The sequence below is a fragment of the Actinocorallia sp. B10E7 genome, assembly GCF_039871655.1.
In the GTDB taxonomy this organism is placed as follows: Bacteria; Actinomycetota; Actinomycetes; order Streptosporangiales; family Streptosporangiaceae; genus Actinocorallia.
Genome location: NZ_JBDPLZ010000002.1, coordinates 450,657 through 506,835 on the forward strand (window position 1 = coordinate 450,657; position 56,179 = coordinate 506,835).

Below are 56,179 nucleotides of genomic sequence, written 5' to 3' on the forward strand. Positions count from 1 at the left end.
CGCCGCGCGTCCGCGGACTCCGGCTCCCCGCGGGCCTCGTCCTTCCTGGACGCCCTGGCCTCCCGGCTGGCCCTGGGCGTCGCCGCCGTCGCCACCGTCCTGGACCCGGGCCTCATCGTCCTGTCCGGCAGCCTGGGCACCGCGGGCGGCACCCCCCTGGCGGACCGCACGGCCCAGGCCGTCTCCCGGCTGTGCCCCACCAGCCCCCGGCTCATCCCCGGAGCCCTGACCACGGACCCCGTCCTCCAGGGAGCCCTCCACACCGCTCTCGCCCTCGCCCGGGAAGAGGTCTTCTCCAGCACGACGGACTGAGCCCCCGGACTCGGCGAGCCTCCCGGGAGGACAGGAGCGGCGTCATGCTCCCGCCTTCGGCCTTCCGGACGCGGCATGCGGAATCGCGAAGGCTCTCGCGGCGGAACAGGGGCCGGCAGACGCCCGAACCGGTGGAGGGGCTTCTCCGGCACGACGGCCGGGCGCTGGAGGGGGCCTCGGGGCGGGAGGCGTCGCGCTCCCGGTCCCGAGCCCCCGGTCCGTAAGGGGCGTGGTTCCCGGGGGTGCGCGACTCGGCCCGCGGAGCGCTCGTCCTCGCGGCGGGCGGTGCGGCGCGGATCGGTCTGGGCGCGGTCGCGGAGCGTCTGGGTGATGACCAGGCGCTTACGGCGCTGGGCGGCGACCCAGCGGACTGTCGAGGTCATGGCGGCTCCTCCGCTGACGGGCTGTTCATCAAGACCAACCTCGTTACGTTTTCAACTATTTCACCGCGGGGCCTCGATCTCATCGCCCGCGAGAACGATCGCATTCCCCGGATCTCGGCCGTTCGGATGAGCACCCGCGGAGGACCCGCTCAACGCCGGAGCCGCACCCCGCGGGGCGTCGGATGGAATCCGGCCTCCTCGAACACCCGGGCCAGCGGCGAGCCCGTGATCGGCTCCCCGTCCGCCCTCTCCACGGTCACCTGGGAGAGCATTCCCTCCCGCACCGCCAGGGCCAGAGCCCGCACCGCGGCCCGCCGTCCCGGCTCGTTCCAGGTCAGGAGCGTCCTGCCGCCGCGCTCCGCGTACATCGTCAGCACGCCGTCCACCAGCACCACGAGCGCCCCGGCCTTGCGGCCGGGCCGGTGGCCGCCGGAACCCTCCGGCCAGGCCAGGGCCGCCCCGTAGGGATTGGCCGGATCCGCGGCCGCCAGCACCACGGCCTCGGCTCCGGGAGCCTCGGGCCGGACGCCGGGAGGGGATTCCGGTGGCTCGCGGTCTTCTCCCGGGGCGTTCGGCTGAAGATCACTGAAGCCGTTCCCGCCGGAGCCGCTCCCGGACGGGCGCTCCGCGGTGCCGGAGCCGGGCGTAGGAGAGGGCCCGGGGTTCCCGATGGGCGGGCGTCCGCCGCCGGTACCGGTCCAGGACGGGCGGAGGGAGCGGAGGAGGTCGACGGCGTGGGGGAGGGCGAACTGGGCGGCGCCCAGACCGTCGATGAAGTAGCCGCGACGGCAGTGGCCCGCCTCCTCCTGGGCGCGGAGGACGGGGTAGAGGGCGGCGAAGCCGCCCGGGGACTGCTCGGCGGAGACGGAACCCCGCAGGAGAACGCCGTGGCGGTGGAGGAGGACCTCGGTCAGGGCATGGGCGCGGTGGGTGGGGTCGGGGTACGGGGCGGGCGGGAGCCACCAGCGGCCCGCCGCCGAGGGCGGAGCGGCGCGGACGCCGAGCACGGGACGGCCCCGGCGGAGCGGACGGGGACGGGGGGCGGGGCGGGCGGTGCCCAGGGCGGCGCGCAGCGGGGCGAGGGTGTCGTTCGTGAGGCGGCCCGCCCAGACCAGCTCCCAGAGGGCCTGGAGGATCTCCTGGTCACCGGGGTGGAAGGGGGAGGGGGATTGCGAGGCGACGGCGGGGGAGGAGCGGACGCGGTCGGCGAGGGGCCGGAAGAAGAGGGCGGAGCCGTCGGCGAGGGCGTCCAGGACCGCCTGGTGGAGGGGGGCGAGGGGGAGTTCCGCCGGGGGCGGCAGGAGCAGCGGCGCGGTGTCCGCCGGGTAGAGGGAGAGCCAGCCGTCGCCGCCGGGGAGAGGGCCGCGGCCCAGCCAGAGGACCTCACCGGAGGTGGTGAGCTCGTCCAGGAGGGCCGGCGTGTAGCCGGGGACGCGGGAAGGAAGGATCAGGGTCTCCAGGGCGGAGGCGGGGAGAGGTGCGCCCTGGAGGAGTTCGACGGCCTCGTGGAGGGATCCGGCGCGGGAGGAGCCGACCCCCTGCCAGCGGGGGAGGAAACGGGCGAGGGCCTCGGGCGGGGAGGGCTCCACCTCGGCGCGGAGCCGGGCCAGGGAACGGCGGCGAAGCAGCCGCAGGACCTCGGCGTCGACCCATTCGGAGCCGGTGCGTCCAGGGGTGAACTCGCCTTCCAGGACGCCGGGGAGCCGGGCGAGCACCTCATGGACCACCGCGGTGCCCAGACCGAGCCGGGCCGCCGCGTCCGCCGTGGTGAAGGGCCCGTGGGTGCGGGCGTAGCGGGTGAGGAGGTCGCCGAGGGGGTCGTCTCCGAGGGAGGCGAGGAAGGGTTCGGGAACGTCCTTCGGCAAGGGGACGCCCAGGGCGTCCCGGAGCCGGGCGGCGTCCTCGACGGCGGCCCAGCGGTCGGTCCCGGCGACGCGGACACGTATCACGCGACGCTCGCCCTCCAGAGACGCCAGCCACGCACCGGCCGGGGACGGGGGGAAGGCGCGGGCCTCGAGCTCGGGAAGCGACAGGGGGCCCAGGGCGCGGAGGAGGTCGGTCAGGGTGTCGGGGTCGGTGGCCCGGCGGGAGGGGGTGAGGCGCTGGAGTTCGGCGGCGGCCTCGGCGAGGACCTCCGGATCCAGGAGCTCGCGCAGGTCGCTGTGGCCGAGGAGATCGGAGAGGAGCGACGAGTCCAGGGTCAGGGCCTGTGCCCTGCGCTCGGCCAGCGGAGAGTCGCCCTCGTACATGAAGGCCGCGATGTAGCGGAACAGGAGCGACCGGGCGTAGGGGGAGGCTGAGGGGGTCTCGACCTCGGTGACTCGGACGGTACCGGTGGAGACGTCACGCATCAGGGAGACGAGGCCCGGTACGTCGAAGACGTCCTGGAGACATTCGCGGACCGTCTCCAGGACGACGGGGAAACCGGGATGCCTCACGGCGACCGACAGCAGCTGGGAGGCGCGCCGGCGCTGCTGCCACAGCGGCATCCGGTGGCCGGGGCGGTGCCGCGGCAGCAGCAGGGAGCGGGACGCGCACTCGCGGAACCGGGCGGCGAACAACGCGGACGAGCCGAGTTCGTCGATGACGAGCCGCTCGATGCCGTCCGGGTCGAACGCGCACAGCTCCACCGAGGGCGGGAGGCCGTCGGTGTCGGGGACGCGCAGGACGATCCCGTCGTCGGCGTGCATGGCCTGCGCGTCGACGCCGTAGAGCGCGCGCAGTCTGGCCGCGATCGCCAGGGCCCAGGGCGCGTGGACGAGCGCCCCGTAGGGGGAGTGCACGACCAGCCGCCAGTCGCCCAGCTCGTCGCGGAAACGTTCCACGACGAGGGTGCGGTCGTCGGGGACGTGGCCGGTGGACTCCTTCTGCTCGGCCAGGTAGGAGAGCAGGTCGGCGATCGCGCCGGGGTCGAGGCCCGCGGCCGAGGCCCGCTCCCGGGCGCGGGCCTCGTCCAGCCCGCCGAGCTCCCGGGTGAAGGCGCCGATGGCGCGGCCCAGTTCGGCGGGGCGGCCGGGGGAGTCGCCGTGCCAGAACGGCAGCCTGCCCGAGCCCCCCGACGCGGGGGAGACCAGCACCCGGTCGGAGGTGATCTCCTCGACCCGCCAGGAGCTGGCGCCGAGCACGAACACGTCGCCGACGCGGGACTCGTAGACCATCTCCTCGTCCAGTTCACCGACCCGGGAGGCGTGCTCCCCGGCGAGGAAGACCCCGAACAGCCCCCGGTCGGGGATCGTCCCGCCGCTCACCACGGCGAGCCGCTGCGCCCCCCGCCGCGCCCGCAACGTCCCGTTCGCCCGGTCCCATACGAGCCGGGGGCGCAACTCCCCGAACTCCTCGCCCGGGTAGCGGCCGGCCAGCATGTCGAGCGTCGCCTCGTAGACCGAACGGGGCAGCTCCGCGAACGGCGCGGCCCGCCGGACCAGCCGCTCCAGCCCGTCGACGTCCCACTCGTCCATCGCCACCATCGCGACGATCTGCTGCGCCAGCACGTCCAGCGGGTTGCGCGGGTAGCGCAGCGCCTCGATCAGCCCCGCCCGCATCCGCTCGGCCACCACCGCCGCCTGGACCAGATCGCCCCGGTACCTGGGGAAGATCACCCCTCGGGACACCGCCCCCACCTGGTGCCCGGCCCGCCCCACCCGCTGCAGCCCGCCCGCCACCGACGGCGGCGACTCCACCTGCACCACCAGGTCCACGGCGCCCATGTCGATCCCCAGCTCGAGGCTGGACGTGGCCACCACCGCCGGCAACCGCCCCTCCTTGAGCGCGCTCTCGATCTGCGCCCTCTCCTCCTTGGACACCGACCCGTGATGCGCCCGCGCCACCTCCACGGCCCCGCCCCCGGCCGCCCGTGCCTGGAGGGGGTCGGGGAGGCGGGCGGCGGCGAGTTCGTTGAGGCGGGTGCAGAGGCGTTCGGCGAGGCGGCGGCTGTTGGCGAAGACGAGGGTGGAGCGGTGGGCGTCGATGAGGGAGAGGATGTGCTCCTCGACGTGGGGCCACACGGAGCGGCGGCGGGAGCCGGGGGCGTCGGGGAGGTCCTCGGCGGGGACGGTGACGCTCAGGTCGAAGACCTTGGCGTCGGGGGGCCGGACGGTGGTGACGGGAGAGGAGCCGCCGAGGAGGGCGGCGACCTCCGGCAGGGGGCGGACGGTGGCGGACAGGCCGACGCGCTGGGCGGGGGACGCGAGCAGGTCGTCGAGGCGTTCGAGGGAGAGCGCCAGGTGGGCGCCGCGTTTGGTGGCGGCGACGGCGTGGATCTCGTCGACGATCACCGTCTCGACGCCGCGGAGGGACTCCCTGGCCTGGGAGGTCAGCAGGAGGAAGAGGGACTCGGGGGTGGTGATGAGGATGTCGGGCGGGCGGGCGGCCAGACGCCGCCGCTCGCCGGAGGGGGTGTCGCCGGAGCGGACGCCGACCCGGATCTCCGGCAGGGGGAGGCCGAGCCGGCGGGCGGCCGCACGGATGCCGGCCAGGGGCGTGCGGAGGTTGCGCTCGACGTCGACGGCCAGGGCCTTCAACGGCGAGACGTACAGGACGCGGCAGCGGTGCTTCGGGTCCGGCGGGGGCGGGGCGGAGGCCAGCCGGTCCAGGGACCACAGGAACGCGGCGAGGGTCTTGCCCGACCCGGTGGGGGCCACCACCAGCGTGTGCTCCCCGCGGGAGATCGCCCGCCAGGCCTGCGCCTGCGCCGCCGTCGGCCGCTGGAACGCCTCGGCGAACCACGCCCGGGTCGCCGCGGAGAACTCCTCGATCATCCTTCCATCGTGCCTCCTCCCGCCGACGGAATCCGCCGACGGTCTCGGGGCCGCGGCTCTGTACGCTTCCCCCATTTTTGTAAAGAAGGTTTTCTGAATGTGGTAGGGGCGTTTACCATGGTCCCGTCGGTCCTGCGGTGTGCGGGGGCCACCGCGGCACCGCGGAATCGCGGCGCCCTGACCCCCATCGCCCGTCCGGGCCGTCCCCCCGTCCGGTCAGCCGTCGAAGAACCCGTCTTCGGGGAGTCCGTCGGGGTCGGCGCCCTCGCCGGCCAGGGCCTCCTTGACGACCCGGTAGGCCAGGCCGGGGGAGTAGCCCTTGCGGGCCAGCATGCCGACCAGACGGCGGGTGCGCCGGTCGGGGTCGAGCGAGCGGGTCGTGCGGAGCTTGCGGGAGACCAGGGTCCGGGCCGCCTCCTCGAGGTCCTCGGGGTGGAGCTCGGAGACGGCCTCCTTGATCGTCTCGTCGGCGACGCCGCGGCGGCGCAGCTCGGCGGAGAGCGCCCGGGGGGCCAGGCCCTTGCCGGTGTGGCGGGAGCGGACCCAGGCCTGGGCGAAGGCCTCGTCGTCGATCAGGCCGACCTCGGTGAAGCGGCCCAGCACGTGGTCGGCGACCTCTTCGGGGATGCCCTTGCGGGCCAGGGCCTCGGCGAGCTGGGACCGGGTCCTGGGCGAGAGGGTCAGCAGCCGCAGGCAGACCTCCCGCGCGGCGGCCTCGGGATCGGCGGGCGGCCTCGGCGCGCCGCCGGCCTCCTCGGCGCGCTCCCCTCGGGAGCGGCTGTTCCTGCGACCGGCCATGCGGACTTCCTTCCTCCTCCGGGCCGCCGAACGGCGGTCCCCGGAGTTCGGCGTCGGGGCGGCCGGACGGCCGGGGGGCGGCCCGGGGCGGGCGCGGTGGGGGTGCGCCCGCCCCGGAGGGCCGGTCAGTCGCCGGGCTTGGGAGCCGAGGCGGTGCGGGTGCGGCGGGCCGGAGCCGGGGCCGCGGCGGGCTCGGGCGCGGCGGGAGCCGCCGGGGCCGCCTGGGCGTCGGCGGGGGCGTCCACGCGGGGGCCCACACCGAGCTTCTCCTTGATCTTCTTCTCGATCTCGTCGGCGGTCTCGGGGTGGTTCTTGAGGTAGTTGCGGGCGTTCTCCTTGCCCTGGCCGAGCTGGTCGCCCTCGTAGGTGTACCAGGCGCCGGACTTGCGGACGAAGCCGTGCTCGACGCCGAGGTCGATCAGACCGCCCTCGCGGCTGATGCCGACGCCGTACAGCAGGTCGAAGTCGGCGACCTTGAAGGGCGGGGCCATCTTGTTCTTCACGACCTTGACGCGGACCCGGTTGCCGACGGCCTCGGTGCCGTCCTTGAGGGTCTCGATGCGGCGCACGTCCAGCCGGACGGAGGAGTAGAACTTCAGCGCCCGGCCGCCCGTGGTGGTCTCGGGGGAGCCGAACATGACGCCGACCTTCTCCCGCAGCTGGTTGATGAAGATCGCGGTGGTCTTGGTCTGGTTGATCGCGCCGGTCAGCTTCCGCAGCGCCTGGGACATCAGGCGGGCCTGCAGGCCGACGTGGCTGTCGCCCATGTCGCCCTCGATCTCGGCGCGGGGCACCAGCGCCGCCACCGAGTCGATGACCACGAGGTCGACCGCGCCGGAGCGGATCAGCATGTCCGTGATCTCCAGCGCCTGCTCGCCGGTGTCGGGCTGGGAGACCAGCAGGGCCTTGGTGTCCACGCCGAGCTTCTCGGCGTAGTCGGGGTCGAGCGCGTGCTCGGCGTCGACGAAGGCGGCGATGCCGCCCATCTTCTGCACGCTGGCGACCGCGTGCAGGGCGACGGTCGTCTTACCGGAGGACTCCGGCCCGTAGATCTCCACGACCCGGCCGCGGGGCAGCCCGCCGATGCCGAGCGCGATGTCGAGGGAGATGGCCCCGGTGGGGATCACCTCCATGGGCGCGCGCACCTCGTCGCCGAGGCGCATGATCGAGCCTTTGCCGAACTGGCGTTCGATCTGGGCGAGGGCGGTCTCGAGCGCCTTCTCGCGGTCGTTAGCTGCCATGGTCTGCCCCTGTCGGGTCGGGTTCTTCTTGCTGGTGTTCGTCATCTCGGGAACGACGCTACGCCGGTCCACTGACAAAACGCGGCCCCCGCGACACCGTCACTCTACCGAACATAAATTCGATCGAGGCCGCACTCGCCGACGGCTCTCCGATACGTCCGGAACCGGCGCGGGAATCGGGCTGCGCGGTGAGCGCGCGGCGACGTACCCTGGCGCTCAGACGATCAAGCGGGGGCTGGCTGATGACCCTGACCGTTCTGTTCTGCGCCGATCCGCTCGATCCTCGGCGCGTGGATCCGCACTTCGCCCGTGAGGCCGACACCGTCCGGGCCACGGGAGGCGCCCTGGCGCTGCTCGACCACGACCTGCTGTGCCGCGGCGAGGCGGCCGAGGCGGTCCGTCGGGTCCCGCGCGGCGCCGGCGGGCTGTGGTACCGGGGCTGGATGGTGACGGCGGCCGAGTACCACGCGATGTCCAAGGCGCTGGCGGACCGCGGCGGCTTCCTCATGACCCCGCCGGACGGCTACCGGCGCGCCCACGAGCTCCCCGGCTGGTACGACACCTTCGCCGGGCTGACGCCGCCCAGTGTCTGGCTGCCGCTCGTCCCGCGCGAGGCGCCTTCGCCGGAGCGGCTGGCCGAGGCGGTGCGGCGGCTGCCCGGCGGTCCCGGAGTGGTCAAGGACTACGTGAAGTCCCGCAAGCACGAGTGGGACGAGGCCTGCTACGTCCCCGACCTGCACGACGCGGAGGGCCTGCATCGCGTCGTCCGCCGCATGGTCGAGCTCCAGGACGACTTCCTCAACGGAGGCGTGGTCGTCCGCGTCTTCGAGGAGTACGACTCGGCCGAGGCCCGCGTCTGGTGGATCGACGGGGATCCCGTCCTCGTCGGCCCCCACCCGGACACGCCGGACGCCGAGTGCGTACCGGCCCTCGACCAGGTCCGGCCATCCGTCCGGGCCCTGGGCTGCCGTTTCGTCACCACCGACCTGGCCCGCCGCCCGGACGGCGCGTGGCGGGTGGTGGAGGTCGGAGACGGTCAGGTCAGCGATCTTCCGGCGGGTGCCGATGTGGGCGACCTTTACTTTCATCTTCCGGATCCCGGCTGAAGGTGAACCAAATCGTCTCTCCGGCGGTCTGAAGACCGTGTGTCGCTGTTCTAGAGCAAGCGGTACCCCTACAATTCGTGCGCATCGCTTCAACGGAGGGACCCCCCATGCTCCGGCGCCGTATGAGTTCCCGGGCCGTCAAGGTCGGCATGCTCGGCACCCTGTCGATGTCCCTGGCCGCCTGCGGAGGCTCCAGCTACACCGCTTCCTGCGTGGACGGGTACAGCTACAGCGGCGGCCAGTACAAGCTCGTCGATGACGACGACTGCGACTTCGGCGGCGACGGCGGGCGTTACTTCTGGTACTACGGAGGCACCGCCACCAGCTCCGGCTACATCTACAACGGCACCACGCTGAAGCCGCGCAAGGGCGAGATCAAGTCGAAGTCCGGGCGCACCCTGCAGCGCGGCGGCTTCGGCAGCGGCTTCAGCGGCGGCGGCTGATCCGTGCGAAGAGAACGGTCCCGGCCCCGCGAGGGCTGGGAGGCGAAGATCGAGTCCCAGGGGCTCGCCTACCACCGCACGGCCCACCCGGAGAACCTGACCCGCCCCTACTGGGACGAGTCCGTGCATTACGTCCTGGAGATGGACGAGGTACTCCGGCTGGAGGAAGTGGTCGAGGAACTCCACCGCATGTGCCTGCAGGCGGCGGAGCACGTCGTCGAGACGGGGCGTTACGAGGTGCTCGGAATCGACGAACGCCTCGCCCCCGCGATCGAGGAGTCCTGGAGGCGCCGCGACCCGCACCTCTACGGGCGCTTCGACCTGCGCTACGACGGCGCGGGCCCCGCCAAGCTCCTGGAGTACAACGCCGACACCCCCACGTCCCTGGTGGAGAGCTCCATCATCCAGTGGTACTGGAAAGAGGACGTCTTCCCCGCCGACGACCAGTGGAACTCCATCCACGAGCGGCTGGTCGACCGCTGGAAGGAGATGCGGCTGCGGGAGGGTCCCGTCCACTTCACCTGGACGGAGGCCGACGAGTCGGGCGAGGAGATCATGACGATCTCCTACCTGCAGGAGACGGCCGAGCAGGCGGGCCGGCCGGGCGTCTCCCTCCCGATGGAGGCCGTCGGCTGGGACGGGGAGGACTACTGCGACCTGGCGGGCGAGCGGATCAAGACGTTCTGCAAGCTCTACCCGTGGGAGTGGATCGTCCACGAGCCCTTCGGCGCCTTCGTCGACGAGGCCGACTGGATCGAGCCGATGTGGAAGATGCTCCTGTCCAACAAGGGCCTGCTGGTCCTGCTCTGGGAGCTGTTCCCCGGCCATCCGAACCTGCTGCCGGCGTACCTGGGCTCCCCCGGCGACCTGACCTCCTACATCAAGAAGCCCCTGCTGGGCCGTGAGGGCGCGAGCATGTCCATCACGACCCCGTCCTTCAGCCAGCGGACCGAGGGACGTTACGGCGCGGAGGGCTTCGTCTTCCAGGAGTTCCAGGCGCTGCCGGAGTTCGACGGCCAGCACCCCGTGCTCGGCGCCTGGATGGTCGCGGACGAGTCCGCGGGCCTCGGCATCCGCGAGACGTCAGGTCTCATCACCGACGACACGTCCTCTTTCGTCCCCCATCGGATCCCCCTCTAGATATTCGTCCTAAGGAGCCTCCATGCCTCTCGCTCTCGACAGTGCCTTCAGCGAGGTACTGGGAGACAACGTCCTCGCGATCCTCTCTTACGCGGGCGTCGGCCTGGTCCTGTTCGTGCTCGGCTTCTACGCGGTGGACCTGGCCACCCCGGGCCGCCTGGTGTCGGTGATCCGGCACGACCGGAACCCGAACGCGAGCCTGCTGGCCGCCGCGGGCATGGCGGCGGTGGGCGTCATCGTGTCGGCGTCGATCTACGCGACGGACGCCGCGCTGACCGAGGGCCTGATCGCCACGGCCGTCTACGGCCTGGTGGGCATCGTCGCGCAGATCGTGGCGATGCTCATCTTCAACCTGCTCATCGGGCTGAAGATCAAGGAACTGTGCCACGAGGAGCACCTGCAGCCGGGCACCTGGATGCTCGCGGTCACCTACCTGATGATCGGCCTGGTGACGGCGCTGGCCGTCATCTGAGCCGGTCGGGCACGTCGAACGCCGAGCAGACCGCCTTCCAGACGGTTCTGGTGTCCACCCCGTCGGAGAACGCCTGGTCGATGGTGCGGCCACCGAGTTCGGCGATCACCTGGTCCTTGGCGACGCTCTCGGCGTATCCCTCGCCGAACTGCCGGTTCATCTTGGTCCAGAAAGCCGTCAACCTCACGGGCCCAGTGTGCCAGCTCCGCCGGTGCGGGGACGACACCCCGCTTCACGGAGTGGTCCCGTGTGGTAAATCCACATTACTGAGTCTTTGCTTGCTCATTAACCTCAGGCGGCTTACGGTGGCCGAAAAGAGGGTCACTCCGCCCCGCGTGGACTGACCATGGAGGTCACCGGTGCGCTTCGGCGAACCGGTGGCCTCGCGTGCCCGCGAGGCGACCCTCTGGCCGTGAGGAGGGGGCTGCGCCATGGAGAGCGTCGTACTCGGGGCGGCGCTGCTCGCCGGCCTGGTCCTGCTGGCCTGGCGGGCGCTGCGCCGACCCGCGATGAGGAAGGCGGCGGAGGCCGAGCTCCAGCACCTGCGCGACCAGGCGCTGGAGCAGGGGGAGAAGGCCGCCGCCCGGCTCCGCGAACAGGCCGAGGAGCAGGCTCGTGAGCTCCGGGAGAAGGCCGAGGAGCAGGCCCGCGCGCTCCGCGAGGAGGCGCGGGAGCGGCTGGAGGACGTCGAGCGCAGGGAACGCCGGCTGGCCGAGCGGGAACAGCGGCTCGACCAGGAGGCCGGACGGCTCGAGGAGCGGCGGGCCGAGCTCGCCGGACGGGCCGCGGCGCTGGACGCCCGCGAGGCCGAGCTGGGCCGCGCCGAGCAGGAGCGGGCCCGTGCGCTGGAACAGGTGGCGGGGCTGACCGCCGAGCAGGCCAGGGCCGAGCTGGTGGCGCAGATCCGCAACCAGGCCAAGCGCGAGGCGGCGCTGACCGTCCGGGAGCTGGAGGCCCAGGCCCGCGAGGAGGGCGAGGCCCGCGCCCGCAAGATCGTCACCCTGGCGGTGCAGCGGGTGGCCAGCGAGCAGACCACCGAGTCGGTGGTCTCGGTCCTGCACCTGCCGCACGAGGAGATGAAGGGCCGGATCATCGGCCGCGAGGGCCGCAACATCCGCACGTTCGAGTCGGTCACCGGGGTCAACCTCATCATCGACGACACTCCCGAGGCGGTCCTGCTCAGCTGCTTCGACCCGGTGCGCCGCGAGGTCGCCCGGCTCACCCTGGAGCAGCTGGTCCTGGACGGGCGCATCCACCCGCACCGCATCGAGGAGATCTACGAGCGCAGCCTGGCGGAGGTCGAGACGCTGTGCGTCAGGGCGGGCGAGGACGCCCTGGTGGAGGTGGGCATCACCGAGATGCACCCCGAGCTGATCGCGCTGCTGGGCCGGCTGCGCTACCGCACCTCCTACGGCCAGAACGTGCTCAAGCACCTGGTGGAGTCGGCGCACCTGGCCGGGGTCATGGCCGCCGAGCTCAGGCTGCCCGTGGACGTGGCCAAACGCGGAACGCTCCTGCACGACGTCGGAAAGGCCCTCACCCACGAGGTGGAGGGGAGCCACGCCCTCGTCGGGGCCGAGGTGGCGCGCCGTTACGGCGAGCACGAGGACGTCGTCCACGCGATCGAGTCGCACCACAACGAGGTCGAGGTGCGCACCGTCGAGGCGGTCCTCACCCAGGCGGCCGACGCCATCTCCGGGGGGCGCCCCGGCGCGCGCCGCGAGTCGCTGGAGGCCTACGTCAAACGTCTGGAGCAGTTGGAGCGCATCGCGAAGGACACCCATGAGGGAGTCGAGAAGGTCTTCGCCATGCAGGCCGGACGGGAGATCCGCGTCATGGTCAAGCCCGGCGCGGTGGACGACATCCAGGCGCAGGTCATCGCTCGCGACATCGCCAAGCAGGTCGAGGACGAGCTCACCTATCCGGGCCAGATCCGGGTCACGGTGGTCCGGGAGTCCAGGGCCACCGAGTACGCCCGCTGAGCGGGGCGGCGCCGGGTCAGGCCGAGAGCGCCTCGCCCCCGGTCAGCCTGAGCACCGCCACGCCCGGCGGGGTGAACCCGAGGGCCTGCCCGTAGAACGACAGCTCCGCCTCCAGGCAGGCCTGCACCGTCTCGGTCCGCCGGAATCCGTGGGACTCGCCGGGGAAGGTGAGGTGGGCGTGCGGGATCTTGTTCTCGGCCAGCGCCCGGGCGAACCGGGCCGACTGCGCCGGGGGCACCACCGGGTCCTCCAGCCCCTGCAGCAGCAGCACCGGGCAGGCGGTGCGGTCGGCGCGGTTGAGCGGCGAACGCTCCTCGTAGGCGCGCTCGTAGCCGGGGATCGGGCCGATCAGGCCGAACGGGTAGCGGGACTCGAAGTCGTGGGTCTCCTGCAGCAGGGTCGTCGCGTCGCTGATGCCGAAATAGGACGTCGCGGCCTTGAAGACGGTGCCGGAGGTGACGGCGGCCAGGGTGGTCCAGCCGCCCGCGCTGGAGCCCCGGACGGCGAGCCGCTCGGGGTGGGCCCGCCCTGTCCTGACCAGTTCGGCGGCGACCGCGACGGCGTCCTCGACGTCCACCACGCCCCACTGGCGGCGCAGCCGCTCGCGGTAGGCGCGGCCGTAGCCGGTGGAGCCGCCGTAGTCGACCTCGACGACCCCGATGCCGCGGCTGGTGAAGTAGGCGCGCTCCAGGCTGAGCGAGGCCGAGGCGCGCGCCGTCGGCCCGCCGTGGACGAACACCACGTAAGGCGGGAGCTCGCCCTGGGGGCCGAGCGCGGTCGGGTTGGCGGGCTCGAAGACGTAGGCGTACACCGGCCGGCCGAACTGGCCCTCGAACTTCTCGGCGCGCGGAGTCGGCAGGTACGCCTCGTCCGGCACCCGGTCGAGTTCGCGGCGCAGCACCGTCACCCGCCCCTGGGAGACCTTCACCACGGACGCCGGGAGCGTCGGGGCGGACCCGATGCCCACGAACGTGGAGCCGTCCGCGGACAGGCTCATCTGCCAGTCGGTGTAGGGCAGGTCCAGCGGCTCCAGCTCGAGGGTGTCGGGGTCGTACAGGCTGAGCCTCTGCTCGCCCTGCCCGTGCATGACGACGAGCCGCCCGTCGCCCATCAGCGCGTACGGCATGCCGCCCAGCTGCCACAGCGGGCCCGCGAACTCCTCCTCGGCGGGGTAGAGCGCCTGGGGCGACTCCCCGTAGAGGCCGACCTGGTAGATGTTCCACCAGCCGGGCCAGTCGGAGGCGACGTACAGGCTCTTGTCGTCCGCCCACAGGGGGGCCAGCACCGACTCGGACATGCCGCCCTTGACCGTCCGGGGGGAGACGACCTTGCCGTCGTCGATCACCCCGACGCGGAGCTCGGTGCCGTCCCACGGCATCCGCGGGTGGTTCCACTGCACCCACGCCAGGTGACCGCCGGACGGGGAAGGCGCGGGCGAGGCGTAGAAGTCGGTTCCGGTGACCATCTCGTTGATCGCAGCGGGGTCGTTGGCGGCCCGCCCGTCCAGGGGGATCCCCACGATGGCCCGCCGCACCCCCGGAGCGGACGGGGCGTCGCCCTCGGAGGCGGGGACCGCGACATGACCCTCGCAGACGCACCAGACCTCGGCCCCGTCGGGGGAGAGCACCAGATCGGCGTACCGCAGCCCCCCGGGGATCGCCGGCTCGGGTGTCAACGGCCGCGGCCGGACGTCCCTGGGCACCAGCAGGTACAGCCGCTGGTCCTCGTAGTTGGTGAAGACCAGCCCGCGCGGGGTCGGCAGGTAGGACTTGCCGCCGTACTCGTGCACCCGGCTGCGGGCGTTCCAGGGCGAGGGCAGGACCTCCCGTCCGTTGAGCATGACCGTGGTCCTGCCGCCCTCGTCCGGCCGTGTCTCCTGCCACCAGACGTCGTCACCTTGGGCGGTCGGAAAACTCAGTCTCACCCGGTTGCGGGCGACGTCGGCTGCGGAGATGGGAGAGGGCCAGGAACCGTAGGGGGCAACGCGAGCGGTCATACCGGAATCGTCCCGCATGCCGAAGGGGATTGGAGCCAAGAACGGACACTTGAGCTCTGAAAGTAACAAGGTCAGGCGCCGAGAGGCGGCACTCCCACCACCGGATCGGCCTTCGCCGTCGCGGCGGTGGACTTGCGGCTGCGGCGGCTGCGCCTCTCGAGCCAGGTGGCCAGCCGTCCCAGCGCCAGGTTGATGAGGATGTAGATGGCGGCCACGACGATCGCGGCGGGGATGACGTTGCCGTAGTTGGCGGGGATGACCCGGAAGCCGGAGTTCAGGAGGTCCTCGTAGGTGATGATGTAGCCCAGGGCGGTGTCCTTGAGCAGTACCACCATCTGGCTGACGATCGCCGGGAGCATCGCGGTGACGGCCTGGGGCAGCAGGATCAGCCGCATGACGCCGCCCTTGCGCAGGCCGAGCGCGTAAGCGGCCTCGGACTGCCCGCGCGGCACCGCCTGGACGCCGGCGCGGAACACCTCGGCCAGGACCGAGCCGTTGTAGAGGGTCAGCCCTATCACCACGGCCCAGAAGGCCGGCATCACATAGCCGGAGAGCGCGAATGCCCCGGCCTGGGCGAAGAAGATCATGATCAGGACGGGGATGGCGCGGAAGAACTCCACCACCCAGGTCGCCGGCAGCCGCAGCCACCAGTGGTCCGACAGCCGGCCCAGGCCGAAGACCACCCCGAACACCAGGGTGAGCACCGCGGCGACGGCCGCCGCCGACAGGGTGCCCCACAGGCCCGGAAGGATCAGGCCGGTCCACACCTCGGGATCCAGGAACGGCTTCCACAGGGCGCCGTCCCACTGCCCCGCATCCTCGAAGCGCGCCCAGACGAACCAGGCCGCGAGCAGGATCAGGACCACGCCGAGGAGCGTCAGGACGTTGTGCCGCAGCCGTGCGCGCGGACCCGGCGCGTCGAACAGCACCCCCGCGCTCATCGGCGCACCGCCAGCCGCCGGGCCAGCAGGCCGGTGAGGTAGCCGGTCGGCAGGGTGAGGATCATGTAGCCCGCCGCGAAGCCGAGGAACACCGCGACGACGGTCCCCGTACTCTCATAGAGCATGTCCTTCATGACGAACGCCGCCTCCGCGTAGCCCGCGACGATGACGACGGTGGTGTTCTTGGTCAGCGCGATGAGCACGCTGCCGAGCGGGGCGATGACCGTGCGGAAGGCCTGCGGCAGGATCACCGCCCGCATCGACTGCGTGAAGGTCAGGCCGATGGCCCGAGCCGCCTCCGCCTGCCCCAGGGGCACGGTGTTGACGCCCGAGCGCAGGGTCTCGCAGACGAAGGTGGAGGTGTAGGCGGTCAGCCCGAGGACGGCCAGCCAGTAGCCGTTGAACTGGGGGTCGTCGGCGTCGAAGTTCAGCTGCAGGGTGTTGCTGATGCCCAGCGAGCAGAACAGCAGCACCAGGGTGAGGGGGGTGTTGCGCAGGACGTTGACGTAGACCGTCCCGATCCCGCGCAGCACCGGGACGGGGGAGACCCGCAGCGCCACCAGCAGGGTGCCCAGCAGCAGGGAGAGGACTGCGCTCATCGCGGTCAGCCGGATCGTCGACCAGAAGCCGCCGAGGATCGCGTCGAAGTTCTCGATCAGTGCTGACATGGTCCTCTCCCGCCGTGGGTTCGGCTCGGTCCGCCGGTCAGGCGCAGCCCTCGAGGGCGGGCGCCTCGGTGGGCAGCTGCAGGCCCTTGGCGTTGCCGAACCACTTGCTCAGCAGCTGCGCGGCGGTCCCGTCCTTGTACATCTCGGTGATCGCGTCGTTGACGGCCTCGCAGCCCTTGGTGTCGCCCTTCTTCATGCCGACGCCGTACTTCTCGTCGGTGAAGGGGGTGCCGAGGATCTTGAAGTCTCCGCCCTGGGAGGCGAAGCCCGCCAGGATGAGGTCGTCGGTGGTGACGGCGTCGAGGGTGCCGCCCTTGAGCTTGGTGATGCACTCGCTGTAGGCGCCGGCGGGGACGAGCTTGGCGCTGATGCCCCGGCCGTTGGGGGCGGGGTCGGTGATGCGCTTGTAGGAGTTGGAGCCGGACGCCTGGCAGATCCGCTTGCCCTTGAGGTCCTCGACCTTGGTGATGGAGGTGTCGTCGCCGCGGACCATGATGTCCTGGTGGGCCACGATGTAGGGGCCGCCGAAGGTCACCTTCTCCTTGCGCTCGTCCAGGATCGAGTAGGTGGCGACGACGAGGTCGACCTGCCCCTGCTGGAGGAACGGCTCCCGGTTGGCGGAGATGGTCTCCTTCCAGGTGATGCCGCTCTCGGGCACGCCCAGCTTCTCGGCGATGTAGCGGGCGACGTCGACGTCGAAGCCCTCCATCGACCCGTCGGGCTTCTTGACGCCCAGCGCGGGCTGGTCGATCTTCACGCCGATCGTCAGTTTCTTGTCGTTCTTCGCCTTGTCGACGAGGCCGGTGGAGGAGTCTCCGCCTCCGCAGGCGGACAGCGCGGTGGCGCCGAGGGCGAAGGCGGCCAGGGTCAGGGCGATACGGCGCATGGAAGGGGTTCCCTTTCGTCAGGTGCCTGCTCAGTGCCTCAGGATCTTGGAGAGGAAGTCGCGGGCCCGGTCGGTGCGGGGCTCGGTGAAGAACTCCTCGGGGGTGCTCTGCTCGACGATCCGCCCGTCGGCCATGAAGACGACGCGTCGGGCGGCGCTGCGGGCGAAGCCCATCTCGTGGGTGACGACGATCATGGTCATGCCCTCGCGGGCGAGGTCGGTCATGACCTCCAGCACCTCGGCGACCATCTCGGGGTCGAGCGCGGAGGTGGGCTCGTCGAACAGCATGAGCTTGGGCCGCATCGCCAGCGCCCGGGCGATGGCGGCGCGCTGCTGCTGGCCGCCCGACAGCTGGGCGGGGAACTTGGCGGCCTGGGAGGCGATGCCGACGCGCTCCAGCAGGGCCATGGCCTCCTGCTCGGCCTGCGCCTTGGGGACCTTGCGGACCTTGACCGGGCCGAGGGTGACGTTCTGCAGGATCGTCTTGTGCGCGAAGAGGTTGAAGGACTGGAAGACCATGCCGACCTCGGAGCGCAGCCGGGCCAGCGCCCTGCCCTCCTGGGGCAGGGGTTCGCCGTCCAGGGTGATCTTCCCGGAGTCGATGGTCTCCAGGCGGTTGATCGTCCGGCAGAGGGTGGACTTGCCGCCCCCGGAGGGGCCGATCACCACGACGACCTCGCCCCGGTCGATCGTGAGGTCGATGTCCTTGAGCACATGGAGATCGCCGAAGTGCTTGTTGACGTTCTCCAGCACCACGAGCGGCTCGCCGCTGTCCGTCATACGCCAGGACGCTACGTGACAGACGTGGATCACGGGAGGGTCTCGGCGATATCTATCTGATCACGAGAATGTGATCCTCGGGCCGCCTGCCGGAGTTTCCCGCCGGGCCTGCGAGGAGGGCGCGCACGGGTACCCTGGGAACGCCATGAACGTCATGAACCCCGCTCACGCAGACCACGCGGCCGAGGCGCCCCGCACCTACGAGATCCGCACGTACGGCTGCCAGATGAACGTCCACGACTCCGAACGCCTGGCAGGGCTGCTGGAGTCGGCCGGGTACGTCAAGGCGGACGGCGAGCCGGACGTCATCGTCTTCAACACCTGCGCGGTGCGGGAGAACGCCGACAACCGCCTGTACGGCAACCTCGGCCACCTGCGCAGGCAGGCCGAGAACGGCCTGCAGATCGCGGTGGGCGGATGCCTGGCCCAGAAGGACCGCGACACGATCGTCAAGCGGGCCCCCTGGGTGGACGTGGTGTTCGGCACCCACAACATCGGCGCGCTGCCGGTGCTGCTGGAGCGCGCCCGCGTGCGGCAGGAGGCGCAGGTCGAGATCGAGGAGTCCCTGTCGGTCTTCCCCTCGACGCTGCCCACCCGCCGCGAGTCCCCCTACGCCGCCTGGGTGTCGGTCTCCGTCGGCTGCAACAACACCTGCACGTTCTGCATCGTCCCCTCGCTGCGCGGCAAGGAGAAGGACCGTCGGCCCGGCGAGATCCTCGCCGAGGTCGAGGCGCTGGTCGCCGAGGGCGTGCTCGAGGTGACGCTGCTGGGCCAGAACGTCAACGCCTACGGCTCGGAGTTCGGCGACAGGGCCGCGTTCGCCAAGCTGCTGCGCGCCTGCGGCGGGATCGACGGACTCGAGCGGGTCCGGTTCACCTCCCCGCACCCCAAGGACTTCACCGACGACGTGATCGCGGCGATGGCCGAGACCCCGAACGCCATGCCCTCGCTGCACATGCCGCTGCAGTCCGGCTCGGACGCGGTGCTGCGCGCGATGCGCCGCTCCTACCGGCAGGAGCGCTACCTGGGCATCATCGACCGGGTGCGGGCGTCGATCCCGGACGCGGCGATCACCACCGACATCATCGTGGGCTTCCCCGGCGAGACCGAGGAGGACTTCGAGCAGACCCTCCACGTGGTGCGCGAGGCGCGGTTCGCCCAGGCGTTCACCTTCCAGTACTCCAAGCGCCCCGGGACCCCCGCGGCGACCATGGAGGACCAGGTGCCCAAGGAGGTCGTCCAGGTCCGCTACGAGCGGCTCGTCGAGCTGCAGGAGCAGATCTCCTGGGACGAGAACAAGAAGCAGGTCGGCCGCGCACTGGAGGTGCTGGTGGCCGAGGGCGAGGGCAGCAAGGACGGCGCCACCCGGCGGCTGTCCGGGCGGGCCCGCGACAACCGGCTGGTGCACTTCCGGCGCCCCGACGAGGAGGTGCGCCCCGGCGACCTGGTGACGGTCGAGGTCACCTACGCCGCGCCCCACCACCTGCTGGCCGACGCGCCCGTCCGGTCCGTCCGGCGCACCCGTGCGGGGGACGCCTGGCAGGCCCGGCAGGAGGCGCCGGAGCGGGGCTCGGCGGTCTCGCTGGGCATGCCGAAGATCGGCGCCCCGGCGGCGGCCCCGGTGTCCTCCGGCTGTTCCACCTGCCCGTGAGGGGGCGGGAGTGCTGATCCGCGCCGCGGTCTGCCCGCATCCGCCTCTGCTGGTGCCCGAGCTGGCCGGTGCGGCCGCCGGGGAGCTGGAGGGGCTGCGCGAGGCCTGCCGCCGGGCGATCCGGCCGCTCCTGGAGGCCGACGCCGGTGAGCTCGTGGTGGTGGGCACAGGTCCCGAGACCCGGGCGTTCGACTCCTCGGCCGCGGGCTCGTTCCACCCCTACGGGCTGGAGCTGAAGGTCGGGCAGGGCGAGCCGGTGCTGCCGCTGTCCCTGACGGTCGGCCGCTGGCTGCTGGACGGGGAACGGCGGGCGCGCCTGCAGTCCGTGGCGTTCGACGCCGAGCCCGGCGCCTGCCTGGAGCTGGGCCGGGAACTGGCGCGGGACGACGTGTCGCTGCTGGTCATGGGCGACGGCTCGGCCTGCCGGGACGAGAAGGCCCCCGGCTATCTGGACGAGCGGGCGGGCCCCTACGACCGCGAGGCGGCGCGGGCTCTCGGGGAGGCGGACGCCGCCGCGCTCGGGCGGCTCGATCCCGTGCTGTCCGGTGAGCTGATGGCGGCGGGGCGGGCGGCTTGGCAGGTCCTCGCCGGGGCCGCGTCGGCCGGGGGCGGCCCGCTGCGGGGTGAGCTGCTGGCCGACGAGGCTCCCTACGGCGTGGGGTATTTCGTGGCTACCTGGACGTAGGCGGCTGCTGCCCGCGCCGCGCCTGCTGCTCGGCTGCCTCCCTGGCCTTGCGCTGCACCTCGTCGATCTGCTTGTGGTACTTGCCCCCGGTCTTGCGGTCGACCATGTCGCCGGCCTTGTCGATGGCCGGACCCGCCTTGTCCCCGTGCTTGCCCAGCAGGTCCATGAACTTCTGGACGATGCTCATTTCCGGTCCCCCGATACTGGTTCTGGCGGCGCCTTCCGGTGGCGTCCGCCGGTCTCATCGGTATCTACCCGCGAACCTGCCGCTACCCCTACCCGTGGAAACTGATAACTCGTGAACGTGATCTCTGTGGTCGGACCGACCGCGGCGGGCAAGTCGGATCTGGCCGTCGAAATAGCGCTGCGCCTGGGCGGCGAGGCGGTCAACACCGACTCCATGCAGCTCTACCGCGGCATGGACATCGGCACCGCCAAGCTCACCGTCGAGGAGCGGCGCGGGGTGCCCCACCACCTGCTGGACGTCTGGGACGTCACCGAGCCGGCCAGCGTCGCGGAGTACCAGCGGATGGCGCACGAGGTGATCGCGCGGATCGGGGAGCGCGGCCGGACGCCCGTCCTGGTGGGCGGGTCGGGCCTCTACGTCCGGGCGGCGCTGGACGAGATGGAGTTCCCGGGCACGGACCCGCGGATCAGGGCCCGGCTGGAGGCGGAGCTGGCCGAGCGGGGCTCGGGGGCGCTGTTCGAGCGGCTGCGGACCGCGGACCCCGAGGCGGCGCGGGTGATCCTGCCGAGCAACGGGCGCCGGATCGTCCGTGCCCTGGAGGTCATCGAGCTGACCGGCCGTCCCTTCACCGCCAGCCTGCCCGAACACCGGTACCGGGAGCCCGGAACGGTGCAGCTGGGGCTGCTGGTGCCCCGTCCCGAGCTCGACGAGCGCATCGCGCTGCGGGTCGCGCGCATGTGGGAGGCCGGGTTCGTCGAGGAGGTCGGGGAGCTGGAGAAGGCGGGGCTGCGCCAGGGCCGCACGGCCTCGGCGGCGCTCGGCTACGCCCAGGTGCTGCGGTTCCTCGCGGGGGAGTGGACGCAGGAGCAGGCCAGGGAGGAGACGATCCGGGCGACCCGGCGGTTCGCCCGCCGCCAGGAGTCGTGGTTCCGCCGCGATCCGCGCATCCGCTGGCTGCCGTACGACGCGCCCGACCTGCTGGAGTTGGCGCTGGAGGCGGGCGGGGGCGACACGGGGGTGCCCTCGGCCTGACGTTTGTCATAACCTCTTCCCGAATGGAATTCGGTTTATTCGAGGAGGGGTCATGACGGAACCCACGACGGTGGCCTGGCGCGTCAGCCGTCCCATCCAGGAGCTCGGCGGGGCGTTCATGTTCTCCCGTGAGACCCGGGAGTTCGGAGAGAGCACCGGAGTCCCCGGCTTCATGGGGCCGTACATGAAGGGACGCTGCGGAGTGCTCGGCGACGTCGACGCCGACGTCGTGACCTCGGCGGTGGGCGTCTTCCACCCGCGGGCCGTCCGGGAGGCGTGGGAGTCGGTGCCCATGCCCGCGGCCCGGGCGGCGGAGGGCTACCTGGGCGCCTGCCACGGGTTCGGCCGGCGCAAGCTCGCCTCCTTCGAGGAGGCCGACCGGCTGGCCGAGCTGCTGCTCGCCGTGGTCGGCAACGGGGACGTCACGGGCGCGCCGCTGTTCGCCGGATGGCGGGCCATGCCGCTGGCGGAGGACGGCAGGGCGAGGGCCATGCAGTTGATCCACGTCCTGCGGGAGTACCGCGCCGGACTGCACTTCCTGGCGGTCAGGGCGGCCGGGCTGACCCCGGTGCAGGCCATCCTGGTGGGCGGGTCGCCGATCTTCAAGGCCGCGGACCAGGTCCTGCTCTTCGGCTGGCAGGCGCCGGAGGAGGAGATCACCGACGAGGTGCGGGCCCGCTGGCAGGAGGCCGAGCGGGTCACCGACCAGCTCGTCCAGCAGGCGTTCTCCGTGCTCGACAAGGCCGAAGGGGAGGAGCTCGTCGAGCTCGTGGCCAGGGCGTACGAGACGGCGGGCCTGCGCGCCAGGGACAAGGGCTGAGCGATGTCCCTTCGGAGAGGCCCGTCGAAGTCGGGACAACTGTCCCTTAAGGGCGGGATCTTCGGGACCGTACCTTTTTCCATGTAAGGGGGTACGCACGCCACCGGGTCGGGAGCCCCGGGACGAGCGGCGAACCAGAAGGGCCGGCGGTCATACTCTTGGCGGGGGACGACCGACCGGCCCTTCCCTTTTCCCTCATGCCCTTCTGCGTGAACGGCGTGAACCGGCATCGCTCATCGTGATATCTCACTTGCTCTCTGTTGTCCTCGACGGGAGCGGTGATGCTGGTCCTGCTCGTCCGCCGCTGCTCGTCCGCCCTTGTGCTGGCGGCCGTGGCGGCCAGCCTCGGCTACCTGCTGGCCGGGGCGGGCCTGGATCCGCGCGCCCGCCTGGAGTCGGCACGGCCGCGGCCCCCGCAGGCGGCGATCGAGGCCGAGCTGACCGCGCTGAACCTCAACGACCGCACCCCGCTGCACACCCGCTACCTGACCTGGGCCTCCGGAGCGGTGCGCGGGGATTTCGGGCGCACCCTGCGCGGCGCCCCCGTCAGCGGAGAACTGCCCCGGAGACTGCGGACGAGCCTGTTCCTGCTGCTGCCCGGCACCGTGCTGGGGGCCGTCCTCGGAGTGCTGCTGGGAGCCTTCTCCGCGCTGCATCCCGGAACGGACAAGGCGCTGACGATGCTCTCCCACGTGCTGCTGGCCACGCCCGTCTTCGTGCTGGCGGTCCTGCTGCAGCTGGGAGCGCAGCACGTCAACGCCGCGACGGGCACACACCTCTTCCAATGGACGGGGGACGGGACGGGCCTCGCCTCGCGGCTCCAGCACCTGGTCCTGCCGACCGTGACGGTCGCGCTGGTCCAGGCGGCGCTCTACAGCCGCTACCAGCGGTCGCTGATGCGCGAACTGGTGGAGGCCGAGCACGTGAAGGCCGCGCGCGCCCGCGGCCTGGGCCTGCACCGGGCCTTCTTCAAACACGGGCTGCGCGTCGCGCTCGTCCCCACGGCCACCTTCTTCGCCTACGACCTCGGCCTGCTGCTGCTCGGCGCGGCCTTCATCGAACAGGCCTACGGAAGGCACGGGATGGGGGCGTGGCTGCTGGACTCGCTGCGCGAGGCCGACCCGCACCCGGTCGCCGCCTGCATCGCCCTGGCCGCCCTGCTCGTCCCGGCCGCCACCGTCCTCGCCGGGATCGCGCACCGCGTCCTGGTCCCGGGGAGCCGCGCATGATGGGCCTGGCGCATCCGCTGCGGCGGCGCGCCCGCCACTTCCGGGGGTTCGGACGGCTCAGGCCGCGCGAGGGCGGCCCCGCGCGGCGGGCGGCCCGGGACAGGGCCGCGGTCTGCGGCGCCGTCCTGCTGGCCGCGCTGCTCCTCCTGGCCCTGTCCGGAGCCGCCGGCCGGGACTGGCGGGCACTGGACCTGACCGCGCTGCGCGAGCCGCCCTCGGCCCGCCACTGGTTCGGCACCACCGGCACGGGCCGCGACATGTTCGCGCTCAGCCTGCGCGGCATGCGCCGCTCCCTGGCGGTCGGCCTCGCCGCCGGGCTGCTGGCCACCGCGATCGCCGCCGTCGCGGGAGCCTTCGCCGGCCTCGTCGGCGGCTTGGCCGACCGGCTGCTCATGGGCGCCGCGGACCTCCTCCTGGTGCTGCCGGGCGTCCTGCTGGTGGCCGTCCTCGCCCCCGAGGGCGCCTCCTGGGGCACGGTCGTCCTGCTGCTCGCCGCCTTCCTGTGGCCGCTGACCGCGCGGGCCGTCCGGGCTCAGGCCCGCGCGCTGGCAGAACGCGAGTTCGTCCTGGCCGCCCTCTACCTGGGCGCGTCCCGCCGCCGCGTCGTCCTGCGCCACCTGCTCCCCAACCTGACCGGCCTCCTGGTCGCCGACGCCACCGTCAACGTGGGCCTGGCCGTCGTGGGGGAGAGCGGGCTGGCCTTCCTCGGCTTCGGCGTGCGCCCCCCGGACGTCTCCCTGGGCACCCTCATCGCCGACGGGACCTCCGCCGCCACCGTCCACCCCTGGCTGTTCGTCCCGCCCGCCGTCCTGCTGACCCTGATCGTCCTGGCGGTCAACCTCCTGGGCGACGGTCTGCACCGCGTCCTGGACCGGGACCCATGAGCGCGCGGCCCGTGAACCTCGGGGTCAGGCGGTTGCGCGTGACCTTCGGCGACCGGCGGGTCGTGGACGACCTGTCCTTCGACGTGGAGGCGGGCGAGACCGTCGCCCTGGTGGGCGCGTCGGGCGCGGGAAAGTCCGCGACGGCCCTGGCCCTCCTGGGACTGCTGCCCCGGCACGCCCGCGCCGAGGGGGAGGTCCGCCTCCTGGGCAGGCCGCTGAACGGCCTGACCGAGCGCGACTGGTCGCGGATCCGGGGCCGCGACATCGCCATGGTCTTCCAGGACCCCCTGGCGGCGCTGAGCCCCGCCTATCCGGTGGGCGCCCAGGTCACCGAGGCGGTCCGGGCGCACGCCGGACGGGCAGGCGCGCGGAGGCGGGCGGGGGAACTCCTGGAGGCGGTCGGGATCCCGGCCGGCCGCCACCGCGCCTACCCCCGCGAACTGTCCGGCGGCATGCGCCAGCGCGTCCTCATCGCGATGGCCGCGGCGCACCGACCCGCCGTCCTGATCGCGGACGAGCCCACCGCCTCCCTCGACCCGCAGGTCAGGGAGCAGGTCCTGGACCTCCTCCACGGCCTGTGCGCCACGTCGGGTACGGGCCTCCTGCTGATCTCCCACGATCCGGAGGTCGTACGGCGCCGGGCGAGGCGGGTGGTGACCCTGCACACCGACGGGCCCGGCGCCCTCCCGCCCGTCCCCGTCCGTTCCGAAGGAGCCTCGCGGGAGAGGCGCCAGGAGGTGCTGGCCGTCCGCGGGCTGAAGCGGAGCCGCGGCGGGGCCAGGGTGCTCGACGGGGTCGCGCTGGAGGTGGGGGAAGGCGAGATCGTCGGGCTGTCCGGGGCGTCGGGGGCGGGGAAGACCACGCTGCTGCGGGAGGTGCTGCGGCTGGAGCGCCCCGAGGAGGGGCGGATCGAGGTCTGCGGCCGGGACGTGGCGGAACTGTCCCGGACGGCTCGGCGGGAGCTGAGAGCGCTGGTCCAGCCCGTGTTCCAGGACCCGTGGGCGTCGCTGAACCCGCGGATGACGGTGCGGCAGATCGTGGCGGAGCCGCTGCGGGTGCACGGATTGCCGGTACGAGGACGGGTGGAGGAGCTGCTGGAGCTGGTGGAGCTTCCGCTGGAGACGGCGGAGCGCCACCCGCGGGCGCTCTCCGGAGGGCAGCGCCAGCGGGTGGCGATCGCGCGGGCGCTGGCGCCCTCCCCCCGGTTGCTGCTGGCCGACGAGCCGGTGTCGGCGCTGGACGTGCGGGCCAAGGCGGGGATCACGGCGCTGCTGGGCGGGCTGCGCGACAGGCTGGGGCTGGCCTGCCTGCTGGTCTCCCACGACGAGGGCGTGCTGGCGCGGCTGGCCGACAGGGTCCTCGTCCTGAGGGACGGGCGGATCCGGTCATGAGGACGTCCGCCTGGAGCGCGGCGCTCTCGGCGCTGTCGCTGGCGGGGACCGCCGCCTGCGCCGTGCCGCGGGAGCCGGTCCCGGACGGGCCGCCCGCCCTGGCGGACCTGCGGCCGGCCCCCCGGGGGGAGATCCGGGACGGGGGAGCGCTGCGCTGGCCGCTGCCGTCGTTCCCGGGGCAGTGGAACTTCCACCAGGTGAACGGGATGGACGGCGCCTCGGAGCTGGTGCTGCGGGGGCTGATGCCGTTCACGATGGTCAGCGACGAGCGGGGCGTGGTGCGGCCGGACCCGGACTACGTGCTGAGCGCGCGGATGCGGACGGGACGCCGGCAGGTCGTCCGGTACCGGGTGAATCCGCGGGCGCGGTGGTCCGACGGGAGACGGCTCTCCTACCGGGACTTCGCGGCGCAGGCCAGAGCACTGTCGGGGCGGGACGAGCGGTTCCGGATCGCCTCCGACGTGGGGTACCGGCAGATCGCCTCGGTGCGCAGGGGGCGGAGCGACACCGAGGTCGTGGTGGTCTTCCGCGAGCCGTTCGCCGACTGGCGCGTGCTGTTCAGCCCGCTGTACCCGGCGGAGACGAACAGCCGGCCCGAGTCCTTCAACGAGGGGTGGCGGGGGCGGATACCGGTCACGGCGGGGCCGTTCCGGGTGGGTTCGCTGGACGAGGCGGGGCAGGCCGTGACGCTGGTGCGCGACCCGGCGTGGTGGGGGAGGCCGGCCAAGCTGGACGAGATCCGGTTCCGGGCGCTGGCTCCGGCCGCGCGGGCCGGGGCCTTCGCCAACCGGGAGCTGGACCTGCTGGAGGCGGGTGACGATCCGGGGGCCTACCGGCGCGGCGCCGGGCTGCCGTGGGCGGAGGTGCGGCGTGCGGCGGGGCCCGACTGGCGCCATCTGACTTTGAACGCGGGCCGGGGACCGCTGGCCGATCCGGCCGTCCGCCGGGCCGTGCTGCTGGCGCTGGACCGGAGGCTGCTGGCCAGGGCCGCGCTGGAACAGCTCGACAGTCCGGTCGAGACGCTGGGCAGCCACTTCCTGACCAGGGGCAGGCCCGGCTATCGGGATCTGGCTCCGGCGCCAGACCTCGGCCTGGCCCGGGCGCTGCTGGCCGGTGCCCGGCCGTCACTGCGGTTCGTCGTCCCGGCGGGCAACCCGGCGGCCCGGGACGAGGCCGAGCTGATCCAGGCGATGCTCGCGCGGGCCGGTTTCCGGGTGGTGCTCCAGGCGGTGCCGCAGAACGAGCTGATCAGCGGCCGCGTGGTGCGCGGGGACTTCGACCTGGTGTCGTTCTCCTGGCTGGGCACGCCGTTCCCCGCCTCGGACATGGCGTCGGTCTTCACCCGCGGTGGCGGGCAGAACTTCACCGGTGCCGGCAGCGCGCGGATCGACGCGCTGCTGGCGCGGGCGGGGCGGGAACCGGATCCGGAGCGCGGGGCCGCTCTCGTCGGCCGGGCCGACGAGCTGCTGTGGAAGCAGGCGGCGGTGATCCCGCTCTACCAGCGGCCGCAGCTGGTGGTTCTGGACCGCAGGCTGGTCAACATCGGGGCGAGGGGCCTCCGGCAGCTGCAGTATGAGGACATCGGCTACGGCAGGGGGATCTCCTGAGCGATCCGGTTCCTGGTGAAGCGGACATCCCATACGTAGAGCTTGAAGTTCGCGACGTCGGCGGACTCGGCGACGGGGGACTTGGTGGTCACCCGGACGATGAAGGACGCGCCGGCGGGCATGTACTGGTCGACCCCGTCGGGGGAGGGCGGCGTGTCACCCACGAAGCCCGCGATCTCCCACTTGGTCGGCGGGCTGCACAGGCCGGCGTCGGTGCCCTCCTGGTCGGCGCACACCTTGGTGCCGGCCTCCTCTTGGGGGAGGAAGAGCTGGCCGGGCGCCTCGAATGGGACGGTCTGGCCGCTGGTGTTGGTGACCAGGTACTCGATGTAGGCGTGGCCTTCGGAGTCCAGGTCCGCCTTGATCGCGCCCAGGGAGTAGCTGTAGTCCTCGGTGCTGGTGAGCTCCAGCCGCGTCCCGGTCTCGGGGGTGCTCGCCGCGGCCGGGGCGTTCTGGCTCGCGGGGTCGGCGGTCTCCTCGCCCGGGCGGATGAGGAAGATCGCCACGCCGATGGCGACCACGGCGACGGCGGCGGCGATGACCGCGGGGAGGGTTTTCCCCGGGGTCTTCTTCTGGGTGGACCTGGCGCGGTGCGTGCCTGACAACGATCTTCCCAAGGGGTCTCGAGTAAGGGATTGCCGACGCAGCATATTGGAACGGTCCGGTATAAATCACCCCAGGAGGGCATGAAGAGGCGGTAGTTGTTACGGAAAGGGAATGAGTCGAGCTTTTCGATCTTCGATGAACCGCACGTCCCACACGTAGAGCGCAAGATCCTGTCGGGTCAGTTCCTTCACCCGCTCCCGGGTCGAGATCCGGATGAGATAGGACGCGCCGGCCGGGATGTACTCATCCGCGCCCTCCACCACCAAGGGCGGAGCACCGTCCACATAACCGATGATCGTGCTGCTGTTCTCCAGCGTGCACTTTCCTTTCTCGGCCCCGGGCTGCTCCATGCACCGCGAGCCGGACAGCGTCTTCCCCCGGTCCAGGAACAGGTCGCCCGGCCGTTCCATCGGGGCCTTGCCGGGGCCGGTGTTGGTGATCGTGTAGTCGATGTACGCCTGGCCGTTCACCTTCCGGCCGCCGCCCACCGCGGCGATCCGGTAGGTGAAACCATCGGTGCTGGTGAGGGCGACCGGCTCCCCCGCCTCGGGCGCGGGCACCGAGGGAGAGCCCGTGACGGCGGGGGACCGCGCCGCGGGGGAGGTCTCCCCCTCCTTCACGATGAGGACGACCGCGCAGACGGCCCCCGCGCCGAGCACCGCGGTGAGCGCCGCCGCGGTGGCGATCCTGCCGGTGTTGCTCTTCTTTCGGCGGCTTCCCGCCGAGCGGTGTGATCCGGTCATCGAAGATCCCCTTGCTGAATTGCGCGGGAGCCTAACGCATGATCGGGAAAGCGCTTTTCCGGGGTCGCGGCGGCGGGCGGGTCACAGGGAGACGCCCAGGACGCCCGGGTCCAGGCCGCGCAGCGAGGCGTCGAGGACCTGCGCGGGATGCGCCACCGGCAGCTCCAGGCCCCGCCGGCGCAGTGCCGTGGCGATCTGCAGGGTGCAGCCGGGGTTGGCCGCGACCAGCAGGCCCGCGTCCGTCGCCGCGACGTTCGCGGCCTTGCGGTCGCCGAGCTCGCCGGCGGCCTCCGGCTGGAACAGGTTGTAGGTGCCGGCGGAGCCGCAGCAGACGTCGGGATCGGCGATCTCCCGCAGCTCCAGTCCGGGGATGCCCGCCAGCAGCGAGCGGGGCTGGACCCGGACGCCCTGGCCGTGCGCGAGATGGCAGGCGTCGTGGTAGGCGGCGGTGAGCCGCAGCGGATGGCGTTCGGCGCGGGGGCCGAGCTCGGCCAGGAACTCGCTGAAGTCCTTCGTCTTGGCGCTGAGCGCCTCGGCGCGGCCCGCCCACTCCGGCTCATCGGCCAGCAGCGCGGCGTAGTCCTTCATCGCCGAGCCGCAGCCCGCGGAGTTGACGACGATGACGTCGGCCGATTCGAAGGCGACGATCGTCGCCCGGGCGAACCGCCTGGCCTCGTCCGCCCGCCCCGAGTGCAGGGACAGCGCGCCGCAGCAGCCCTGGCCCCTGGGGATGAGGACGTCGCAGCCCTCCATCGCCAGCACGCGGGCCGTCGCGGAGTTGACCTGGGGGAAGAACTCGCGCTGGACGCAGCCGGTGAGCATGCCGACGGTCGCGCGCCGCCCGCCGCGGGCCGGGATCACAGAGGGCAGGCGGTAGGCGCGGCCCAGCGGGGGCGCGAGGCGCTCCATCGCGGCCAGGACCGGGCTGAGCCGCTCCAGGACGGGCCCGACGAGCCTGCTCAGCCCGCTCTTCTGGTAGAGCCGCAGCGGACCGCGCAGGGCCCGCAGGCGCGCCGGATAGGGGAAGAGGGCGAAGACGGCCTCGCGGAGCGCGCGCTCGGCCGGAGTCCGCGGATGGACGCGCTCGACCTCCTCCCGGGTGGACTCGATCAGCCGGTCGTACTGCACGCCGGACGGGCAGGAGGTCACGCAGGCGAGGCAGCCCAGGCACGCGTCGAAGTGCCCGGCCATCTCGGGGGTGAGGGGCGTCCCCTCGTGGTGCTGCTGCATGAGGTGGATACGGCCGCGCGGAGAGTCCATCTCCTCACCCCACAGCACGTACGTGGGGCAGGTCGGAAGGCAGAAGCCGCAGTGGACGCAGTCTCCGAGGAGCTTGCCGAGATCGTCGCTCATTCAGATGCCTCCGATGAAACGGCCGGGGGACAGCCGACGGTCCGGGTCGAACTGGTCCTTCACCCTGCGCATGAGGGACAGGGCGGGAGTGGGGCCCCAGAGGTCGAGCTCCTCCCGGACGTGCGCGGGAGCGTAGCGGACGACCGCGGGCAGGTGTTCACGCAGCTTGGAGACCAGACGGGGCGCGGCGTCCGCCGACGTTCCCAGGAACCAGACGCCAGAGCCCGCCGAGCCGCGCAGCCACGCGTCCCGCACCGCCAGGAGCGCGGACAGGTCCGTCGGTTTGCCCTGGACCTCGACCAGGACCTCGCCGTCGGGGTAGCGGCCCCACCACGCGGGAGGCGTGTCGCAGGCCTCGGCGTCCCCGCCCAGCAGAGCCAGGGCCTCCTCGGCGCGGAGGCGGGCGGCGGTGCCCTCGAACAGGGCGGCCACCGTGCCGTCGCCGTCCACCTCGATCGCGCTGGGGACCAGGTGGCTGTGCAGGAGCGAGCGCACGCGGCGCTGGGGGTCACGGCCGTCCGTCGTGACGTACACCTGCTGTTCGGGGAGGGGGTGCAGGCGGAACGACGCCTTGACGATGAGGCCGAGGGTGCCGAACGAGCCGGTGTAGAGCTTGCCGAGGTCGTACCCGGCGACGTTCTTCACGACCTTGCCGCCGGACTTCACGATGGTGCCGTCGGCGCGGACGACCGTGACGCCGATGAGCAGGTCGCGTGCCGTGCCGTACAGGAGCCGCCGGGGACCCGCGGCGGCCGTCGCCACCAGGCCGCCGACGGTGGAGGGGAACGCGGAGTCCAGCGCGAGCTGCTGGCCCGTCGTCCGCAGGACGTCCTGGAGCGACCGGACGGGCAGGCCCGCCTCGACCGTCACGACGAGGTCGCCCGCGGCGTGCTCGACCACCCTGTCGAGCTTGCGGGTGTCGATGACGACGTCACACGCCCGCGGCGGGGGGCCCCAGTGGAGGCGGGTGCCGTTGCCGCGCGGGACGACGGTGAGGCCCTCCTCGTGCGCGACGCGCATGACGGCGGCGGCCTCCGCGACGGTCGAGGGCTCGACCACGTACTTGGGGCGGACTCCGAGGATCGCGTCCTCGTCGGTGACCGGGCGGGAGTCGAACATCAGAACAGTTCTCCGTCGGGCGAGCCCTTGCGGACCCTCGGGACCTCGCCGCACAGGCGAGGGGTGGGGAAGACCTTGCCGGGATTGCACAGGTTCGGCGGGTCGAACGCGCAGCGCACCATCTGCATCGTGTCGAGGTCGGCCTCGGTGAACATGCGGGGCATGTAGCGCGCCTTGTCCACGCCGACGCCGTGCTCGCCCGTGATGGAGCCGCCGTGCCGGATGCACAGGTCGAGGATGGCGCCGGAGACCAGCTCGGCGCGTTCGCCCGCGCCCTCTTCGGCGTCGTCGAACAGGACGAGCGGGTGCAGGTTGCCGTCCCCGGCGTGGAAGACGTTGGCGACCCGGACACCCGACTCGCGCGACAGCCTGTCGATGCCCGCCAGGACCTCCGGGAGGGCGGTCCGGGGGATGACGCCGTCCTGGACGATGTAGGCGGGGGAGATGCGGCCGACGGCGGCGAAGGCGGACTTGCGGCCCTTCCAGATGAGGGCGCGGTCGGCGTCGTCGCGGGCGACGCGCTGCTCGAACGCCCCGGCCTCGGCGCACAGGCGCCGCACCCGGGCGAACTGGTCGGCGACCTCGGGCTCGGGACCGTCCAGCTCGACGACGAGGACGGCGGCGGCGCCCGCCGGATAGCCGCAGGCCACCGCGGCCTCGGCCGCCTCGATCGCCAGGGCGTCCATCATCTCGACCGCGGCCGGGACGATGCCCGCGCCGATGATCGCGCTGACCGCGGCGCCGGCCGTCTCGACGGAGGGGAAGGCGGCCAGCAGCGTCTCGACCGCCTGCGGGGCCCGGGTGAGCCGCACGGTGATCTTCGTGGTGATGCCCAGGGTGCCCTCGGAGCCGATGAACGCGCCGAGGAGGTCGTAGCCCGGCCCGTCCCCCAGAGTGACGATCTCGCCGTCGGGCGTGACGACCTCGCAGGCCAGCACGTGATTGGCGGTGAAGCCGTACTTCAGGCAGTGCGCTCCGCCGGAGTTCTCCGCCACGTTCCCGCCGATGGAGCAGATCTGCTGGCTGGAGGGGTCGGGGGCGTAGTAGTAGCCCTGCGGGCGCACCGCCTTGGTGACGTCCAGGTTGATGACGCCCGGCTCCACCACGGCCCGCTGGTTGTCCAGGTCGATCTCCAGGATGCGGCGCATCCGGGAGGTGACGATCAGGACGCCGTCCGTGCGGGGCAGCGCTCCGCCGGACAGGCCGGTGCCGCTGCCGCGCGCGACGTACGGGACGCCCGCGTCCACGCACGCGCGCACGACGGCGGCCACTTCTTCGGCGGACTCGGGCAGTACCACCAGGCCGGGAACGGCCCGGTGGTACGTCAGCCCGTCGCACTCGTAGGTGCGCAGCCTCACGGGATCGTCGATGACGGAGTCCGGCCCCAGCCGTTCACGGAAGCGTTCGGCCAGTCTCCGCGGCATCGGCTCTCCTTCTCGCGTCCTTCCCCTGCTCGCCCCCGCTTACGGGAAGCGGACGTAGGCCGGGGTGGTGAGGAACTCGCTGTACTCGTCGGCGAGGGTGACCTCCTTGAAGAGGGCCACCGCCTCGTTGTACCGGTCGGAATTGTAGGCGTCGCCCAGTTCCGCCTGGATCTTGGCCAGCTCCTCGTCCAGCAGCCCGTTCACCAGGTCCTTGGTGATGAGGGTGCCGTCGGGCAGCTTGATCCCGTTGTAGATCCACTGCCAGACCTGCGAGCGGGAGATCTCGGCGGTGGCCGCGTCCTCCATCAGGTTGTGGATCGCCACCGCGCCCGAGCCGTTCAGCCACGCGGCCAGGTAGCGCAGCGCCACGTCGATGTTGTTGCGCAGGCCGGCCTCGGTGATCTCACCCGGGGTCTTGTCGACGGACAGCAGGTCGGCGGCCGAGACCTGGACCTCCTCGCGGAGGCGGTCGCGCTGGTTGGGCTTCTCGCCCAGGACGGAGTCGAAGACCTCGCGGCAGACCGGGACCAGGTCGGGGTGGGCGACCCAGGAGCCGTCGAAACCGTCGGTGGCCTCACGGGTCTTGTCCGCGCGGACCTTCTCGAACGCGACCCGGTTGATCTCCTCGTCCTTGCGGGAGGGGATGAACGCGGCCATGCCGCCGATCGCGTGCGCGCCGCGCTTGTGGCAGGTGCGGACGAGCAGCTCGGTGTAGGCGCGCATGAACGGCGCGGTCATCGTGATGGCGTTGCGCTCGGGCAGGACGAACTGGGCGCCGCGGGAGCGGAACTTCTTGATGACCGAGAACAGGTAGTCCCAGCGGCCGGCGTTCAGGCCCGCGGAGTGGTCGCGCAGCTCGTAGAGGATCTCCTCCATCTCGAACGCGGCCGGGATGGTCTCGATCAGGACGGTGGCGCGGATGGTGCCGCGGGGCAGCTCCAGCTCGTCCTCGGCGAGGTTGAAGGCGTCGTTCCAGAGGCGGGCCTCGAGGTGCGACTCCATCTTCGGCAGGTAGAAGTACGGGCCCTTGCCCTTGGCCAGCTGGCGGCGGGCGCTGTGGAACATGTACAGGCCGAAGTCGAACAGCGAGCCGGACATCACCTTGCCGTCGACGGTGACGTGCTTCTCCTCCATGTGCCAGCCGCGCGGGCGGACGACGATGGTGGCGAGCTCCTCGTCGGGCTTGAGGGAGTAGCTCTTGCCGGTCTTCTCGTCGGTGAAGTCGATCGTGCGGTCCAGGGCGTTCCGCAGGCTGAGCTGGCCCTCGATCATGTTGTTCCACAGCGGGGTGTTGGCGTCCTCGAAGTCGGCCAGCCACACCTTGGCGCCCGAGTTCAGGGCGTTGATCGTCATCTTCCGGTCGGTGGGGCCGGTGATCTCGACCCGGCGGTCCTCCAGGCCGGGCGCGGGCTCGGCCACCCGCCAGGTGTCGTCGGAGCGGACCCCGGCGGTCTCGGGCAGGAAGTCCAGGGTGCCGCCCTGGTTCAGCGCCTCCTGCCGCTCGGCGCGCTTGGCCAGCAGCTCCAGGCGGCGCTCACCGAACTCGCGCTGCAGGGCGCCGACGAACTGCAGGGCCTCGGGGGTGAGGATCTCATCGAATCGCTCGTTGGTGGGTCCGGTGACCTCAACGCCCATGATCGGGACCTTTCTTCTTTTCGCCAGGTGAAAAACTACTTCTGAGTAATGAAAAGCCTAGCTCTAGAAGGAGGCCTGCTCCAAAGCGGGGGTGGGGAAACCCAGGTGAACATCGAGGGGTCCTCGTGGCAGGCTGGACATGGAAGAACCCAGCGCTGTCCGGTGTTGGTACAGCCAGGAGGAACATGACTGAGTTCAATTCTCGACCGTTCGAGGACTACGAGACCACGGGAGAGTTCGACCTCGCCGACAGGCAGGCGCTGCGGCGGGTGGGCGGCCTGTCCACCGAGCTCCGGGACGTCACCGAGGTCGAGTACCGCGCTCTGCGGCTCGAACGGGTGGTCCTGGTGGGCGTCTGGACGGAGGGCACGCTCGAGCACGCCGAGAACTCGCTGCGCGAGCTGGCGCTGCTGGCCGAGACCGCGGGCTCGGAGGTGCTCGAGGGGCTGATCCAGCGGCGCGCCAAGCCCGACCCGGCCACCTACATCGGCTCGGGCAAGGCCGAGGAGCTGGCGGACGTGGTGCTGGCCACCGGCGCCGACACCGTGATCGCAGACGGCGAGCTCACGCCCTCGCAGCTGCGCACCCTGGAGGAGATCTGCAAGGTCAAGGTCATCGACCGCACCGCGCTGATCCTCGACATCTTCGCCCAGCACGCCAAGTCCCGCGAGGGCAAGGCCCAGGTCGAACTGGCCCAGCTGGAGTACCTGCTGCCCCGCCTGCGCGGCTGGGGCGGCAACCTCTCCCGCCAGGTCGGCGGCCGGGCGGCCGGCGGCGTCGGCATCGGCGGCCGCGGCCCCGGTGAGACCAAGATCGAGCTGGACCGGCGGCGCATCCGCACCCGGATGGCCAAGCTGCGGCGCGAGATCGCCGAGATGTCCAAGTCCCGGGTGACCAAGCGCGCCGCGCGCCGGGCCCGCCGGGTGCCGTCGGTGGCGATCGCCGGCTACACCAACGCGGGCAAGTCCTCGCTCCTCAACCGGCTGACCGGGGCGGGAGTACTGGTGGAGAACGCGCTGTTCGCCACCTTGGACCCGACCGTGCGCAAGGCGGCCACCCCGTCGGGCAGGCCGTTCACACTGACCGACACGGTGGGGTTCGTCCGGCACCTGCCGCACCAGCTCGTCGAGGCGTTCCGCTCCTCCCTGGAGGAGGTCGCCGAGGCCGACCTGATCCTGCACGTGGTGGACGGCTCCGACCCCGAGCCGGAGGCGCAGATCGCCGCGGTCCGCGAGGTGCTCTCGGAGGTCGACGCCGCGTCGATCCCCGAGATCATCGTGATCAACAAGGCGGACGCGGCCGACCCGATGGTCGTCTCCGGACTGCGCCGCGCCTACCCGCGCAGCGTGGTGGTCTCCGCGCGGACCGGCGCCGGCGTCGGCGAGCTGATGGAGCTGGTCGAGGCCGAGCTGCCGCAGTTCGACCGCAGGGTGCACGTGCTGGTGCCGTACGCCCAGGCGGCGCTGGCCGCCCGGGTCCACGCCGAGGGCGAGGTCCTCAAGACCGAGCACCGCGACGAGGGGACGGAGCTCCTGGCCCGGGTGCCGCTGGAGCTCGCCGTCGAACTCGAGGGCTTCGAAGTGGCGCCGCTGGGACACTGACGGGCACCCGCCGGCGCTCACCGGTGTTCGGCACCGAACCGGTCACCGAAGAGCCACAGATAGCGCGTTCGGGCCCCATCGAGGGCCCGTTCGTTCTAGGGTTGTGAGGAACTTTCCCGGACCGTGCCACGTTTGCTGTCAAGAGGTTGTATGGCGGGCCTGACGTGCACTACCGTGACGAAACCGATATCTCCGGTCTCGTCGCTCCCGGTGCTCAGCCGAGCACCGGTCGGTACCCGCCACCCGGCATCCAGTCGGACGGCACGAACGAGAGCAGGTGGCTCTTGACGTCCGGTCGATCCCTCCCAGCGGACGGTTCGGTGACACAACTATGACGGTTCGCCTGCTGACGAACATCGGACGCCTGTGGACCGGCACCGATGTCTGCAGCAACGCCGCGATCCTCATCCACAAGGACCGCATCGTCTGGGCCGGACAGGCTTCCGACCTCCCCTCCAGCGTCCCCGGCGTCATCGACGACATCGTCGACGTCGACCACGTGGAGAACCTCGGCGGCGGCCTGGTCACCCCCGGGCTCATCGACGCCCACTCCCACCCCGTCTACGCCGGCAACCGCTGGGCCGAGCTGGCCATGCGCACCAGCGGCGCCAGCTCCCAGGAGATCGCCTCGGCGGGCGGCGGCATCGGCTCCACCGTCACCGTCACCCGGGGCACAGACCCGTGGACGCTGTGCAACAGCGTGCGCGAGAGGCTGCGCGCCTGGGTGCTGTCGGGCACCACCACCGTCGAGGCCAAGACCGGCTTCCACCTCACCAGGGACGGCGAGCTCGCCGACATCCGCATGTTGCGCTCCCTGGAGAACGAGCCGGCCATGCCGCGCATCCACGCCACCCTCCTGGCCGCCAACGTGCTGCCGCCCGAGTACTTCGGCCGCCGCCGCGACTACGTCGAGGCAGTCCGCCAGTGGACGGCCGACGCCGCCGCGGCCGGCGCGGACAGCGTCGATGTCTACTGCGACGAGGGGCACTTCACCGCCGACGAGGCCCGCATCATGCTCTACACGGGCAAGCAGGTCGGCCTGAAGCCGCGCATCCACGCCTGCATGTCCGACCGCAGCGGTGCCGCCCAGGTCGCCGCCGAGATCGGCTGCGCCTCGGCCGACCTGCTCACCGAGGCCTCCGAAGAGGACATCAAGGCCCTCGCGCACGCCGGCGTCACCGCCACCGTCTGCCCGGGCAGCGCCCTGCGCACCGGCCGCAAGGCCCCGGTGCGCGCCATGCTCGACCGGGGCGTCACCGTGGCGCTCGGCACCGACCACAACCCCGGCGAGTGCGGCATCACCTCGATGCCCCTGGTCGTGGGCCTGGCCGTCGCGATGTTCGGGATGAGCGTCACCGAGGCGCTGCGGGCCGCCACCATCGGCGGGGCCGCCGCGCTGCGCGTCTCCGACCGCGGCACGCTCTCCCGCGGCATGTACGCCGACATCGTCCTGTGGGACGCCGACCACGAAGGCGCCTTCGCGTGGGCGTACGGGCTGCGCGCGCTGCGCGTCTGGCGGGGCGGCACGCCCGTCCAGGCCTGATCCGTCGTCCGGACGGGACGGGCGCCGGCTCTTCGCGCGAAGGGGCGGCCGTCCGTCCGGGCCTGATTCTCTTTCCTGCTTCAGCGACCGCGGGGCCCGGCTCCCGCGCGGGCGCGAAGACGGCCTGTTCCCGGTTCTCGCGGGCCGCGTCCCGAGCGGACGCCGTGCTTCGGGCGTATTGCGGAGACCCGGAATCGGCAGCGTCACAGTCACGTTGACGTGACGAGGGGTTAACGCTATCTGGGTACGGTGCGGACATGGGTGTTGCGATAGTCACGGATTCTTCCGCTTATCTGCCTCCCGAGCTGATCACGCGGCATGACCTGGAAGTGGTCCCGCTCCAGATCGTCATCGGGGGAGCCTCCTACGAGGACGGCCTGGTCACCACGGACGACCTGGCCGAAGCGATGCGCGAATGGCAGCCGGTGTCCACCTCCCGCCCCTCCCCGGAACGTTTCGCCCAGGCCTATAAGGCGGCGGCCGGAACAGGGGCCTCCGCCATCGTGTCCGTCCACCTGTCGGGCACGATGTCCGGAAGCCTGGAATGCGCGTACCTGGCGGCGGAGGAGGCGTCCGTTCCCGTCAGGGTCGTCGACAGCCGCACCATCGGCATGGCCCTCGGCTTCGCGGCGCTCTCCGGAGCGCTCGCCGCTGAGCAAGGGGCCGGCCTGGACGAGGTCGAGGCGGTCGTCCGCCGCCGCGCCGAGAACAGCAGCACGCTCTTCTACGTCGACACTCTGGAGTACCTGCGCCGGGGAGGACGGATCGGCGCCGCCGCGGGCTTCCTCGGCACGGCCCTGCGCGTCAAGCCGCTGCTGCACCTCTCCGAGGGCCGGATCGCCCCCTTGGAGAAGGTCCGCACCTCCTCCCGCGCCCTGTCCAGGATGGAAGAGCTCGTCCTGGCCCGCGCAGGGGACGCCGAGGTCGACATCGGCGTCCAGCACGTCGCGGCGGCCCCCCGCGCCGAGGCCCTCGCCAACCGCCTGCGCGACCGCGTCCCCAACCTCCGCGACCTCCGCGTGACCGAAGTGGGCCCCGTCATCGGCGCCCACGTCGGCCCCGGCACCCTCGGCGTGGCCATCAGCCCCCTCTGACGTCCGCACGAATCCTCCGCGCCCTCCGCTCAGGGCGCGGCGGCCGGGCCGTCACCCGCACCTGCGCGCTCAGGTGCGCCGCTCTGCTGAGCGGTGTGCTCCTCGGGTGAGGGCCGGGCGGTCATCGCGTCGGCGGTGAACCGTTGTCGCCGGACTGTGCCGGCGTTTTCCCCAGAACGGCGTTCGGTGATTTTCGGTGCGCGGAGGGTGCCTAACGTCGGGGCATGAGCAGACGCCCGGTCGCCCAGAGCCAGCGGTTTCCCGAGCCCGAGCCGTTCGGCGGGGAGCAGGACGCGCCACCCGCCGCCTTTTTACGAGCCGGCCCGCAACCGCCCGGCCCGTCAGAGGGCGAGCGGAGGTCCCGTCCGGACGAAGGCTTCTGGGGCGGGGAGCCGGAGCCCGCCCGGCCGTTCACGTACGAGGACCCGGGCACGGACGACTGGACGGACGAGGCCGGCTCGCGGGAACCCTCCTCGGGACGCGAGATGTGGATCGACGACGAGCCCAGGCACGCCTCCGCTCCGGGCCCAGCGGCCCCGCCTTTGAAACCGCGCCCTTCCCTCCGCGGCGCGGGAGGACTCGGCGCCGCCCTGGAACGCTGGGATCCGGGTATCACCGGGGCCCGGGCCCTGGCCGTCGTCGGCCTGATCGCCGCCCTCGCGGCCGGAGTCCTGCTGTGGACGGGCCGTCCCGAACCCGAGCCGGTCCCGCCGGCCTCCACCGGCCCCGACTCCCCGCCTCCGCCCGCAGCCGCTCTCCACGCCCGGCCCGTGGCGGCTCCCACCACGGAACTCCCGGGAGACCCGTTGATAGTCCATGTCACCGGCGACGTCCGCACCCCCGGCGTGGTGACCCTCCCGCCAGGCTCCCGGGTGACCGACGCGGTGAAAGCCGCGGGCGGCCTGCGCAAGAACGGCAAGGTCGGCGCCGTCAACCTGGCCCGCAAGCTCACCGACGGCGAGCAGATCGTCGTGGGCTCCGACCTGCCCGCGGCTCCCGTCCCCCCGGCTCGGCCCGCCGCCTCCACCGGCCCCGCCACGCCCCTCGACCTCAACACCGCGACGCTGGAACAACTCCAGGAACTCCCCGGCGTAGGTCCGGTCCTGGCCCAGCGCATCCTCGACCACCGTGCCGAGAACGGACTCTTCCGCACGGTCGAGCAACTCCAGGACGTCAACGGCATAGGCGAACGCCGCTTCGCCGATCTGAAGGACGAAGTCCATGTCACCCCGCCCTGATCCCACCCGGCCTCCGGCCGCCTCCGCTCCGCCTCCGGCCGTCTCCGCTCCGCTCCCGGGCCCTTCCGCGGACCTCCGCCTGGTGGCCCCCGCCTTGTCCGTCTGGGCCGCGGCCTTCTTCCTCCTGCCCGCGCCACCGGTTCTCGCCTACCTGGTGGCCGCCCTCTGCGCGGTCCCCGGGCTTCTTCTTCTGGCGGCCCCCGGCGGCTCCCGCCCCGCGCAAAGGAAACCGCTCCACCGGCTCGCGAGAGACGACCGGTTCGCCGCACCCGACGGCGGCCGGGAACCTCACCTGGAACGGCAGCCCGGCTCTGCGAGCAGTCTTGGCCCCTGCCCGGACGGAGACAGCGGAGGAGCGTCTCGCGTGCGGCTCTCCGGCGGAGAGAAAGGTGCGCTTCGCGTTCTTCTCCGCCGTGGCGGGGCGGAGAGGAGGGGGTCAGGGCTTCAGGTGGGGCGGGGGTTGGCGGGGGTGGTGCTGGCGTTGGGAGCCGCTTCGGCTTTGGGGACGGGGCTGCGGGTGGAGTCGGTGCGGGGCGGGGTGGTGCGGGAGGCGGCGGAGCGGGGGGTGAACACGACCGTGGAGGTCGTGGTGAAAGGGGAGGGGCGGGTGACCGGCAAGGGGGTGGTGGTCGTGGAGGGGCGGGCGGTCTGGATAGGGCTGGAGAACGGGACGCGGGTACGGACGCCGGTGGTGGTGCTGGCGCGGCAGGAGGGATGGCGGGAGGTGGAGAGCGGGCAGCGGGTACGGGCGCGGGGGCGGCTGGGGGTCCCCGAACGGGGGGAGCTGCTGGGGGCGGTGGTGCTGGCGCGGGGCGAGCCCCGGGTGGTGGCCGAGGCGGGAACGGCCCAGCGGGCGGCCACAGGCGTGCGGGACGCGTTGCGGGAGGCGGTGCGGGGCCTGGAACCGGACGCGCGAGGGGTCGTCCCCGCCATGGTGCTGGGGGACACGGCGGGCGTCCGCACGGAGCTGAGAGAGGAGTTCGAACGGTCGGGGCTGGTGCACTGCCTGGTCGTCAGCGGGGCGAACTTCTCGATCCTGGTGGTGGTGGTGCTGTGGACGGGACGCCGGGCGGGCCTGGGCAACCTGCTGGGGTCGGTGCTCGCCGGAGCCGTGGTGCTGGGATTCGTGCTCGTCGTGGGCACGGAACCGAGCGTGCTGCGGGCGACCGTCATGGGGCTCGTCGGGCTGACCGCCGTCTGCCTCGGCAGGGAGCGGCAGGGCGTGCCCGCGCTGGCCGCGGCGGTCATCGTGCTGGTCCTGGCCGACCCGGGGCTCGCGCGGTCCTACGGGTTCGCCCTGTCGGTGCTGGCCACGTCCGGACTGCTGGCGCTGGCCCCGCGATGGCGGGACCGGCTGTCCGGCGCCGGTCTGTCCCGGAGGCTGGCCGAGGCGATCGCCGTCCCCCTGGCCGCCCAGGCCGCGGTCGGACCCGTCCTGGTGCTGCTGGCGGGCACGGTCAGCCTGGCCGCCGTCCCCGCGAACGTGCTGGCGGCCCCCGCGATAGCCGTCGCGACGGTCTGCGGCTTCCTGACGGCCGCCGTGGCCCCCTTCTTCCCCGGCCTGGCGACCTTGACGGTCCGTCCCGCGGGCTGGGCGGCGGGCTGGGTCGTCTCGGTGGCCAGGACCTTCGCCGCCGTCCCCTACGGCACGATCCCCTGGCACCAGGGACTCCTGGGCGCCCTCCTCCTGGTCGTCCTCACCGCCGCGGTCGCCGCGGCCATCCGCCATCGCGCCCCCCGCAGGCTCGTCGCCGCGGCGCTCGCGGGCCTGGCCCTCGCGGCCCTCACCTTCCGCCTGACCGCCCCCGGCTGGCCTCCCCGCGGCTGGCGCATCGTCGCCTGCGACGTGGGCCAGGGCGACGCCCTGGTCCTCCACGCCGCCCCGGGCCGGGCCGTCATCGTCGACGCGGGTCCCGACCCCGCCCTCATCGACGACTGCCTCTCCCGCCTCTCCCTCCACACCATCCCCCTCCTCTTCATCACCCATCCCCACGCCGACCACCTGGCTGGGCTCCCCGGCATCCCCCGCGACCGCACTCTCTCCACCGTCGTCCACACCCCCCTCAGCCCCACCACCTCGGAGCTCCGCGCCCTCCACACCTCGGGCCTCCGCCCGGCCTCCCACACCCGGATCCGGGTCGTGGCGGCGGCAGCGGGAGAACGTTGGAGAGTCGGAGAACTGGAGATCGAGGTGCTGGCTCCCCGAAGCGGCCAGGAGGTCCCGGACGGGGCCGGCGGAACGGAGATCAACAACGCGAGCCTGGTGCTGGTGGCCAGATGGCCCGGGCTGACCGTGCTGCTGGGAGGCGATCTGGAGGAGGAAGGGCAACGGGCGTTGCGCGGACTGGTGCCCAGAGTGGACGTGTTGAAGGTCCCCCACCATGGAAGCGCCCGTCAGGAACCGTCTTTCCTGACCGAGGGCGGACCCCGGGTGGCTCTGATCTCCGTGGGGAGGGACAACGACTACGGGCATCCGTCGGATCGGCTCCTGAGGATGCTGCGCGGGATCCGCGTCTACCGGACGGACCAGCACGGAGACATCGCGGTGAGCACCTCCGACCGCGGCATCGAGGTGGCCACCCGCTCCTGAACACCTTCCGGATCCGGGACGGCGAACGTTCCGAAGGCGTGACATCCTGGGGGGGTGGATGCGGTGACGTTGGTGGTGGGGGACGAGGAACTGCTGGTCGAGCGGGCGGTGGGGGAGATCGTCCAGGAGGCGCGGCGGAGTGATCCCGACACCGAGGTCGTCGATCTGACGCCTTCGACGCTGGAGCCGGGACGGCTGGTGGAGCTGACGTCGCCCTCCCTGTTCGGCGGCGGGAAGGTGCTGGTGCTGCGGGGGGCGCAGGACCTGGGCAAGGACCTCGCGGCCGAGGTCGGCGCGTATGTGAAGAATCCGGCGGACGACATGGTGTTCGTCCTGGTGCACGCGGGCGGCGTCAAGGGCAAGGCGCTGCTGGAGGCGTGGAGCAAGGCGGGGGCGCGGAAGATCACCTGCCCTAAGATCACCAAGCCGGGGGAGCGGCTGGACTTCCTCCGGTCGGAGATCCGGCTGCTGGGCGGCACGATCAGCGCGGGCGCCGCCCAGCAGCTCCTGGACGCGGTGGGCAACGACCTGCGGGAGCTGGCGGCGGCCTGCAGCCAGCTGATGGCCGACACCGGCGGGAAGATCAACGACGCGGCCGTCGCCCGCTACCACCGGGGCCGGGCCGACGTCAGCGGTTTCACCGTGGCGGACCTGGCCGTCGAGGGCAACCTCGGCGAGGCCCTGGAGCAGCTCCGCTGGGCCCTGGACACCGGTGTGGCGGCCGTCCTCATCAACAGCGCCCTCGCCCAGGGCATCCGGGGTCTGGCCAAGGTCAGCGGGGCCCGGGGCAAGAGCTTCGCCCTCGCCAAGGAGCTCGGCATGCCCCCCTGGAAGATCGAGCGCCTCCAGAAACAGCTCCGCGGCTGGTCCCCGGAGGGCATCGCGCGCGCCCTCACCGTCGTCGCCGAGACTGACGGGGCCATCAAGGGCGGCGCCGCCGACGCCTCCTACGCCCTCGAAAAGGCGATCAAGGAGATCGTCACCGCTCGAGCCCTCCGCTGACCCCGGACCTCGCCCTCCGAGCGTGCGCCTCGTCGCACGGCCGGGTGCCGTGACCGACCGGGCCTTCCCGGCCTGTATCTCCTCGGACGCTCCTGCTCCTGCTCCGTGTGCTCTGGTGACCGTCCTGCGGGAGGCGGGGTGCTCTGCCCGGTGAGGACGGGGTTGGGGGAAGCGGTTGCGGGTGGGGTGGTTGGTGGAGAAGGTAGGGGCATGGCAGAGGCGAGGCTGGGCGTGGACCTGGGACGTGTGGTGGTGGGGGCCAATCGGAATGCCCAAGGAAGGGTGTTCTTGGATGATCCGCGGCAGATGCCGTTGATCGAGGGGGCGTTCGCGGTGTTGCCGCGGCTGGTGGAACGTTTCAGCGGGCGGGCCTGGGTGATCTCGCGGGTGAGCGAGGAGGGGGAGCCGCTCTCGCTGGCCTGGCTGGAACACCACGACTTCTACGGGAAGACGGGGATTCCGCGGGAGAACGTGCGGTACTGCCGGAAGCGGGAGGAAAAGGCGATCCACTGCGCGGAGCTGGGGATCACCCACATGATCGACGACCGGATGGACGTGCACCGGGCGATCAGGGATCTGGTCCCCTACCGGTACCTGTTCGGGCCCCAGGAGGAGGAGGCTCCGGACTGGGTGATCGTCACTCCCACCTGGGAGGACGTCGAGCGGGCCATCGGGCTGCCCTGAGCGGCGGCCGCCTCGGCCGACGGTCCGCGGAACGGGTCTCGGCCGGGATCCGCGAGGGGTTTCGGCCGGGATTCACGGAACGGCCTCAGCCGGGGAGCCGTCCGGGGGCGGGGTGAGGAAGCCGAGGTAGGAGGGCGGGACGGCGGGGGTCAGCCAGACGCCGTTGGCGCTGACGCGGAACTCGTGGCCGTCCGCGGCCATGGCGGCGGCGTCGACGGTGAGGACGACGGGGGCGCCCCGGCGGGCGCCGACCCCGCGGGCGGTCTCGGGCGCGGCGGACAGATGGACGTCGTGCCGGGTCATGGGGCGCAGGCCCTCCTGGAAGATCGGTTCCAGGAGGCGGCCGACGGTGCCGTGGTAGAGGACGGGCGGGGGATCGGCCGGGGGGAGCCCGAGGTCGACCTCGATGGTGTGGCCCTGGCTGGCGCGCAGGCGCAGTCCGTCCTCGGAGAAGGCGAAGCGCCGCTTGTCGTTGGTCTCGACGACCTCGTGGAGTTCTTCGAGGGTGAGGGGGAGGCCCCGGGCCCGACAGGCGGCGAGGAGCGCCGCGACGTCGGTCCAGCCCGCGGGATCGAGGGTGAGGCCGAGGCGGGCCGGCTGATGCCGGAGATGGCGGGCGAGGTACTTGGAGATTTTCACCCTTCTTTTCGCGTCCATGTGGCGGATCGTAGGCCGGGGCCGCGGCGGAAGGCGAAGGAATAAACAGTGCGGATTCGTTGAAGCCATAAGAAAAGCCGCGACGTCATGACGTCGCGGCTTCGTCTCTCGGTGTCTCTCCCGCGTATCCCTTCCTCGCGAGGAGGGGATACGCGGGAGAGGCGCCGGAAAGGCCTACTTGCCGAGGGCGGCGGCCTGCTTGGCGATCGCGGACTTGCGGTTCGCGGCCTGGTTCTTGTGGATGACGCCCTTGCTGACGGCCTTGTCCAGCTTGCGGCCGGCGTTGCGCAGCGCGGCGTCGACGGCCTCGGCGTCACCGGCGGCGGCGGCCTCGCGGAACTTGCGGATCGCCGACTTGAGCTCGGTCTTGACCGCCTTGTTGCGCAGGCGCGCCTTCTCGTTCTGCTTGTTCCGCTTGATCTGGGACTTGATGTTCGCCACTGAAGAAAGCCTCGATTGAAGTCAACGTTACGGATGGGGCGCGGAGATCCGGCAGCCGATTCGGATCTGCGGGCACGGAGACACACGCGCCCACACGCAAGGATGCAGACTACCAAGCCCGGGGGCTCATCCCCAACTCGGACCAGAGCATCGACCCGGACATGGGACCATGGTAAGCGGAAGTCCTCCACGTCAACCTAGGATCCGCGTGCCGCCCGTACCGAACCACACCGATCCCGCGGTGATCCGCAACTTCTGCATCATCGCGCACATCGACCACGGCAAATCCACCCTGGCCGACCGCATGCTGCAGCTGACCGGGGTCGTCGACGACCGCTCGATGCGTGCCCAGTACCTGGACAGGATGGACATCGAGCGGGAACGCGGCATCACCATCAAGTCGCAGGCCGTCCGGCTGCCCTGGAAAGACCATGTCCTGAACATGATCGACACGCCGGGCCACGTGGACTTCTCCTATGAGGTCTCCCGGTCGCTGGCCGCCTGCGAGGGCGCGATCCTGCTGGTGGACGCCGCCCAGGGCATCGAGGCCCAGACACTGGCCAACCTGTATCTGGCCATGGAGGCCGACCTCCACATCATCCCGGTCCTCAACAAGATCGACCTGCCGGCCGCCCAGCCGGAGAAGGTCGCCGAGGAGATCTCCGGCCTGATCGGCTGCGACCCGTCGGAGGTGCTGCGCGTCTCCGGCAAGACGGGCGTGGGCGTCACCGAGCTGCTCGACAAGATCGTGGCGGAGGTCCCGGCCCCGGTGGGCGACGCGGACGCCCCGGCGCGCGCGCTGATCTTCGACTCGGTCTACGACACCTACCGGGGTGTGGTCACCTACGTCCGGGTCGTGGACGGCCGGATCACCCGCCGCGAGAAGTCCCTGATGATGTCGACGGGCGCCGCCCACGACACTCTCGAGGTCGGCGTGATCTCCCCCGAGCCGATCTCGACCGAGGGCCTGGGCGTCGGCGAGGTCGGCTACCTGATCTCCGGCGTGAAGGACGTCCGCCAGGCGAGGGTCGGCGACACGGTGACGATGGCGTCCCGCCCGGCGCCGGAGGCGCTCGGCGGGTACGACAACCCCAAGCCGATGGTCTACTCGGGCCTGTACCCGATCGACGGCGACGACTACCCGCTGCTCCGCGACGCCCTCGACAAGCTGCGGCTGAACGACGCCGCGCTGGTGTACGAGCCGGAGACGTCGCTGGCTCTGGGCTTCGGCTACCGCTGCGGCTTCCTCGGCCTGCTCCACATGGAGATCGTCCGCGAGCGCCTGGAGCGGGAGTTCAACCTGGCTCTGATCTCCACCGCGCCGAGCGTCATCTACCGGGTGGAGATGGAGAACGGCCAAGAGCACATCGTCACCAACCCCAGCGAGTACCCCGCGGACGGCAAGATCGCCCGGGTGTACGAGCCGGTCGTGCGGGCCACGGTGCTCACCCCGACGGAGTTCATCGGCACGATCATGGAGCTGTGCCAGGGCCGCCGCGGTGTGCTGCACGGCATGGACTACCTGTCGGAGGACAGGGTCGAGATCAAGTACACCCTGCCGCTCGGTGAGATCATCTTCGACTTCTTCGACCAGCTGAAGTCCCGGACACGCGGCTACGCCAGCCTCGACTACGAGCCCTCGGGTGAGCAGGAGTCCAAGCTCGTCAAGGTCGACATCCTGCTGCAGGGCGAGTCCGTGGACGCCTTCAGCCAGATCGTGCACGCCGACAAGGCCCGCGAGTACGGCCTGATGATGACCACGAAGCTCAAGGAACTGATCCCCAGGCAGCAGTACGAGGTGCCGATCCAGGCGGCCATCGGCGCCCGGGTGATCGCCCGCGAGAACATCCGCGCCATCCGCAAGGACGTCCTGGCCAAGTGCTACGGCGGCGACATCTCCCGTAAGCGCAAGCTGCTGGAGAAGCAGAAGGAGGGCAAGAAGAAGATGAAGACCATCGGGCGCGTGGACGTGCCCCAGGAGGCCTTCGTCGCGGCGCTCTCCACCGGTTCCTCGGCCGACAAACCGAAGAAGTAGCCGGACGGTTCGGCAGTTGTTCCACCCCTGCCCTCCTGGTCGGTCGGGCGGCGTCGCGGACGAGTTCCAGGCGGTGCCCGATGACGCCGTGGTGCGGCGGGAAAGAGGAGCGGGTGAACCATCCGGGCGTCGGCCACGTCAGAAGCGGGGAAGGACGCGCCCCCGCCAGCAAGATGAGAAACGAGCGCAGGCATGACCGACCCCGGCTGGAACCCCCAGCAGCCCTACGGCGACCCTTACGGCCAGCAGCAGCCCTACGGGCAGCAACCGCCTTACGGGCAGCAGCCTTACGGCCAGCAGCCCTACGCGCAGCCGACGCCGCCCTTTCCCCCGCAGCAGCCCTTCGTCCAGGCCGGTCCGCCGGTGAACCCGGCCGAGGAGCGGACCTACGCGATGGCCGCGCACCTCGGCCAGCTGATCGTCGGCTTCTTCGCGCCGCTGGTCACCTACCTCCTGTACAAGGACCGCTCCCAGTACATCCGCTGGCACTCGGTCCAGGCCCTCAATTTCGCGATCACCTGCTTCATCTACGTGATGGCGGTGACCTTCCTGTCGGTGGTGACCTTCGGGATCGGCTTCCTGCTGTTCATCCCTCTGGGTGCCGTCGAGGTCATCTTCCTGATCATGGCGGGGGTCGCGGCCAGCCGGGGCGAGTGGTACCGCTACCCGCAGTGGGTGGCCATCCCCCTGGTGAGCTGAAGCACTGTTTCGGGGCGCTCGGGGAGGATTCCGGCCCGCAGGTCCGGGAATCCCTAGATCATGACGGATCTCAGAGCACTCGCCGAGCGCCACCTCACCGAGGCGAAGGCCGACAAGAACGGCCGGAGCGCCCACCTGTTCCTGCATGAGGGGCCGCTGCGGCAGACGGTGATCGCGCTGGTCGGCGGCCACAGCCTGGACGAGCACAACTCCCCGCACGCCGCGAGCCTCCAGGTGCTCGCGGGTCACGTCGTCATCACCTCGGGAGTGGGCGACACCGAACTGCGCGAGGGTGAACTGGCGGCGATCCCGCACGAGCGGCACGGCCTGACCGCGGTCGAGGACTCGGTCGTCCTGCTCACCACGGTCAAGGGCTGAGAGTTCCCGCCAGAACGATCGCCGCCGCTCGGATGATCGAGCGGTGGCGTCTGCTCCGAACCGGGTGCCGCGGCCGCGGCTGAGCGGTTCACGGCGGAGGTCTCCAGGGACTCTGTGACCAGATCGAGTCTTCACGGTGTCCAAAATCGCCAGTGACCTTGTGTTCTGTGGTGAAAACTGAGCGCCGTGGGTCACACACTCTTGCACCAGATCCTCGTGGCGGACCTCGTAGCCCCGTTGATGATCGCCGAATACGGCGACATGAGGACCAGGACGTCCGCCGCCGCACACCTGGGGGACGGCACCTGGATCCGCGCGGACCTCCTGGTCTACTGCGAGGCCCAGGAACGTGAGGGATTCGTGGAGGGAGCCCCGCTCCTGGCCGTCGAGGTGACCTCGGAGGCCTCTCGGGTCCGCGACCTGGGGGCCAAACGCGACCTGTACGCCAGGTACGGGGTTCCCTGCTACTGGGTCGTGGACCTGGCGCCCGACGGGGTCCGCGTACACGTCCACACGCTGCGCGGCGGGCGCCACGTCGAGCAGGCCGTCGTGGGCCGCGGCGAGTCGGTGCGGCTCACCGAACCATTCAAGATCGAGATTCGGCCGGACCGGCTCTTCAGCGGGATCCCCCCGTGGCGCGGCCCGGTCGAGGGAGCGTACATGGTGTACGAGAACGGCCCGGACCTGCCGGCACCGCAGGAGGCCTTCGAGATCGACTCCTTCCTCCGGCGCTGGCCGACGGGCGCGGAGAAGGTGGAGCTCGAGAACGGCCACCCCGTCTTCTACGGCCGCTGGGACCAGCGGGACGTCGAGATCGCCCAGCGGGCCTACCCGGGCCGGGTGGTCCGGCTGGACCAGCGGCCGGGCGCCCCGGGCACGATGCGGATCCTGCCCGCCGCCTCGGTGACCGAGACGATGCCGCAGCGGATCGTGGACTTCGACCCCGTCGGGGGCTGAGCCCGGCCCGAGCCCGGCTCGGGAGGTCCGGCGCACCTGTAACACTGGAGGCATGCCCTCGACCCTCCCCGAAGGGGATCCCATGCCCGCCGACGGGCGGCTGCCCGAAGCGTCACTGGAGGGTTTCGGCACCCGGCCCTTCGGGTTCTACGTGCACGTCCCGTTCTGCGTGACGAGGTGCGGCTACTGCGACTTCAACACCTACACGGCGACGGAGCTGGGCCCCGGCGCGTCCCGTGACTCCTACGCCGACACGGTGATCTCCGAGATCCGGTTCGCCCGGAGGGTCCTGGGAGAGGCGGACGCGCCCGTACGGACGGTCTTCGTCGGCGGCGGCACCCCCACCCTCCTCCCGCCGGAGGACCTCGGCCGGATCCTGCGGGCGATCCGCGACGAGTTCGGCCTGGCCGAGGACGCGGAGGTGACCACGGAGGCCAATCCAGAGACCGTCACCCCCGCCTCCCTCGCGGGCCTGCTGGAAGCCGGTTTCACCCGGATCTCGTACGGGATGCAGAGCGCCAAGGACCACGTCCTGAAAGCCCTGGACCGCACCCACACCCCCGCCCGGGTCCCGCTGGTGGTCGCGCAGGCCAAGGAAGCGGGGTTCGGCCACGTCAACCTCGACCTGATCTACGGCGCCCCGGGCGAGAGCGACGACGACTGGCGCGAGTCCGTCGAGCAGGCCCTGGCCGCGGGCCCCGACCACGTCTCCGCCTACGCCCTGATCGTCGAGGAGGGCACGAAGCTCGCCGCCCGGGTCGCGCGCGGCGAGCTGGACGAGCCCGACGACGACGCGATGGCCGACCGCTACCTGATGGCCGACGAGCTCTTCGAGAAGGCCGGGATGAGCTGGTACGAGCTGTCCAACTGGGCGCTGCCCGGCGGGGAGTGCCGACACAACCTGCTGTACTGGCAGGGCGCCGACTGGTGGGGGGCGGGGCCCGGCGCGCACGCCCACGTGGGCGGCACCCGCTGGTGGAACGTCAAGCACCCCGCCGCCTACGCCCAGCGGCTGGCGCAGGGGATCACCCCCGCGCACGCCCGCGAGGTGCTCGACGCCGGCACGCGGCGGCTGGAGCGCGTCCTGCTGGAGCTGAGGCTGCGCAGCGGCTGCCCACTGGAACTGCTGGACGAACGGGCGGTCCGCGAGCAGGAGGAGCTCGGCCTGCTGCGCCGCGAGGACGGCAGGGCAGTCCTCACCCGGCGCGGCCGGCTGCTCGCGGACGCCGTCGTCCGCGACCTCACCTGAGGCCCGGCCTCACTTGATGATCGGCCAGGCCACCAGCGCGGGCAGCCGGTGCCAGTCGCCCCGGTTGACCCGGGTGGCGCTGTAGACCACGAGGCCCATCGACACCGTCACCGAGCCCGCGGCGATCCACAGGAAGAAGTCGGCCCACTGGTAGAGGAAGACCGAGATCCCGAAGACGATCCCCGTGGTGATGGCGAGGTTGAGGGCCTGGCGGCCGTGGTGGCGGGCGTAGGCCGACCGGTTCTTCTTGGTCAGGTAGACGTACAGCGGCGGGAGCGCCCACAGCAGGAACTGGCCGATGTAGGCGGTGAGCGCCCACTGGCGCTCGTCGGGGGTCGTGGGGCCTCCGTGCGCGCCGGCGGCGTAGCCGTCGGGGAGCCGGACCGTGGGAGTGGGGCGGGGGCGGCGGGACAAGGCGGTCACTCCTTGGCGGTGACGAAGTCAATCAATTCTTCGACGCGTCCGAGCAATTCTGGTTCCAGATCGGCATAAGAACGGACAGAGCCGAGGATCCTCCTCCATGCTGCCCCGGTGTCACCGGGCCAGCCGAGACGTGCGCAGACCCCTTCCTTCCAGTCGAAGCCCCTGGGCACCTCCGGCCAGGCGCGGATGCCCAGCGCGCGGGGCTTCACCGCCTGCCAGACGTCGATGAAGGGATGCCCGCAGATCAGCACGTGCGGGTCGGTGATCCGCGCGGCGATCCGGGACTCCTTGGAGCCGGGCACCAGATGGTCGACCAGGACGCCGAGCCTGCGTCCCGGGCCCGGTTCGAACTCCTCGACGATCAGCGGGAGGTCGTCGACGCCCTCCAGGTACTCCACGGCCACGCCCTCGACCCGCAGGTCGTGGCCCCAGATCTTCTCGACCAACTCGGCGTCGTGCACGCCCTCGACGTAGATCCGGCTCTCCCGGGCCACCCGCGCCCTGTGGCCGCGGACGTAGACCGAACCGGACGCGCTGCGCGCCGCGCCCGGCTGCCGCGGACCGGGCCGGACGAGGGTGACGGGCCGCCCGTCGAGCAGGAACCCGGCCACCGCGAGGGGGAAGACCCGGCGCTTGCCGAACCTGTCCTCCAGGGTGACCTCGTCCTTGCCGCAGGCCACGACCGCACCGCAGAAACCGCTGTCGGGGTCTTCCACCACCAGGTCGCGTTCGGCCTGGATCTCGGGGAACCGGCCCTTGCGGGGCAGGCGCCAGTTCCCGGCGAGCACGTCTTCGCCATAGTCCTTGCTGCGCACGCCCACGACCCTAACCCGAGGCCGCCAGTTGGAGGTGCCCGCGCCGTACCGCGTGCAGAAGAAGAGCCGGATCGTAGGGCCACTCCGCGCTCCTGAGCGCCTTCAGCGGGTCGAGGCCGGCGTCGTAGGTCTCCCGGATGCCGTGGGCGACCGCCGCGATCGCGTCCCTCTGGCTTTCGGTGAACTCCGTGCCGACGGGTCCGCCGTGGCCCGGGACGACGCGCTCGGGGTCCAGCTCCAGCAGGCGGGTCAGGGTGATCGGCCAGTCCAGGGGGAAGCTGTCGGAGCCGTAGCAGGGCGGCCCGGACTCCTCGACGAGGTCACCGGCGAAGACCAGGCCGCAGTCGGGCACCCGGACGACCAGGTCGTGGCCGGTGTGGCCGCGGCCGAGGTGGTGCAGCTCGACGATCCGGTCGCCGAGGTCGATCAGCGCGGTGTCGCGGACCAGCCGGGAGGGGACGGTCACCGGGGTGCCCTCGACCCGGGCCGCCCAGTCCGGATCGTCCTCGGCCATGGTGCGCCAGGCCTCGTGCTCCAGGTACCCGGGCAGGTCGAGATGGCCCCAGAACGGGCCGTCGAAGGCGGCGTTGCCGAAGCAGTGGTCGAAATGGCCGTGGGTGTTGACCACCGCGAGGGGCGTCTCCACGCCCAGCTCACGCAGCTGCTCCCGGAGTTCCAAGCCCTCGGGCACCGAGGCCCTGGTGTCGATCAGCACCGCGCCCAGCCGTCCGGAGACCACGCCCACGTTCACGTCGAATCCGCCGTACCCACGGCGGAAACACCGGTCTGCCACCTCTTCCCAGGACATGCCACCGACTCTCGCACATCGACTTCGCCCTCTGGGACCGTACACTTGGCACTCGTAGACTGGGAGTGCCAAGCAGGAGGTGAGCGCGTTGCTGGACGATCGTAAGCTGGCCATTCTGCGCGCCATCGTCGAAGACTACGTCTCCACCAACGAGCCGGTGGGCTCCAAGGCCCTGGCCGAACGCCACGCTCTGGGGGTCTCCCCGGCCACGGTGCGCAACGACATGGCGGTTCTGGAGGAGCAGGGGTACATCACCCAGCCCCACACCAGCGCGGGCCGTATTCCCACGGACAAGGGCTACCGCCTGTTCGTCGACAGGCTGTCCACGATCAAGCCCCTGTCGACGCCGGAGCGCCGTGCCATCGAGACCTTCCTCAACGGGGCCTACGACCTGGACGACGTCGTCTCGCGGACGGTCCGGCTGCTGGCCCAGCTGACCCGGCAGGTCGCGGTGGTGCAGTACCCGTCGCTGATCCGCTCCTCGGTCCGGCACATCGAACTGGTGCCGGTGGCCGCGGGGCGGCTGCTGCTGATCCTGATCACCGACACGGGCCGGGTCGAGCAGCGGCTGGTGGAGACCCACCCCGAGCTCACCGACGAGTCCGTGGCGCAGTTGCGCGCCCTGCTGAACGCCTGTCTGGACGGGCGGTCGTTCGGCGAGGTGCCGCTGGCCGTCGCGGACCTGCCCGAGCGGGTGCCGGCCGAGGACCGGCCGGTGGCCGTGGCGGTGCTGTCGGTCCTGCTGGAGACCCTGGTCGAACGGAACGAAGAGAAGATCGTCTTCGCGGGCGCGGCCAACCTCGCGCTCGGCGACTTCTCGAAGGGCCTCCGGGACGTGCTGGAGGCCCTGGAAGAACAGGTGGTGCTGATGCGCCTGCTCGGGGAGGCCGGGGACCCGGCTACCCTGACCGTGCGGATCGGTGCCGAGAACCAGCTCGAAGGGCTGCATTCCGCGTCCGTGGTCGCCGCGGGCTACGGCATGGACGGGCAGGCGCTGGCCCGGCTCGGGGTTCTCGGACCCACCCGAATGGACTACCCAGGAACGATGGGAGCGGTACGCGCTGTGGCACGTTACGTCGGTCAGATTCTGGCGGGATCGTAGTGCGCGACTACTATGCCACCCTTGGGGTGAGCCGTAACGCGACTCCGGACGAGATCAAGAAGGCCTATCGCCGGCTCGCCCGCGAACTTCACCCTGACGTCAATCCGGACGCGGAGAGCCAGGAGAAGTTCAAGGAGGTCACGCAGGCCTACGAGGTGCTGTCCGACCCCAAGAAACGAGAGATACACGACCTGGGGGGCGATCCGTTCGGCTCCGCGATGGGCGGCGGGGGCGCGGGCTTCGGCGCAGGGTTCCCGTTCAGCGACATCATGGACACCCTCTTCGGGACGGCCAGCACCCGCGGTCCGCGTTCCCGCGCCCGCCGGGGCCGCAACGCGACGCTGCGGGTCGAGCTCGACCTCTCGGAGACGGCGTTCGGCACCACCCGTGAGCTGACCATCGACACCGCGACGGTCTGCGGTGCCTGCACCGGTTCGGGCTCCGCCGCCGGCAGCCATCCCGACACGTGTGAGATGTGCCATGGCCGGGGTGAGATCCAGCAGGTGCAGCGCAGCTTCCTGGGCCAGGTCATGACGTCCCGGCCGTGCCCCCAGTGCGGCGGCTACGGCTCGGTCATCCGCAACCCCTGCCCGGAGTGCGCGGGCGACGGCCGGGTGCGCACCCAGCGCACCATCAAGGTCAAGATCCCCGCGGGCGTGGAGCACGGCACCCACATCCAGCTCGCGGGCGAGGGCGAGGTCGGCCCCGGCGGCGGCCCGGCCGGCGACCTCTTCCTGGAGATCGTCGAACGCCCCCACGAGATCTTCGAACGGGAGGGCGACGACCTGCACTGCACCGTGCAGATCCCGATGACCGCCGCGGCCCTGGGCACCTCGATCGTCATCGAGACCCTCGACGGGGCCGAGGAGGTCGACATCCGGCCCGGCACCCAGTCCGGCCAGGTCATCCCCCTGTACGGGCGGGGCGCCCAGCATCTCAACGCCAGCGGCCGCGGCGACCTGATGATCCACGTCAACGTCGAGACCCCCGCCAAGCTCGACGCCGCCCAGGAGGAGCTCCTGCGCGAGCTGGCCCGCCTGCGCGACGAGGAACGTCCTCCCGGCAAGTTCGCTCCCGGCCAGCAGGGCTTCTTCTCCCGGCTGAGGGACGCCTTCCACGGCTGAAGAGACGAGGTCGCGGACGCCTACCGCGACGGCTACGACAACCCCTGACCAGGGCCGCCCGCTCCACGGGCGGCCCTGCGTCCTTCATCCCCGATTTCGTTGCCTGTAGGTGCGGAACCCGCTGGTGTCCACCGCGAGGGACAGGGGTTCGGGAAGCTCTACCGGCTCCCCGAACGGGATGGTCTTCCTGCTGAAGTACTCCCGGCCGTGCGGCTCCTGGTAGAGGATGCACTCGCCGTTGAACGGATCGATGATCAGGTAGTTCGGGATGCCGAACGCGGCGTAGACCCCGACCTTGTCGACGAGGTCGACACCCCGGTTGGTGGACAGGACCTCCACCACGAGCACACCCTTGTCGCCGGGAATGTGGGCTTCGGGATCGATCTCGTCGTCGGAGAGCACCAGGAAATCAGGTCTGGGCTCGTCGGAGTGCTTCGGATGGATGATGGTCTGCTCGGCGACGACCATCCAGCCGAGCGGAATGAACTGCTGGAACAAACTGAACTGGATCAGCCAGTGCAGGGACTTCGAACTGGGCGACAAGATGATCTCTCCGTTGATCAGCTCTGCCCGGAAGCCCTCGGGGACCTCGATCTCGTCGATGGCCCGTTGTGACGGTGTCGCCATGACAGTCACGCTAATCGACCTCCTCCGGGAGGACCACTGTGGTCAACGTCAAGTTAGAGCATGGACACTAAGAGTGATGATGGTTTTCCCCAGGAGGAGTGAGAGGGGGAGCGGGGCTGGGAGGATGAAGGGGTGAGTGCTCCGGTTTTCGTGGTGGACAGGGACGTGCTGGCGGGCGCGGGCGGCAGGGTGGTGCTGGAGGGCGCCGAGGGGCGGCACGCGGCGACGGTGAAGCGGCTGCGGGCGGGGGAGGAGGTCGTGCTCACCGACGGGGAGGGCGCGCGGGGGCGGTGCTCGGTGCTGTCGGCGGGGCGGGACCGGCTGGAGCTCGAGGTGCTCGAGCGGGAGGAGGAGCCGCAGGCCTCGCCCCGGATCACGGTGGTGCAGGCGCTGCCCAAGGGGGAGCGCGGGGAGCTGGCCGTGGAGGTGATGACCGAGGCCGGAGTGGACGAGATCGTGCCGTGGTCGGCGAGCCGGTCGATCACGCAGTGGCGGGCCGAACGGCGGGAGAAGGCGCTCGGGCGGTGGCGCAACGCGGCCCGGGAGGCGGGCAAGCAGTCCCGGCGGAGCCGCTTCCCGGTGGTGGCGGACCTGGCCTCCACCGCCCAGGTGGCGGCCCGTCTGGAGCGGGCGGGGCTGGCGCTGGTGCTGCACGAGGAGGCGGTCGAGCCGCTCAGCGCGGTCCCCGTCGAAGGGCCGGGCGAGATCGTGCTGGTGGTGGGCCCCGAAGGCGGGATCAGCCCGGAGGAACTGGAGCTCTTCGCCGGGGCGGGCGCCCGCCCCGTGCTGCTGGGGCCGACGGTGCTGCGCACGTCCACCGCCGGGGTGGCGGCCCTCTCGG

General features: G+C 71.8%; 51 protein-coding genes (2 of these 51 only partly in view). 29 read left to right on the forward strand and 22 right to left on the reverse strand.

Going from position 1 to position 56,179, the window contains the following annotated elements:
- On the forward strand, positions 1-312 hold the 3' portion of the coding sequence (locus tag ABGB12_RS07195; protein ID WP_347675477.1) for an ROK family transcriptional regulator. The gene continues 885 nt to the left of window position 1, outside the view; the window shows 312 of its 1,197 coding nt (coding positions 886-1,197); its start codon lies beyond the left edge, outside the window; the stop codon is at positions 310-312.
- Positions 313-844: 532 nt separating this feature from the next.
- Here ABGB12_RS07195 and ABGB12_RS07200 read toward each other — a convergent pair.
- From ABGB12_RS07200 to recA, 3 genes are all read right to left on the reverse strand, one after another.
- On the reverse strand, positions 845-5,452 hold the full coding sequence (locus tag ABGB12_RS07200; RefSeq protein WP_347675478.1) for an ATP-dependent helicase: 4,608 nt from the start codon (positions 5,450-5,452) through the stop codon (positions 845-847).
- A gap of 216 nt (positions 5,453-5,668) precedes the next feature.
- Positions 5,669-6,250: a regulatory protein RecX gene (locus tag ABGB12_RS07205; protein ID WP_347675479.1), complete on the reverse strand. Its 582-nt coding sequence runs from the start codon at positions 6,248-6,250 to the stop codon at positions 5,669-5,671.
- A gap of 125 nt (positions 6,251-6,375) precedes the next feature.
- Positions 6,376-7,491, reverse strand: a complete 1,116-nt coding sequence (gene recA / locus ABGB12_RS07210; RefSeq protein ID WP_347675480.1) for a recombinase RecA — start codon at positions 7,489-7,491, stop codon at positions 6,376-6,378.
- Between the two features lie 242 nt (positions 7,492-7,733).
- Here recA and ABGB12_RS07215 point away from each other — a divergent pair, with 242 nt between their 5' ends.
- The 4 genes from ABGB12_RS07215 (at position 7,734) to ABGB12_RS07230 (ending at position 10,652) form a co-directional block, all read left to right on the forward strand.
- Complete coding sequence (locus ABGB12_RS07215) at positions 7,734-8,597, forward strand: ATP-grasp domain-containing protein (protein WP_347675481.1); 864 nt, start codon at positions 7,734-7,736, stop codon at positions 8,595-8,597.
- Between the two features lie 122 nt (positions 8,598-8,719).
- Positions 8,720-9,040, forward strand: coding sequence for a hypothetical protein (locus ABGB12_RS07220; RefSeq protein ID WP_347675482.1), 321 nt, complete (start codon positions 8,720-8,722; stop codon positions 9,038-9,040).
- Positions 9,041-9,043: 3 nt separating this feature from the next.
- A complete protein-coding gene (locus tag ABGB12_RS07225; protein WP_347675483.1) occupies positions 9,044-10,180 on the forward strand; it encodes a glutathionylspermidine synthase family protein in 1,137 nt (378 codons plus the stop codon).
- 22 nt (positions 10,181-10,202) lie between these two features.
- On the forward strand, positions 10,203-10,652 hold the full coding sequence (locus ABGB12_RS07230) for a DUF350 domain-containing protein (RefSeq protein WP_347675484.1): 450 nt from the start codon (positions 10,203-10,205) through the stop codon (positions 10,650-10,652).
- On the opposite strand, the gene ABGB12_RS07235 is transcribed toward ABGB12_RS07230, so the two are convergent.
- Entirely contained in the window at positions 10,645-10,839 is a 195-nt protein-coding gene (locus tag ABGB12_RS07235; RefSeq protein WP_347675485.1) for a DUF3046 domain-containing protein, read from the reverse strand. The two genes, ABGB12_RS07230 and ABGB12_RS07235, sit on opposite strands and share 8 nt — an antisense overlap.
- Before the next feature lie 322 nt (positions 10,840-11,161).
- On the opposite strand from ABGB12_RS07235, the gene rny reads away from it, so the two are divergent.
- Positions 11,162-12,634, forward strand: coding sequence for a ribonuclease Y (gene rny, locus ABGB12_RS07240; RefSeq protein ID WP_347676089.1), 1,473 nt, complete (start codon positions 11,162-11,164; stop codon positions 12,632-12,634).
- A 16-nt stretch (positions 12,635-12,650) separates the two neighbouring features.
- Here rny and ABGB12_RS07245 read toward each other — a convergent pair whose 3' ends face one another.
- The 5 genes from ABGB12_RS07245 to ABGB12_RS07265 form a co-directional block, all read right to left on the reverse strand.
- Entirely contained in the window at positions 12,651-14,630 is a 1,980-nt protein-coding gene (locus ABGB12_RS07245) for a prolyl oligopeptidase family serine peptidase (protein ID WP_347675486.1), read from the reverse strand.
- A 71-nt stretch (positions 14,631-14,701) separates the two neighbouring features.
- Complete coding sequence (locus tag ABGB12_RS07250; RefSeq protein ID WP_347675487.1) at positions 14,702-15,571, reverse strand: amino acid ABC transporter permease; 870 nt, start codon at positions 15,569-15,571, stop codon at positions 14,702-14,704.
- A complete protein-coding gene (locus ABGB12_RS07255) occupies positions 15,568-16,239 on the reverse strand; it encodes an amino acid ABC transporter permease (protein WP_347675488.1) in 672 nt (223 codons plus the stop codon). Before ABGB12_RS07255 ends, ABGB12_RS07250 begins: the two co-directional genes overlap by 4 nt.
- 37 nt (positions 16,240-16,276) lie before the next feature.
- Complete coding sequence (locus tag ABGB12_RS07260; RefSeq protein ID WP_347675489.1) at positions 16,277-17,125, reverse strand: glutamate ABC transporter substrate-binding protein; 849 nt, start codon at positions 17,123-17,125, stop codon at positions 16,277-16,279.
- Positions 17,126-17,155: 30 nt separating this feature from the next.
- Positions 17,156-17,905 (reverse strand): amino acid ABC transporter ATP-binding protein, encoded by a 750-nt coding sequence (locus ABGB12_RS07265; protein ID WP_347675490.1) that lies wholly within the window; start codon positions 17,903-17,905, stop codon positions 17,156-17,158.
- 145 nt (positions 17,906-18,050) lie between these two features.
- Between ABGB12_RS07265 and miaB the strand changes: the two genes are divergently transcribed.
- Positions 18,051-19,556, forward strand: coding sequence for a tRNA (N6-isopentenyl adenosine(37)-C2)-methylthiotransferase MiaB (gene miaB / locus ABGB12_RS07270; RefSeq protein ID WP_347675491.1), 1,506 nt, complete (start codon positions 18,051-18,053; stop codon positions 19,554-19,556).
- Between the two features lie 10 nt (positions 19,557-19,566).
- A complete protein-coding gene (locus tag ABGB12_RS07275; protein ID WP_347675492.1) occupies positions 19,567-20,241 on the forward strand; it encodes a class III extradiol dioxygenase subunit B-like domain-containing protein in 675 nt (224 codons plus the stop codon).
- Here the strand turns inward: ABGB12_RS07275 and ABGB12_RS07280 are convergent.
- Entirely contained in the window at positions 20,228-20,428 is a 201-nt protein-coding gene (locus tag ABGB12_RS07280) for an antitoxin (protein ID WP_347675493.1), read from the reverse strand. The two genes, ABGB12_RS07275 and ABGB12_RS07280, sit on opposite strands and share 14 nt — an antisense overlap.
- Positions 20,429-20,545: 117 nt before the next feature.
- On the opposite strand from ABGB12_RS07280, the gene miaA reads away from it, so the two are divergent.
- From miaA to ABGB12_RS07310, 6 genes are all read left to right on the forward strand, one after another.
- A complete protein-coding gene (gene miaA, locus ABGB12_RS07285; protein ID WP_347676090.1) occupies positions 20,546-21,460 on the forward strand; it encodes a tRNA (adenosine(37)-N6)-dimethylallyltransferase MiaA in 915 nt (304 codons plus the stop codon).
- 52 nt (positions 21,461-21,512) lie between these two features.
- The gene (locus ABGB12_RS07290) at positions 21,513-22,280 is read left to right on the forward strand and encodes a hypothetical protein (protein WP_347675494.1); all 768 of its coding nucleotides are present in this window, start codon (positions 21,513-21,515) and stop codon (positions 22,278-22,280) included.
- Between the two features lie 281 nt (positions 22,281-22,561).
- Positions 22,562-23,509, forward strand: a complete 948-nt coding sequence (locus tag ABGB12_RS07295; protein ID WP_347675495.1) for an ABC transporter permease — start codon at positions 22,562-22,564, stop codon at positions 23,507-23,509.
- A complete protein-coding gene (locus ABGB12_RS07300; protein ID WP_347675496.1) occupies positions 23,506-24,393 on the forward strand; it encodes an ABC transporter permease in 888 nt (295 codons plus the stop codon). The genes ABGB12_RS07295 and ABGB12_RS07300 overlap by 4 nt, the downstream gene beginning before the upstream one ends.
- Positions 24,390-25,784 (forward strand): ATP-binding cassette domain-containing protein, encoded by a 1,395-nt coding sequence (locus ABGB12_RS07305; RefSeq protein ID WP_347675497.1) that lies wholly within the window; start codon positions 24,390-24,392, stop codon positions 25,782-25,784. Before ABGB12_RS07300 ends, ABGB12_RS07305 begins: the two co-directional genes overlap by 4 nt.
- Positions 25,781-27,391, forward strand: a complete 1,611-nt coding sequence (locus ABGB12_RS07310) for an ABC transporter family substrate-binding protein (protein ID WP_347675498.1) — start codon at positions 25,781-25,783, stop codon at positions 27,389-27,391. Before ABGB12_RS07305 ends, ABGB12_RS07310 begins: the two co-directional genes overlap by 4 nt.
- Here ABGB12_RS07310 and ABGB12_RS07315 read toward each other — a convergent pair.
- The 6 genes from ABGB12_RS07315 to aceB all read right to left on the reverse strand — a co-directional run bounded on the left by ABGB12_RS07315 (position 27,370) and on the right by aceB (position 34,271).
- Positions 27,370-27,996 (reverse strand): hypothetical protein, encoded by a 627-nt coding sequence (locus tag ABGB12_RS07315; protein WP_347675499.1) that lies wholly within the window; start codon positions 27,994-27,996, stop codon positions 27,370-27,372. The genes ABGB12_RS07310 and ABGB12_RS07315 overlap by 22 nt on opposite strands.
- Before the next feature lie 99 nt (positions 27,997-28,095).
- Positions 28,096-28,740 (reverse strand): hypothetical protein, encoded by a 645-nt coding sequence (locus tag ABGB12_RS07320; RefSeq protein ID WP_347675500.1) that lies wholly within the window; start codon positions 28,738-28,740, stop codon positions 28,096-28,098.
- Between the two features lie 81 nt (positions 28,741-28,821).
- The gene (locus tag ABGB12_RS07325) at positions 28,822-30,093 is read right to left on the reverse strand and encodes a heterodisulfide reductase-related iron-sulfur binding cluster (RefSeq protein ID WP_347675501.1); all 1,272 of its coding nucleotides are present in this window, start codon (positions 30,091-30,093) and stop codon (positions 28,822-28,824) included.
- Complete coding sequence (locus tag ABGB12_RS07330; RefSeq protein ID WP_347675502.1) at positions 30,094-31,212, reverse strand: FAD-binding oxidoreductase; 1,119 nt, start codon at positions 31,210-31,212, stop codon at positions 30,094-30,096.
- On the reverse strand, positions 31,212-32,636 hold the full coding sequence (locus ABGB12_RS07335) for an FAD-linked oxidase C-terminal domain-containing protein (RefSeq protein WP_347675503.1): 1,425 nt from the start codon (positions 32,634-32,636) through the stop codon (positions 31,212-31,214). Before ABGB12_RS07335 ends, ABGB12_RS07330 begins: the two co-directional genes overlap by 1 nt.
- A gap of 39 nt (positions 32,637-32,675) precedes the next feature.
- Positions 32,676-34,271: a malate synthase A gene (gene aceB / locus ABGB12_RS07340; RefSeq protein WP_347675504.1), complete on the reverse strand. Its 1,596-nt coding sequence runs from the start codon at positions 34,269-34,271 to the stop codon at positions 32,676-32,678.
- Positions 34,272-34,456: 185 nt separating this feature from the next.
- Here aceB and hflX point away from each other — a divergent pair, with 185 nt between their 5' ends.
- The 7 genes from hflX (at position 34,457) to ABGB12_RS07375 (ending at position 44,023) form a co-directional block, all read left to right on the forward strand.
- A complete protein-coding gene (hflX, locus tag ABGB12_RS07345) occupies positions 34,457-35,872 on the forward strand; it encodes a GTPase HflX (protein ID WP_347675505.1) in 1,416 nt (471 codons plus the stop codon).
- 331 nt (positions 35,873-36,203) lie between these two features.
- Positions 36,204-37,415, forward strand: a complete 1,212-nt coding sequence (gene hutI / locus ABGB12_RS07350; RefSeq protein ID WP_347675506.1) for an imidazolonepropionase — start codon at positions 36,204-36,206, stop codon at positions 37,413-37,415.
- A 257-nt stretch (positions 37,416-37,672) separates the two neighbouring features.
- Positions 37,673-38,509 (forward strand): DegV family protein, encoded by an 837-nt coding sequence (locus tag ABGB12_RS07355; RefSeq protein WP_347675507.1) that lies wholly within the window; start codon positions 37,673-37,675, stop codon positions 38,507-38,509.
- Between the two features lie 485 nt (positions 38,510-38,994).
- Positions 38,995-39,747: a ComEA family DNA-binding protein gene (locus ABGB12_RS07360; RefSeq protein ID WP_347675508.1), complete on the forward strand. Its 753-nt coding sequence runs from the start codon at positions 38,995-38,997 to the stop codon at positions 39,745-39,747.
- Between the two features lie 448 nt (positions 39,748-40,195).
- Complete coding sequence (locus ABGB12_RS07365) at positions 40,196-42,337, forward strand: ComEC/Rec2 family competence protein (protein ID WP_347675509.1); 2,142 nt, start codon at positions 40,196-40,198, stop codon at positions 42,335-42,337.
- Between the two features lie 63 nt (positions 42,338-42,400).
- Positions 42,401-43,339 carry a DNA polymerase III subunit delta gene (holA, locus tag ABGB12_RS07370; RefSeq protein WP_347675510.1) on the forward strand — a complete coding sequence of 313 codons (939 nt, stop codon included), beginning with the start codon at positions 42,401-42,403 and terminating at the stop codon, positions 43,337-43,339.
- Between the two features lie 282 nt (positions 43,340-43,621).
- Entirely contained in the window at positions 43,622-44,023 is a 402-nt protein-coding gene (locus ABGB12_RS07375) for a hypothetical protein (RefSeq protein WP_347676092.1), read from the forward strand.
- A gap of 72 nt (positions 44,024-44,095) precedes the next feature.
- On the opposite strand, the gene ABGB12_RS07380 is transcribed toward ABGB12_RS07375, so the two are convergent.
- Together ABGB12_RS07380 and rpsT are read right to left on the reverse strand one after the other, a co-directional pair.
- Positions 44,096-44,680, reverse strand: a complete 585-nt coding sequence (locus ABGB12_RS07380; RefSeq protein ID WP_347675511.1) for an RNA 2'-phosphotransferase — start codon at positions 44,678-44,680, stop codon at positions 44,096-44,098.
- 174 nt (positions 44,681-44,854) lie between these two features.
- Positions 44,855-45,121, reverse strand: a complete 267-nt coding sequence (rpsT, locus tag ABGB12_RS07385; RefSeq protein WP_347675512.1) for a 30S ribosomal protein S20 — start codon at positions 45,119-45,121, stop codon at positions 44,855-44,857.
- Positions 45,122-45,290: 169 nt separating this feature from the next.
- On the opposite strand from rpsT, the gene lepA reads away from it, so the two are divergent.
- The 5 genes from lepA to hemW all read left to right on the forward strand — a co-directional run bounded on the left by lepA (position 45,291) and on the right by hemW (position 50,439).
- The gene (gene lepA / locus ABGB12_RS07390; protein ID WP_347675513.1) at positions 45,291-47,156 is read left to right on the forward strand and encodes a translation elongation factor 4; all 1,866 of its coding nucleotides are present in this window, start codon (positions 45,291-45,293) and stop codon (positions 47,154-47,156) included.
- Positions 47,157-47,348: 192 nt separating this feature from the next.
- Positions 47,349-47,855, forward strand: coding sequence for a DUF4870 domain-containing protein (locus tag ABGB12_RS07395; RefSeq protein WP_347675514.1), 507 nt, complete (start codon positions 47,349-47,351; stop codon positions 47,853-47,855).
- Between the two features lie 60 nt (positions 47,856-47,915).
- Positions 47,916-48,233, forward strand: coding sequence for a cupin (locus ABGB12_RS07400; protein WP_347675515.1), 318 nt, complete (start codon positions 47,916-47,918; stop codon positions 48,231-48,233).
- Positions 48,234-48,419: 186 nt separating this feature from the next.
- Positions 48,420-49,190, forward strand: a complete 771-nt coding sequence (locus tag ABGB12_RS07405; protein WP_347675516.1) for a Uma2 family endonuclease — start codon at positions 48,420-48,422, stop codon at positions 49,188-49,190.
- 52 nt (positions 49,191-49,242) lie between these two features.
- Positions 49,243-50,439 (forward strand): radical SAM family heme chaperone HemW, encoded by a 1,197-nt coding sequence (gene hemW / locus ABGB12_RS07410; RefSeq protein WP_347675517.1) that lies wholly within the window; start codon positions 49,243-49,245, stop codon positions 50,437-50,439.
- A gap of 9 nt (positions 50,440-50,448) precedes the next feature.
- Here hemW and ABGB12_RS07415 read toward each other — a convergent pair whose 3' ends face one another.
- Genes ABGB12_RS07415 through ABGB12_RS07425 form a run of 3 tightly spaced genes read right to left on the reverse strand, consistent with a single transcriptional unit; the run spans position 50,449 to position 52,485 of the window.
- Complete coding sequence (locus ABGB12_RS07415; RefSeq protein ID WP_347675518.1) at positions 50,449-50,853, reverse strand: DUF4870 domain-containing protein; 405 nt, start codon at positions 50,851-50,853, stop codon at positions 50,449-50,451.
- 5 nt (positions 50,854-50,858) lie between these two features.
- Positions 50,859-51,677: a DUF3097 domain-containing protein gene (locus ABGB12_RS07420; protein ID WP_347675519.1), complete on the reverse strand. Its 819-nt coding sequence runs from the start codon at positions 51,675-51,677 to the stop codon at positions 50,859-50,861.
- A 10-nt stretch (positions 51,678-51,687) separates the two neighbouring features.
- Positions 51,688-52,485: an MBL fold metallo-hydrolase gene (locus ABGB12_RS07425; protein WP_347675520.1), complete on the reverse strand. Its 798-nt coding sequence runs from the start codon at positions 52,483-52,485 to the stop codon at positions 51,688-51,690.
- 88 nt (positions 52,486-52,573) lie between these two features.
- Between ABGB12_RS07425 and hrcA the strand changes: the two genes are divergently transcribed.
- The gene (gene hrcA / locus ABGB12_RS07430) at positions 52,574-53,587 is read left to right on the forward strand and encodes a heat-inducible transcriptional repressor HrcA (protein ID WP_347675521.1); all 1,014 of its coding nucleotides are present in this window, start codon (positions 52,574-52,576) and stop codon (positions 53,585-53,587) included.
- Positions 53,581-54,711, forward strand: coding sequence for a molecular chaperone DnaJ (gene dnaJ / locus ABGB12_RS07435; protein ID WP_347676094.1), 1,131 nt, complete (start codon positions 53,581-53,583; stop codon positions 54,709-54,711). Before hrcA ends, dnaJ begins: the two co-directional genes overlap by 7 nt.
- 84 nt (positions 54,712-54,795) lie before the next feature.
- Here the strand turns inward: dnaJ and ABGB12_RS07440 are convergent, their stop codons facing one another.
- Positions 54,796-55,338, reverse strand: coding sequence for a Uma2 family endonuclease (locus ABGB12_RS07440; RefSeq protein ID WP_347675522.1), 543 nt, complete (start codon positions 55,336-55,338; stop codon positions 54,796-54,798).
- Positions 55,339-55,470: 132 nt separating this feature from the next.
- Here ABGB12_RS07440 and ABGB12_RS07445 point away from each other — a divergent pair, with 132 nt between their 5' ends.
- A protein-coding gene (locus ABGB12_RS07445; RefSeq protein WP_347675523.1) for a 16S rRNA (uracil(1498)-N(3))-methyltransferase crosses the window boundary here: on the forward strand, positions 55,471-56,179 show its 5' portion. It continues 29 nt past the right edge of the window; the window shows 709 of its 738 coding nt (coding positions 1-709); it begins with the start codon at positions 55,471-55,473; its stop codon lies beyond the right edge, outside the window.

Bases quoted from the DNA above. Each gene is read 5' to 3' on its own strand.
- ABGB12_RS07200 (WP_347675478.1), bottom strand. From the start codon at position 5,452: ATGATCGAGGAGTTCTCCGCGGCGACCCGGGCGTGGTTCGCCGAGGCG.
- ABGB12_RS07205 (WP_347675479.1), bottom strand. From the start codon at position 6,250: ATGGCCGGTCGCAGGAACAGCCGCTCCCGAGGGGAGCGCGCCGAGGAG.
- recA (WP_347675480.1), bottom strand. From the start codon at position 7,491: ATGGCAGCTAACGACCGCGAGAAGGCGCTCGAGACCGCCCTCGCCCAG.
- ABGB12_RS07215 (WP_347675481.1), top strand. From the start codon at position 7,734: ATGACCCTGACCGTTCTGTTCTGCGCCGATCCGCTCGATCCTCGGCGC.
- ABGB12_RS07220 (WP_347675482.1), top strand. From the start codon at position 8,720: ATGAGTTCCCGGGCCGTCAAGGTCGGCATGCTCGGCACCCTGTCGATG.
- ABGB12_RS07230 (WP_347675484.1), top strand. From the start codon at position 10,203: ATGCCTCTCGCTCTCGACAGTGCCTTCAGCGAGGTACTGGGAGACAAC.
- rny (WP_347676089.1), top strand. From the start codon at position 11,162: ATGAGGAAGGCGGCGGAGGCCGAGCTCCAGCACCTGCGCGACCAGGCG.
- ABGB12_RS07245 (WP_347675486.1), bottom strand. From the start codon at position 14,630: ATGACCGCTCGCGTTGCCCCCTACGGTTCCTGGCCCTCTCCCATCTCC.
- ABGB12_RS07250 (WP_347675487.1), bottom strand. From the start codon at position 15,571: ATGAGCGCGGGGGTGCTGTTCGACGCGCCGGGTCCGCGCGCACGGCTG.
- ABGB12_RS07255 (WP_347675488.1), bottom strand. From the start codon at position 16,239: ATGTCAGCACTGATCGAGAACTTCGACGCGATCCTCGGCGGCTTCTGG.
- ABGB12_RS07260 (WP_347675489.1), bottom strand. From the start codon at position 17,125: ATGCGCCGTATCGCCCTGACCCTGGCCGCCTTCGCCCTCGGCGCCACC.
- ABGB12_RS07265 (WP_347675490.1), bottom strand. From the start codon at position 17,905: ATGACGGACAGCGGCGAGCCGCTCGTGGTGCTGGAGAACGTCAACAAG.
- miaB (WP_347675491.1), top strand. From the start codon at position 18,051: ATGAACGTCATGAACCCCGCTCACGCAGACCACGCGGCCGAGGCGCCC.
- ABGB12_RS07280 (WP_347675493.1), bottom strand. From the start codon at position 20,428: ATGAGCATCGTCCAGAAGTTCATGGACCTGCTGGGCAAGCACGGGGAC.
- ABGB12_RS07290 (WP_347675494.1), top strand. From the start codon at position 21,513: ATGACGGAACCCACGACGGTGGCCTGGCGCGTCAGCCGTCCCATCCAG.
- ABGB12_RS07295 (WP_347675495.1), top strand. From the start codon at position 22,562: ATGCTGGTCCTGCTCGTCCGCCGCTGCTCGTCCGCCCTTGTGCTGGCG.
- ABGB12_RS07300 (WP_347675496.1), top strand. From the start codon at position 23,506: ATGATGGGCCTGGCGCATCCGCTGCGGCGGCGCGCCCGCCACTTCCGG.
- ABGB12_RS07305 (WP_347675497.1), top strand. From the start codon at position 24,390: ATGAGCGCGCGGCCCGTGAACCTCGGGGTCAGGCGGTTGCGCGTGACC.
- ABGB12_RS07310 (WP_347675498.1), top strand. From the start codon at position 25,781: ATGAGGACGTCCGCCTGGAGCGCGGCGCTCTCGGCGCTGTCGCTGGCG.
- ABGB12_RS07320 (WP_347675500.1), bottom strand. From the start codon at position 28,740: ATGACCGGATCACACCGCTCGGCGGGAAGCCGCCGAAAGAAGAGCAAC.
- ABGB12_RS07325 (WP_347675501.1), bottom strand. From the start codon at position 30,093: ATGAGCGACGATCTCGGCAAGCTCCTCGGAGACTGCGTCCACTGCGGC.
- ABGB12_RS07330 (WP_347675502.1), bottom strand. From the start codon at position 31,212: ATGTTCGACTCCCGCCCGGTCACCGACGAGGACGCGATCCTCGGAGTC.
- ABGB12_RS07335 (WP_347675503.1), bottom strand. From the start codon at position 32,636: ATGCCGCGGAGACTGGCCGAACGCTTCCGTGAACGGCTGGGGCCGGAC.
- aceB (WP_347675504.1), bottom strand. From the start codon at position 34,271: ATGGGCGTTGAGGTCACCGGACCCACCAACGAGCGATTCGATGAGATC.
- hflX (WP_347675505.1), top strand. From the start codon at position 34,457: ATGACTGAGTTCAATTCTCGACCGTTCGAGGACTACGAGACCACGGGA.
- hutI (WP_347675506.1), top strand. From the start codon at position 36,204: ATGACGGTTCGCCTGCTGACGAACATCGGACGCCTGTGGACCGGCACC.
- ABGB12_RS07355 (WP_347675507.1), top strand. From the start codon at position 37,673: ATGGGTGTTGCGATAGTCACGGATTCTTCCGCTTATCTGCCTCCCGAG.
- ABGB12_RS07360 (WP_347675508.1), top strand. From the start codon at position 38,995: ATGTGGATCGACGACGAGCCCAGGCACGCCTCCGCTCCGGGCCCAGCG.
- ABGB12_RS07380 (WP_347675511.1), bottom strand. From the start codon at position 44,680: ATGGACGCGAAAAGAAGGGTGAAAATCTCCAAGTACCTCGCCCGCCAT.
- lepA (WP_347675513.1), top strand. From the start codon at position 45,291: ATGGTAAGCGGAAGTCCTCCACGTCAACCTAGGATCCGCGTGCCGCCC.
- ABGB12_RS07395 (WP_347675514.1), top strand. From the start codon at position 47,349: ATGACCGACCCCGGCTGGAACCCCCAGCAGCCCTACGGCGACCCTTAC.
- ABGB12_RS07400 (WP_347675515.1), top strand. From the start codon at position 47,916: ATGACGGATCTCAGAGCACTCGCCGAGCGCCACCTCACCGAGGCGAAG.
- hemW (WP_347675517.1), top strand. From the start codon at position 49,243: ATGCCCTCGACCCTCCCCGAAGGGGATCCCATGCCCGCCGACGGGCGG.
- ABGB12_RS07425 (WP_347675520.1), bottom strand. From the start codon at position 52,485: ATGTCCTGGGAAGAGGTGGCAGACCGGTGTTTCCGCCGTGGGTACGGC.
- ABGB12_RS07440 (WP_347675522.1), bottom strand. From the start codon at position 55,338: ATGGCGACACCGTCACAACGGGCCATCGACGAGATCGAGGTCCCCGAG.